The following is a 57430-nucleotide window of genomic DNA, read 5'->3' on the forward strand; positions in this document are numbered from 1 at the left end:
GGAGCGACCATCCGTTGAGGGCGGTGGCGGGTGACGGGAGAAACCGCAGGTGGGAGCGGAGCGACCATCCGTTGAGGGCGGTGGTGGGTGACGGGAGAAACCGCAGGTGGGAGCGGAGCGACCATCCGTTGAGGGCGGTGGTGGGTGACGGGAGGGCTACAGTGAAGGGCGCCATCGGCTCCAGTGAGGGAGACACTCCATCGTGATCACCGCGATCGTGCTCATCAAGACCAGCGTCGACCAGATCCCCGAGATCGCCGAGAAGATCGCCGCCCTGGAAGCGGTCAGCGAGGTGTACTCGGTGACCGGCGCCCACGACCTGATCGCGATGGTGCGGGTGGCCCGGCACGACGACCTGGCGGACGCCATCCCCGGCCAGATCAACAAGGTGCCGGGCGTCGCGTCGACCGAGACGCACGTGGCGTTCCGCACCTACTCCCAGCACGACCTGGAGGCGGCGTTCGCGATCGGCCTGGACGCCTGACGCCCTGGCCGATCGGCCCGGACGCCTGACGCCCCGGTCGACCGGCCGGGACGCCTGACGCCCCGGTCGGCCGGTCCGGACGCCTGAGGTCCTGACGGGCGGGGCGCCCGGTCTCCGCCCGCGCCCGCCGCCGGCTCGGACCGCTCAGCCGCGGTCCGGCACGCAGCGCCCGTCCTCGGCCCGGTACCGCCACTTGGCGCCGTTCCGGACCAGGTCCCGCACCGCGCCGACGAACCGTTCCACGTGCTCGTCGGGGGTGCCGGCGCCGAAGCTGACCCGGATCGCGTTCAGCGACTTCTCCCCCGGCGCGGCCTCCGGGGCGCCGCACTCACCGGGGTCCTGGGGGTCGCCGCCGAGCAGCGTGCGCACCAGCGGGTGGGCGCAGAACAGGCCGTCCCGCACCCCGATGCCGTACTCCGCGGAGAGTGCCGCCGCGAAGTGCGAGCTGTTCCAGCCGTCGACCACGAACGAGATGACCCCCACCCGGTCCGCGTCCTCGCCGAACAGCGAGAGCACCCGCACCTCGGGGACGTCCGCCAGCCCTTCGCGCACCGTGGTGATCAGCCGCTCCTCCCTGGCCACGAGGGTGTCGAACCCCGCCTCGGCGAGGGCCCGGCAGGCGGCGGCGATGGCGTAGACCCCGATGACGTTCGGCGAACCGGCCTCGTGCCGGGCCGCGCTGGTCTGCCACTCCACGTCCACCCCGCCGTCCGGCCGGCGGGCGACCGTGCGGCTGGCGCCGCCGCCGGCCAGGTACGGCTCCGCCTCGCGCAGCCAGTCGGCGCGGCCGGCGAGCACTCCGGCCCCGAACGGGGCGTAGAGCTTGTGCCCGGAGAACGCCACCCAGTCCACGTCCCACCCGGCGACGTCCACCGGGCGGTGCGGCACCAGCTGGGCAGCGTCCAGCACGATGCGGGCCCCGTGCGCGTGGGCGGCGGCGGCCAGCTCCCGTACCGGCCACAGCTCACCGGTCACGTTGGACGCGCCGGTCACGCAGACGAGGGCGGGGCCGTGCGGTTCGCGCGCCGCGAGGGCCCGCTCCAGGGTGTCCACGGCCTCCCGCGGGGAGCGGGGTGCGGAGAGGTAGGTCACCGCGACGTCGGCCCGGCGCTCCCAGGGCAGCAGCGACGCGTGGTGTTCGGTCTCGAAGACGAAGACGCGGGTTCCCGCCGGGAGGACGGTGGCGAGCAGGTTGAGCGAGTCGGTGGTGGACCGGGTGAAGACGACCTGGTCGTCGGCGCGGCAGCCGAGGAACGCGGCGACGTCGGCGCGGCTGGCCTCGAACAGGTCGGTGGACAGCTGGGAGAGGTAGCCGGCGCCGCGGTGGACGCTGCCGTAGTAGGGGGCGTAGCCGGCGACGTCGTCCCAGACCCGCTGGAGGGCGGGTGCGCTGGCGGCGTAGTCGAGGGCGGCGTAGTTCACCTCTCCGCCGGTGACGAGGGGCACCAGGACGTCTCGTCCCAGAACGGGCAGCGGGGAACAAACCGACGGGTCAGCGGCAACGGTGGAGGCAGACATGGCGAACTCCGGTGAGAAGGCAGGCGCGAAGCGCGGCGCGAAGGCAGGCGGCATCACCGCGCGGACGCCTGGCGGGCCGTCATCGGGGAGACGGCCGGGGCACGGAGGCGTGACGGCGCGGAAGAGGAGAGGGGTGGTGCGCGGAGAGGGGGGCCGGTAGGCCCTATCGCATTCGCTTGCTCACGAGGGAGGCTCCCTTGAGGACCAGGACCCCAGGGGCAGGGGTCCGCGCTTGCCACAGACCTCGCTGCCTGCGGCCTGGTCATCACCCGGGGCACCCCGCCACGGACGGAGGGTTGCCGGACAGCGGGCCGGGGCCGTAGTCGCTGTCACTCGTGACCTGACGGGAAGTATGCCAAATGATCGGCAGGACGCAAGTCGGGGTCCGGCATCCGGACCCCGACGTCGCGCCGCGGCGGCCGCTCGCGGCCGCGTGCTGCGGGCGGTACGCCCTGGATCAGGCGTTGCTCGCCAGCACCCAGCGCTCCAGGGCCTGCCGGGCCGCGCCGGAATCGATGGCCTCCGCGGCCCGCCGCATCCCGGCGGCGATCCGGTCGGCCAGCGGCCCGGTGCCCGGGTCCAGCGCGACCAGCGCGGCGGCCGAGTTGAGCAGCACCGCGTCCCGGACCGGTCCGGTCTCACCGGCCAGCAGCCGCCGCGCCACATCCGCGTTGTACGAGGCGTCGGCGCCGCGCAGCGCCTCCACGGGCACGAGGTCCAGGCCGACGTCCCGCGGGTCGAACCGCTCCGGGCGCACCTCGCCGTCCCGGACCACCCACACCTGGGAGGCGGCGGTCACCGTCAGCTCGTCCAGGCCGTCGTCGCCGCGGAACACCAGCGCCGAGGCGCCGCGTTCGGCCAGCACCCCGGCGACGATGGGTGCCATCCGGGCGTCGGCCACACCGGTCGCCTGGGCGGTGACCCGGGCCGGGTTGGTGAGCGGGCCGAGGAAGTTGAACGGCGTGGGCACGCCCAGTTCACGGCGGGCCGTCGCCACGTGCCGCAGCGCCGGGTGGAACTTCACCGCGAAGCAGAAGGTGATGCCGGCTTCCTCGGCCACCTCGACGACCCGGGCCGGGGTCAGGTCCAGGTTGACCCCGAGCTTCTCCAGCACGTCGGAGGAGCCGCTGGCGGAGGACGAGGCGCGGTTGCCGTGCTTGACCACCTTCACCCCGGTCCCGGCGACCACCAGGGCCGACATGGTGGAGATGTTGACGGTCCTGGCCTGGTCGCCACCGGTGCCGACGATGTCGACGGCGGGCCCGGGCACCTCGATCAGGTTGGCGTGCTCGTACATCGTCCGGACCATGCCGGACACCTCGGCGACGCTCTCGCCCTTGGCCCGCAGCGCGATCGCGAACCCGGCGATCTGCGCGTCGGTGGCCTCGCCCCGCATGATCTTGTCCATGGCCCACGCGGTGGCGTCGGCGGTGAGGTCCTTCCTCGCCATCAGGGTGCCCAGTACGCCCGGCCAGTCGTACGAGACGCCGCCGGAGAGTGTGCGGACGGGAGGAACCGTGTTCGTCATCCATACTCCTGGTGCATCTGCGGGACGAGGCGGGCGGGTGGCCCCGGGGTGCCGGCCGGACGGCCGCCGGCGCGCCGGGGCGCGCATGGCGCCGGCGGCCGTGATCCTGCTCCCGGGGCGGAAGCCGGGCCCGGTGTCAGCCTAGCGGGCTCCGGAATGACGACGGGCCCGCGCTCATATGCCGAGCAGCCGCCCGGCCGGGACGGTGCACGCCCGGTCCGGGCCGGCCGGGCGGCGGCCGACCGCCCGCCGCCCGGCACCGCCCGCGTCGACGCCACCACCCGCATCCCGCACCCCGGAACCGCCCGCACCCCGGCACCGGCCCGGCCCGCCGGCGCCACCCGCGTCGACGGCACCGGCCGGACGCGGCCCGCCCGGTCCGGGCCGTCCGGACCGCCGCCGCGGCCGCTACCGCCGGCGCGGTTCCGCGGCGACGGGCAGCCGGGCCGGGCCGCGCGACCAGACGCCGGGCTTGGGGACGGCGGCGGCGGTCAGCCGCAGTCCGCCGTACCGCTCCGCCAGTGCCCGCAGCGCCGCGGCGGCCATCATCCGGGACAGCTTGTCCCCCACGCAGTAGTGGATGCCGCGGCCGAACGCCAGGTGCTCGCGCCGCGGGCGGTCCAGCCGGAAGTCGTCCGGGTCGGCGAAGACCCGCTCGTCACGGTTGGCCGAGCCGAGCAGCAGCAGGACCACGTCCCCCGCCGCGAACGTCCGGCCGTGTACCTCGACCGGCTCCAGCGCGACCCGCCAGGACGCCTGGGTCGGCGACGCCAGCCGCACCAGCTCGTCCACCACGTCGTCCGTCCGCTCCGGCTCCGCCGCGACCGCCCGCAGCGGCTCCGGCCACCGGGTGCACGCCTCCACGGCGTTGCCCAGGAAGTTGGCGAAGGTGTCGAGACCGGGCACCACCAGCAGCACGCAGATCGCCGCGAGCTGGTGCGCGGTGAACTCGTCGTGCAGCGTCCGGGACCGGGCGAGCTGCGAGATCAGGTCGGTGCCGTGGCCGGTCCGGGTCTCCAGCAGCCCGACGAAGTACCCGGTGCACTCCGCCAGGGATCTTCGGCAGGCCGCCGCCTGTTCCTCGGGCGGCGCCGCCCCCGGCTCCAGGATTCGGGCTATGGCCGAGGACCACTGCTGGAACCGGGCCTGGTCGGACCGCGGGATGCCCAGCAGATCGCCGATCACCCGGGCCGCCAGCGGCGCCGCCAGGTGCTCCATGACCTCGAACGCCGCCGGCAGCGCGTCGAGCGCGGCTCCGGCGAAGGCCGCCGTGGACTCCTCCAGGGCGGCGATCACGGCCGGTGTGAAGGATCCCGCCACCAGGCCGCGCAGCCGGGTGTGCCCCGGCGGATCCAGCAGATCGAAGAGCTTGGCGTCCCACCCCTCCAGACCGACGCCGAGGAACGAGGGGTCCTCGGTGGCGGCTCCGGTGGCCTCCGCCGCCATCCGCGAACCGGCCAGGTTCTTGCCCAGCCTCCGGTCCCGCAGCAGCCGCTCGCAGTCCGCGTGGCGGCTCACCACCCACAGGCCCGGGGCCGCGTCCAGCACCGGGGCGGTGTCCCGCAGCAGCCGGTAGACCGGCGCCGGGTCGGCCCGGAACGCCGGGTCGGTGGGGTCGAACAGCAGTGGGGGGTTCGGACCGGGGGTCACGTCGTCCACATGCACAAGAGAAACCTTCCTGCTCGCGCTCGGTGCGCGCGGTGGCGCACACCGGTGTGGGGGGTGGTGATCGCCCGGATGCTACCGGCGCCGCCGGGCCGGGAACCCCCTCCGCCGGTAACGCCCGTGCCACAGCCGGCGGAACGACCGGGCGGACCGCGCCCCAGGCATGCGGAAGGGGCCCGCCGGGAAGTCCCGGCAGGCCCCTCGCAGCTGTGGCGTCAGCTGTGCGTGGTGGTGGAGATCAGTGGTGGCCGTGGCCGCTGGTGATCTCCTGGTACTCCTCCGCCGTCGCCTTGGGGATCTGCGCGTCCTCTCCGTACAGGCTCTTGGAGAGCCGGGCACGGAGCTTCTCGGAGCGCTTCACCTTGCGGCGCACGCCGTTCTCGTCGACCTCGGGGCCGATCTCGAGCGGCTTGGGCTGCTCGTGCGAGGTCAGCGTGTACAGCTGGTCCTGCGGGAGCGGCTCGTGCACCTCGATGAACTCACCGTGCGGCAGGCGCTTGATGATGCCGGTCTCCCGGCCGTGCAGCACCTTGTCGCGGTCGCGCCGCTGCAGACCCAGGCAGATCCGGCGAGTGGCGATGAAGGCGAGCACCGGGCCGACGAAGAACCCGATCCGCACGAACCAGGTGATCGAGTTGATCGACAGGTGGAAGTGCGTGGCCCACAGGTCGTTGCCACCACCGATCAGCATGACCAGGTACGCGGTCAGCCAGGCGACACCGAAGGCGGTCCGGGTCGGGGCGTTGCGCGGGCGGTCCAGCAGGTGGTGCTCACGCTTGTCCCCGGTGATCCAGGCCTCGATGAACGGGTAGACCGCGATCGCCAGCAGCACCAGCGGGAACAGCACGATCGGGATGAACACGCCCAGGACCAGCGTGTGGCCCCACAGGTTGATCTCCCAGCCCGGCATCACACGGACCAGACCCTCGGCGAAGCCCATGTACCAGTCGGGCTGGGCGCCGGTGGACACATGGTCCGGCCGGTACGGGCCGATGGCCCAGATCGGGTTGATGGTGGCGATCGCGGAGATGAACGCGATGACACCGAACACCAGGAAGAAGAAGCCGCCGGCCTTGGCCATGTACACCGGCATCAGCGGCATGCCGACGACGTTCTTCTCGGTCTTGCCGGGACCCGGGAACTGGGTGTGCTTGTGGTAGAAGACCAGGATCAGGTGCGCCACCACCAGGCCGAGCATGATGCCCGGCAGCAGCAGGATGTGCACCGAGTAGAGCCTGGGGATCACGTCCATGCCGGGGAACTCGCCACCGAACACGAACATCGAGATGTACGTGCCGACCAGCGGGATCGACAGGAACACACCCTGGATGAAGCGGATACCGGTACCCGAGAGCAGGTCGTCCGGCAGCGAGTAACCGGTGAAGCCGGTGAACATGCCGAGGACCAGCAGCAGGAAGCCGAAGAGCCAGTTGATCTCACGCGGCTTGCGGAACGCGCCGGTGAAGAAGACGCGCATCATGTGGACGAGCATGCCGCCCAGGAAGATGAGCGCGGCCCAGTGGTGGATCTGCCGGATCAGCAGACCGCCGCGGACCTCGAAGCTGATGTCCAGCGTCGAGGCGAACGCCTCGGACATCCGGACGCCCTGCATCGGGACGTACGGACCGTGGTAGACGACCTCTTCCATGCTCGGGTGGAAGAAGAACGTCAGGTACACACCCGTGAGGATGATGATCAGGAAGCTGTAGAGGCAGACCTCGCCCAGCATGAAGGACCAGTGGTCCGGGAAGACCTTGCGCAGGTTCTTCTTGGCGGCACCGTAGATACCGAGCCGGCCGTCCATGTAGTCGGCGATCCGCTCGCCGGCCGGGGCCTTGCCCTTCCGGCGCGTGGTGGTGTCCTGGTTGCTCATCCGCGCTCCCAAAAGGCAGGACCGACGGGCTCGTCGAAGTCGCCCATGGCCTCGAGGTACCCCTCGCCGTTCACGGTGATCCGCAGCTGCGGCAGCGCGTGTCCGGCCGGGCCGAAGATCACTCGGCCACCGTCGGAGAGGTCGAACGTCGACTGGTGGCACGGGCACAGCGCGTGGTGCGTCTGCTGCTCGTACAGGCTGACCGGGCAGCCGACGTGGGTGCAGATCTTGGAGAACGCGACGATGCCGTCGTGCGACCAGTCGAGCTCACGCTTGTCCTTGATGTCGTCCGGCTGGATACGGACGATCATCAGCGCGGCCTTGGCGATCTGCACCTGGAAGTCGTGGTCGTGCTCGCTCATGCCCTCGGGCATGGCGAAGGTCAGCGAACCCACGGCGATGTCCTCGGGCCGCAGCGGCTGCATGGTGTTCTGGTTCATCAGCCGCTTGCCCTTGGCCCACTTGGTGTGCCGGAGCTTGTCCTCCGGCAGCGGACCGAGGTCGCGCAGCAGCACGACGGCGGAGAGCGGGAACAGGGCCAGCGCACCGAAGAGCGTGTTGCGGGCCAGCTTGCGGCGGCCGAAGCCGGACTCCCCGGCGCCGTCCCGGAAGTCCTGGAAGACCTGCTCCCGGACCTCGGGGGTGGCCTGGATCGGGTGCCGCTCGTGCACGATCTCGTGGTCCGACATCAGGGTGCGGGCCCAGTGGACCGCGCCGGCGCCGATGAAGAACAGCGCCACCGCGAGGGTCGTGCCCAGCGCGAAGTTGAGCGCGCTGACGTGCCCGAGCGGGAAGATGTAGACGATCTTGTCGACCGGGAAGGCCACGAAGGAGGCGATGAAGCCGATCGTGGCGAGCATCGACAGCAGGAACATGAACGCGACCGCGCGCTCGGAGCGCCGGGCGGCCTTCTCGTCGATGTCCTGGATGCGCGGCTCGTGCGGCGGCAGCCCGGGGTCGGCGAACGGGTCCTGCGGGACCGCTACCTCGCCGGCGTGCTTGTCCTGCGCTGCGGGCAGGTTCTCTTCTTCTGGAATGTCTTGGCTACTCATGACTTCTTGGCCTTTGCGGTCCGGGCGGCAACCCAGATGGTGACGGCGATCAGGGCGCCGAGGCCGAAGATCCAGCCGAACAGACCCTCACTGACCGGGCCGAGCCCGCCCAGCTCCATGCCGCCGGGGGTCTCGGTATTCGAGGTGTTCACCTTGTCGAGGAAGGCGATGATCTCCCGCTTCTCCTTCTCCGGCATGATCGTGTCCGGGAAGGAGGGCATGTTCTGCGGGCCCGTCTGCATGGCCTCGTAGATGTGCTTGGGGTCGACGTTGTCGAGCTTCGGCGCGTACTTGCCGTTGGTGAGGGCACCGCCCTTACCGGTGAAGTTGTGGCACTGCGCGCAGTTGGTGCGGAACAGCTCGCCGCCCCGGGCGGCGTCCGCGCCCTCGGGGTTGTACTGCTCCTTGGTGGGCGTCACCGGGCCCGCGCCGAGCGAGGCGATGTACGCGGCCAGCTGCTCGGTCTCGGCGTCGGTGTAGATCTTCTTCTTCTTCGGGACCTGGGCGCCGGGCTGCTGCGCGGGCATGCGCCCGGTGCTGACCTGGAAGTCCACGGCGGCGGAGCCGACCCCGACCAGACTCGGGCCGTCGGTGGTGCCCTGTCCGCCAGTGCCGTGGCAGGTTGCGCACCCCACGGCGTAGAGCTTCTTGCCCTCCTCGATGGCGAGGGACTGGGCGGAATCATCGGCCTTCGCCTTGTCCGCGGGCGCGAACGCGGCGTACAGCCCCCCAGTGACCGCCAGCGCGAAGAGTAGGACGACGACCGCCGCCAGCGGATGGCGTCGTCGTGCGGAGAGCTTTTTCACGGATTACCCCGGTGTCAGGATCTTCTGCGTCGATGCTTTAAGGACGTTGTTCCGGTGCGGGACGTGACATCCCGGCCGCCGGATTACTTGATCATGTAGATCGTGGCGAAGAGGCCGATCCAGACGACATCGACGAAGTGCCAGTAGTAGGACACGACGATGGCCGCCGTCGCCTGCTCGTGGGTGAACCTCTTGGCCGCGTACGTCCTGCCCAGGACCAGCAGGAAGGCGATCAGACCGCCTGTCACGTGCAGGCCGTGGAAGCCGGTGGTCAGGTAGAACACCGAGCCGTACGGGTCGGACGAGAGCGACAGGCCCTCGTGCTTGACCAGTTCGGTGTACTCGAAGACCTGGCCGCCGATGAAGACCGCGCCCATGATGAAAGTGATCACGAACCACAGGCGCAGCTTCTTCACGTCACCGCGCTCGGCGGCGAAGACGCCGAGCTGGCAGGTGAGGGAGGAGAGCACCAGGATCGTGGTGTTGGTCGCCGAGAACGGGAAGTTCAGCGCGTCGGCCTTTTCCGACCAGAAGTCGGCACCCGTCACCGAACGCAGGGTGAAGTACATCGCGAAGAGGGCCGCGAAGAACATCAGCTCGGAACTCAGCCAGATGATGGTTCCGACGCTGGTGAGGTTCGGCCGGTTGACCGACGGGTGCGCGTGCCCGGTATCTACTGCTGTTGCTGTCGCCACGACCGACATTATGTCGGTCGCTTATCCAGCCCTCACTCCGGGGGGTGCCGTTCGGTGTGTCAGCACCCCGTGCGCTGCTCGAACGGCCCATCGACGCACCGTCCGTACCGCTGCCCGAGGGGGGTGGTACGGAGTAGCATCCGTGGCCTAACCGGTGGGGACGCCCAGGCGAACTTGCGACGGGTTCCCGACCGCTGCCGTGCCGTCTACGAGCGTGGAGGAACAATGCAGCCGACCGCCACGGTGCTGGTCTACAGCGACGACGCCACCGTCCGCGAGCAGGTCAGGCTGGCCGCCGGACGGCGTCCCGCCCCGGACGTCCCGCCGGTCGAATTCCTGGAGTGCGCCACTCTCCCGGCGGTGCTGGAGGCCCTTGACCAGGGCGGCGTCGACGCCTGCGTGCTGGACGGGGAGGCGGTGCCGGCGGGCGGCATGGGCGTCTGCCGGCAGATCAAGGACGAGATCTTCCGCTGCCCGCCGGTGCTGCTGCTCATCGCCCGTCCGCAGGACGCCTGGCTGGCCACCTGGAGCCGGGCGGACGCCGCCGTCACCCATCCGGTGGACCCGGTGGTGTTCGCCGACACCCTGGCGGGGCTGCTGCGCGCCCGCCCTGAGCTGGGGGCGGCCTGACCGCGGCGCCGGTCAGACGGTGGGGCGGAGCCTGGCCGACCGGGCCGGGCCGGTCCCGTCCGGGCCGCCCCCGGCCAGAGCACTGCCCTTGAGCCACTGCTCCCAGGAGAGGTTCCAGTCGCCGAAGCCGTTGTCGAACGGCGTCATGGTCTCGCCCGCGCTGCCCACCACCTTCACGATGTCCCCGACGCGCACCGTGTCGAAGAACCAGCGGGCGTTCGCGGTGCTCATCCCGGTGCACCCGTGGCTGACGTTGGCGGCCCCCTGGGAGCCGACCGACCAGGGCGCGGCGTGCACGTACTCGCCGCTCCAGGTGACCCGGGTGGCCCAGTGGACCGGCAGGTCGTAGGAGTCGGAGCTGCCCTCCGGGATGCCGACGCTGGTGCCGCGCATCCGTACGAAGGATTCCTTCGCCAGGACGACCTTGACCCCGTTGCGGGTGTCGAAGCCGGGCTTGCCCGTGGTGACCGGGATGGTCTTGATCTTCTTCCCGTCGCGGAGCACGGTCATGTGGTGGGTCCGCGCGTCCGTGAGGGCCTCGACGCGGTCCCCGGTGCGCAGCCGCAGGGGCTTGGTGGGCCCGCCGTGCAGCCGGCCGCCGACCCGCACGCCGTCCAGGGTGGAGCGGACGTCGATGGTGGCGTGCGCGGGCCAGTACTCCCGCGGCCGGTAGTGCAGCGTCCGGTCGTCCACCCAGTGCCAGCCGCCGGTCACGGCGGGGCGGGAGCGGACCTTGAGGGCGCGTTCGACGACCGCCCGCCCGGCGGGGTCCCGGACCGGCTCGCTGAGTTCCGCGGTGACGGGCTGGCCGACGCCGTAGGTGCCCCGGTCGGGGCCGAAGGTGACGCGGAGCCGTTTGTCCGCCGGGGCGGTGTCGAAGCCTATGGTGCGGCGGCCCGGCTTGCCGGCGCCGTTCTCGGTGCTCACCCGGAGCGTGTAGTGGGCGCCTGCGGCCAGCGGCGCGGTGCTGCGCCACCGGGTGCCGTCGGCGCTCAGCCGGCCGCGTACGTACCGTCCTGCGGCGTCGGTGGCGGTGACGTCGGTGATGCGGCTGCCGCCCCCTTCCGCCCGCACTTCCAGGGGCTTGTCCGGATCGGCCGGCCGGTCCAGGTCGACGCCGCCGAAGGAGATCTGCCCCGCGGCGTCGTACGGCTTGGCGGCGAGCGGGTCCGAGGACGGTCCGCCGCAGGCGGTGAGACCTGCCGCGAGGGGCGTCAGCAGCAGGACGCAGACCGGGACGGCGCGGGTTCGAGATCTGTGGCTCATAACCACAAATTACGGACGGGTGGCGGGAACGGCGCGCGGAGTGACTCCGAACGAGGGTCCGCCGAACGGCCCGCGCCCATCGGTGGCGGCCCACCGGCCGGGCCGCGGCCGGGCGTTGCGTGCGGCGGAGACGGGAAGGGCCCGGACACCTGGAGAGGTGTCCGGGCCCTTCGGCCGTGCCACGGCACTCGCCGCGCGGGAACCTACTGGTTCTGGTTCTCGCCGCGGTAGTACTCGAAGACCCAGCCCCAGATCCCGACGAGGATGATCGGCGCCGAGAAGTACAGCAGCCACCAGCCGAACACGACACCGAGGAAGGCGAACGCGCCACCCACGGCCAGGGCGAGCGGCTGCCAGCTGTGCGGGCTGAAGAAGCCCAGCTCACCGGCGTCGTCGGCGACGTCCGCGTCCTTGTTGTCCTGCGCTCCGGTGTCCACCCGGCGAGCCGTGAAGGCCAGGTAGTAGCCGATCATGATGGACAGACCGAACGCCAGGAACAGCGCGGTGGTGCCCGCCGGCTCCTTCGACCAGACGCCGTAGACGATCGCCATGGCGAGGATGAAGACGGCGAGCCAGATGAACATCCGGCCTTGGACCTTCACTTGCCGGCCTCCTTGCCACCCGCGAGGGCCTTGTCATCGGACTCGACGCCCGCGTTCTCCAACTGGTCCAGCGCCGCGATGTCGGGGTGGTGGAGATCGAACGCCGGGGATTCGGAGCGGATCCGCGGCAGGGTGAGGAAGTTGTGCCGCGGCGGCGGGCAGGAGGTCGCCCACTCCAGCGAGCGGCCGTACCCCCACGGGTCGTCGACCTCGACCTTCTTGCCGTACTTCGCGGTCTTCCAGATGTTGTAGAAGAACGGCAGGATCGACAGGCCGAGCAGGAACGAGCTGATCGTGGAGATGGTGTTCAGCGCGGTGAACCCGTCGGCGTGCAGGTAGTCCGCGTAACGACGCGGCATGCCCTCGGCGCCCAGCCAGTGCTGCACCAGGAACGTGCCGTGGAAGCCCACGAACAGCGTCCAGAAGGTGATCTTGCCGAGCCGCTCGTCCAGCATCTTGCCGGTGAACTTCGGCCACCAGAAGTGGAAGCCGGAGAACATCGCGAAGACCACGGTGCCGAAGATGACGTAGTGGAAGTGCGCGACGACGAAGTACGAGTCGGAGACGTGGAAGTCCAGCGGCGGCGAGGCCAGGATGACACCGGTCAGACCACCGAAGGTGAAGGTGATCAGGAAGCCGATGGCCCAGAGCATCGGGGTCTCGAAGCTCAGCGAGCCCTTCCACATCGTGCCCAGCCAGTTGAAGAACTTCACACCGGTCGGGACCGCGATCAGGAAGGTCATGAAGGAGAAGAACGGCAGTAGCACGCCGCCCGTGACGTACATGTGGTGCGCCCACACCGTCACCGACAGACCCGCGATACCGATGGTGGCGGCGATGAGGCTGCCGTAACCGAACATCGGCTTGCGCGAGAAGACCGGGATGACCTCGGAGATGATGCCGAAGAACGGCAGCGCGATGATGTACACCTCGGGGTGGCCGAAGAACCAGAACAGGTGCTGCCACAGCAGGGCGCCACCGTTGGCCGCGTCGAAGATGTGCGAGCCGAACTTGCGGTCGGCCTCCAGCGCGAACAGCGCGGCGGCCAGCACCGGGAAGGCGAGCAGCACCAGCACACCGGTGAGCAGCACGTTCCAGGTGAAGATCGGCATGCGGAACATCGTCATGCCGGGTGCGCGCATGCAGATGATCGTGGTGATGAAGTTGACCGAGCCGAGGATGGTGCCGAAGCCGGAGAAGGCCAGACCCATGATCCACATGTCGGCGCCGACACCCGGCGAGCGGACCGCGTCCGACAGCGGGGCGTAGGCGAACCAGCCGAAGTCGGCGGCACCCTGCGGGGTGAGGAAGCCGGCCACCGCGATGATCGAGCCGAACAGGTACAGCCAGTAGGCGAACATGTTCAGCCGCGGGAAGGCGACGTCCGGCGCACCGATCTGCAGCGGCATGATCCAGTTCGCGAAGCCCGCGAACAGCGGCGTCGCGAACATCAGCAGCATGATCGTGCCGTGCATCGTGAACGCCTGGTTGAACTGCTCGTTCGACATGATCTGCGTGCCGGGGCGAGCGAGCTCGGCGCGCATGACCAGCGCCATGGCTCCGCCGATGCAGAAGAACACGAACGACGTGATCAGGTACAGCGTGCCGATCGTCTTGTGGTCGGTGGTGGTGAGCCACTTGACGACCACGTTGCCGGGCTGCTTGGGGCGCACCGGCAACTCGTCCTCGTACGAGGCGGCTGCGTCGGCACCCTGAGGTTCGTTGAGGATGCTCACTTTTGCTTCGTCTCCGCGTTCTTGGCGGGGTCCGTCTGCTCGATACCCGACGGAATGTAGCCCGTCTGGCCCTTCTTCTTCAGATCCTCAAGGTGCTTCTGGTAGCGCTCGGGCGAGACGACCTTGACGTTGAAGAGCATCCGGGAGTGGTCGACGCCGCAGAGCTCGGCGCACTTGCCCAGGAAGGTGCCCTCCTTGTTCGGGGTCACCTGGAAGCGGTTGGTGTGGCCCGGGATGACGTCCTGCTTCATCAGGAACGGGACCACCCAGAAGGAGTGGATGACATCGCGCGAGGTCAGGATGAACTCGACGGTCTCGCCCTTGGGCAGCCACAGGGTCGGGCCGGGGTTGCCGGTCTGCGGGTTCCGGTCGCCCGGGATGCCCGCGTCCCAGACGCCTTCGGCGCCCGCGGGGATGGTCTCCAGCATCCGGTCCGGAATGTTGGAGATCTCCTTGATGTCGCGGTAGGGCTTGCCGGGCGTGGCGGCGTTGCCGTCCACGTTCTCCATGTAGTTGAAGCCCCAGCTCCACTGGTAGCCCACGACGTTGATGACGTGGTCGGGCTTCTTGTCGACCTTGAGGAGCTCGTTCTCGTCACGCGCGGTGAAGTAGAAGAGCACCGACACGATGATGATCGGGACCACGGTGTACAGCGCCTCGATCGGCATGTTGTACCGGGTCTGAGGCGGAACCTCCACCTTGGTCCTGCTGCGCCGGTGGAAGATCATGCTCCAGATGATCAGACCCCACACCAGAACGCCCACGGCGAGGGCGGCGGCCCAGGAGCCCTGCCACAGGGAGAGGATCCGCGGCGCCTCCTCCGTGACGGGAGTGGGCATTCCGAGGCGGGGGAAGTCCTTGGATGTGCAACCGGTGGCGGTCGCCAGGACCAAGCCCGCGGCAAGCGCCTGCAGCAGCTTCCGCCGCACCGGGCGCCGCGACGAGCGGTCGGAGCCGTTGGGACTCACGTAGCGCCTTCCCGAGAGTCTCGCCCGCGCGGCCGGCTGCGGCCGTCTCGCTGGTCGGTCGCCGGCCCGCTACGGGCAGGGGTTTGGATGTTTATGCGGACCAAACCCTACTGGACGCCTTTTAGGGCCGCGCGGGGAGGGTGCCCAACGCGCCGGGTCACTCCCCGAAGGGATGGAATCACCGGCTCCGCCAGCGGTTCCACCCCCGTTCGGCGTAACGCTGACGAGGCGTCGGCAGCGGTCTCCGGCGGGCTTCCCGCAGGCGGAACGGCTAGCGTTCGGCGGGTGCCCTACTTCGACGCCGCCTCCTCGGCCCCGCTGCACCCGGTCGCCCGCCAGGCACTGCTCGCCGCCCTCGACGAGGGGTGGGCGGACCCGGCCCGGCTCTACCGCGAGGGGCGCCGGGCCCGGCTGCTCCTGGACGCCGCCCGGCAGACCGCGGCCGAGGCGGTCGGCTGCCGCCCCGACGAACTGGTCTTCACCCCGTCCGGCACCCGTGCGCTGCACGACGGCATGGCGGGGGCGCTGGCCGGCCGCCGGCGGACCGGCCGCCATCTGATCGTCTCGGCCGTGGAGCACTCGGCGGTGCTGCACGCCGCCTCGGTGCACCGGTCCGGCGGCGGCACCGTCGCCGAGGTGGCGGTGGACCGCACCGGCCGGGTGGCGCCCGGCGCGTACGCGGCGGCCCTGGCCTCGGCCCCGGGGCCCACCGCGCTGGCCTGTCTGCAGTCCGCCAACCACGAGGTGGGCACCGAGCAGCCGGTGGCCGACGTCGCCCGGGAGTGCCGGGAGGCGGGCGTGCCGCTGCTGGTGGACGCCGCCCAGTCGCTGGGCTGGGGGCCGGTCGAGGGTGACTGGTCGCTGCTGACGGCGAGCGCCCACAAGTGGGGCGGACCGGCCGGGGTGGGGCTGCTGGCGGTCCGCAAGGGGGTCCGCTTCGCCGCCCAAACCCCCGCCGACGAGCGGGAGTCGGGGCGCGCGCCCGGGTTCGAGAACCTGCCGGCGATCGTGGCGGCCGCGGCCTCGCTGCGGGCGGTGCGGCAGGAGGCGGCGGCCGAGGCGGCCCGGCTGCGCGAACTGGTGGACCGCATCCGGACCCGGGTGCCGCAGCTGGTACCGGAGGTGGAGGTGGTCGGCGATCCGGTGCACCGGCTCCCGCACCTCGTCACCTTCTCCTGTCTCTATGTCGACGGGGAGACCCTGCTCCACGAGCTGGACCGGGTGGGGTTCTCCGTGTCCTCCGGCTCCTCGTGCACCTCGAGCACCCTGGTGCCCAGCCATGTGCTGCGGGCCATGGGGGTGCTGTCGGAGGGCAACATCCGGGTGTCGCTGCCGGGCGGCTGCCCCGCGGCGGACGTGGAGCGGTTCCTCGGGGTGCTGCCGGAGGTGGTGGGCGCGGTCCGGGAGCGGCTGGGCGCGCCGGTGTCCGGAGGTCCGTCCCCGGCCGGGACGGACCCGGGCGGCGGCGGAGCGGGTGACGCGGGGGCGGCGGAGCGGCCGGTGGCCGCGGCTCCGGCGGGGAGCGGTCCGGCGGGCGGCGGCCCGGCCGGCGGGGTACCGGCGGCCGCGGAAGCGGCGGGCGGGGCCGGCGGCGGCCCGGCGGAGCCCGGCCCGGACGACGCCGGGCTGGTGGTCGACTCGCTCGGCAAGCGCTGCCCGATCCCGGTCATCGAGCTCGCCAAGGTGATCGGTGACGTACCGGTGGGCGGGGTGGTGACGGTGCTCTCCGACGACGAGGCGGCCCGGCTGGACATCCCCGCCTGGTGCGCCATGCGGGGCCAGCAGTACCTGGGCGAGCGCCCGGCCGGACGCGGTACCGCCTACCGGGTCGTCCGCCGCGCGTAGCCCGGCACCGGGCCGGGGCGTCCGGGCGCGCCCCGCGCTCGGCCCGGCCCGGCGGGGACGCCGGTGGGCCCGGCTGGGCCCAGCGAGCCGCCGGACGGCGCCCGGGGCCGCGCGCCCGGCTGCCCGGGGGCGGCCCCGGGCACCGCGGGGCGGACGACCGTGGAGGTCAGGCCAGGTGGCTGCGGACCTCGGCGGCCGCCTCGTCGCCGTAGGCCTTCGCGAAGCGCTCCATGAAGTGGCCGCGCCGCAGTTCGTACTCCTGGGTGCCCAGCGTCTCGATCACCAGGGTCGCCAGCATGCAGCCGACCTGGGCGGCCCGCTCCAGGCCCAGTTCCCAGGAGACGCCGGCGAGGAATCCGGCCCGGAAGGCGTCGCCGACACCCGTCGGGTCGACCTTGGCCTCCTCCTCGGGGCACCCGACCTCGACGGGCTGCTCGCCGACCCGCTCGATCCGCACGCCCCGCGCGCCGAGCGTGGTGACCCGGGTGCCGACCTTGCCGAGGATCTCGTCGCCGGTCCAGCCGGTCTTGGTCTCGGTCAGGGCCTTCTCGTACTCGTTGGTGAAGAGGTACTCGGCGCCCTCGATGAGCCGGCGGATGTCGTCGCCCTCCATCCGGGCGAGCTGCTGCGAGGGGTCGGCGGCGAACGGGATCCCGCGGGTGCGGCACTCCTCGGTGTGCCGGACCATCGCCTCCGGGTCGTCCGCGCCGATGAGGACCAGCTCCAGACCGCCGACCCGGTCGGCCACCGGCTGGAGCTCGATCTGCCGGGCCTCGCTCATGGCGCCGGTGTAGAAGGACGCGATCTGGTTGTGGTCGGTGTCGGTGGTGCAGACGAACCGGGCGGTGTGCAGCACCTCCGAGATGCGGACCGAGGCGGTGTCCACGCCGTGCCGGTCCAGCCAGGCGCGGTACTCGGCGAAGTCCGAGCCGGCGGCGCCGACCAGGATCGGCCGCAGCCCGAGCACGCCCATGCCGAAGCAGATGTTCGGCGCGACCCCGCCGCGGCGGACGTCGAGGGTGTCGACCAGGAAGGAGAGGGAGACCGTGTGCAGCTGGTCGGCGACCAACTGGTCGGCGAAACGACCGGGGAAGGTCATCAGGTGGTCGGTGGCGATGGAACCGGTGACTGCGATTCGCACGGTGGGTGAGCTCCTGCGGGCGGTGGCGGACGGGACGCTTCACGCTACCGGGTCGAGGGGTACTCCTCGATCGGGCGAAACTACCCGATAGTAGGTCTTTTTTCGCTACCGACTCACTGCATACGGTGACCTCGTACGGGGCCCACACCGTGCGGCCCCCCGGACCGGGAGTCCTCATGCCGAAGCACGCCCTCGCCGCATCCATCCCGACCACCGGTGCCGCCGAGCCCGGGGACCCGCTGCCGGAGTCGGGGGTGGAATCGCTGGCCCAGCTGCGCGGTGACTGCGCGCGGATGGCGCCGCACTGGTCGGCCACCGTAGCGCCCGCGCCGTCCCCCGTCCCGCCCTCGCGGATCCGCGGGGTCTCGGTGCCCGACAGGTCCGCCCACCTGCTGGACGGCATGTCCGACTACGGCGACTGATCCGGCGCCCTCCGGCGCCCCGGGAACCGCTCGCCGTCCGGTTCCGTCCCATCGGCGTCCCCCTTCACACGGGAGACGACGTCCACGGCGGTGACGCCGGGCGGACGAGAGCCGGACGAACCGAGCGGAGCACGGAGGAGCGCAGCGGTGGGTACGAACACCGAAGACATCCCGGAGACCCCCGGCGACGACGGCGACCGCGACACCCGGTCGCGGCGCCGGCTCTCGCCCTTGGCCGCCGCCTCGGTGGCGGCCGCGGTACTGCTGGTCGGTGGGGGCGGCGCCTGGTGGGCATCGGCGGCCGGTGACGGCGGCGGCGACCGGGCGGCCGCCGGCTCGCCGGAGCCGCTGGCGCTGGACGGCTACGGCGACTCCGGCCGGCCCGGCGGGGAGGGCATCGCGGTGGGTGAGCCGAGCCCGTACGGCACCCGCTACGTGCTGCGCGGCGAGGTGCCGCGGACGCCCGAGGCGGCGGCGGCGCGGCTGGCCACCGGGGAGGTGGACAAGGACCGGGTGGCGCGGCTGGCGAAGGCCCTGGACGTCCCGGGCACACCGCGCGCCGACCACGGGGTGTGGAAGGTCGGCGGCACCGCGGACGGGGCCGGGCCGACGCTCCAGGTGAACCAGGAGGCCCCGGGCGGCTGGTCGTACTCCGGTTACGGCTCCCCCGGCGCGTCGGACGGGTCGGCCTCCTCCACGGAGGCCGGACCGGCCGGGAAGTCCGGTGCCGGATCGGGGTCGGGCGCCGGGTCGGGCAGCGACCGGGCGGTCTCCGAGCAGCGGGCGAAGCGGGCCGCCGAGCCGGTGCTGGAGTCCCTGGGGCTGGCGGACGCGAAGCTGGACGCGCGGCAGCTGCACGGCGCCATCCGGGTGGTCACCGCCTCGCCGGTGGTGGACGGGCTGCCCACCTACGGCTGGCAGACCAGCCTGGAGGTCGGCGCCGACGGGCGGCTGGTGGGCGGCAAGGGGATGCTGGCGGAGCTGACCCGGACCGCGGAGTACCCGCTGATCGGCGCGGAGGCGGCGCTCAAGCGGCTCAACGACACCGCGCGGTCCGGGCGGCCGCCCGCGAAGGCGACCGACTGCGCGACCCCGGTGCCGCACGACGACGGCGGGACGGACGGCGCCGGGACCTCGGAGCCCTGCGCGGCGCCCGGGAGCCCCGGCTCCGGTTCCGGTCCGGACGCGGCCGAGCCGACGCCGGTGCCGGTCCGTTCGGCGACGTTCGGGCTGGCGGCGCACTTCGTGGACGGGCGGCAGTCGCTGGTGCCGTCGTGGATCTACTCGGTGCGGCCGGCGAGCGGCACGGACCCGGCCGGGTCCGCGGTGACCTACCCGGCCGTGGCCCCGGAGTTCGTCAGGGCCCGGTCCGCGGACGACGCGGTTCGGGACGCGCCCGGCCAGGCGCCGCCGGAGCGGCCCGGCACGCCGCTGAAGCCGGGCAAGCGGGACGTCACCGAGAACGCGATCGGCTACGCGGCGGACGGCAGGTCGCTCACCCTGCACTTCACCGGCGGGGTGTGCTCGGCGTACACCGGCACCGCCGTGGAGACCCCGGACCAGGTGAAGGTCACCATCACCGGCAGGTGGGACCGGCCGGGCCGGGCCTGCATCGCGCTGGCGGAGGACCTGGAGACCAAGGTGACGCTGGACGAGCCGCTCGGCGGGCGGAAGGTGGTGGACGCCGCCACCGGTGCGCCGATCCCGGTGGTGAAGAAGGGCTGACGGCCCACCGCGGCGGCGGGAACGGCGGCGGCGCCGCCGTTCCCGCCCCGCGGAACGCGACACGGGTGAGGCGGTGACCCCGGGGCCGGGGTCACCGCCTCACCCGTGTCGGTGTCTCGGGCGGCTCAGCTGAAGGAGTCGCCGCAGGCGCAGGAGCCGGTGGCGTTCGGGTTGTCGATCGTGAAGCCCTGCTTCTCGATGGTGTCCACGAAGTCGATCGAGGCACCGCCCAGGTACGGGGCGCTCATGCGGTCGGTGACGACCTTGACACCGTCGAAGTCCTTCACCACGTCGCCGTCGAGCGAACGCTCGTCGAAGAAGAGCTGGTAGCGCAGGCCGGAGCAGCCGCCGGGCTGGACGGCGACGCGCAGCGCGAGGTCGTCGCGGCCCTCCTGCTCCAGCAGGCTCTTGACCTTCGACGCGGCGGCGTCGGACAGGATGATGCCCTCGCTCGCGGTGGTCTCGTCCTGAACGGTCATCTGCTTCTCTCCCGGGTCGTTGGACTGCTTGCCGTGTGCTGAAAACCAACGGCAACCCGGATTCATTCCGGGGTCCTCGGCTTTTCCGCTTGCTCTTCATGCTCGCACACCGCCCCGGGGACCGGGAATGCGTCACATCGACACGATGGCCGTCGTCAAACTGACATGAAGCGGTTATGATAATAAGCGTCATTTTGACGACAAGCCTCGGCAAGCGTCGCCCGAGGTTCCCCGCAGAAGAAAGAAGGGTGCGTGACGTGACCACCGCCCAGCCCCTCGACGTCCATTCGCCGGCTGACGGCGGGTGGGGCCCCCAGCCCAGCCCGCTCGCCCTGCTCCTCCTCGGCCGGGAGGCCGACCCGAAGAGCGAGCGCGGCGTGGAGTGCCCCGGTGACCTGCCGGCGCCCTCCGACCCGGACCTGGTGGAGCGTGCCCGCGCGGCCAAGGCGAAGCTCGGGGACAAGGTTTTCGTCCTCGGCCACCACTACCAGCGCGACGAGGTCATCGAGTTCGCCGATGTCACCGGCGACTCCTTCAAGCTCGCCCGGGACGCGGCCGCCCGGCCGGACGCCGAGTACATCGTGTTCTGCGGTGTGCACTTCATGGCCGAGTCCGCGGACATCCTGACCGGCGACGACCAGCAGGTCATCCTCCCCGACCTCGCGGCCGGCTGCTCGATGGCCGACATGGCCACCGCCGAGCAGGTCGCCGAGTGCTGGGACGTGCTCACCGAGGCCGGTGTCGCCGACGTCACGGTGCCCGTGTCGTACATGAACTCCTCCGCCGACATCAAGGCGTTCACCGGCAAGCACGGCGGCACCATCTGCACCTCCTCCAACGCCAAGCGGGCGCTGGACTGGGCGTTCGGGCAGGGCGACCCCGGGACCGGCAAGGTGCTCTTCCTCCCCGACCAGCACCTGGGGCGGAACACCGCGGTGCGCGACATGGGGATGTCCCTGGACGACTGCGTGGTCTACAACCCGCACAAGCCGAACGGCGGGCTCACCACGGAGGAGCTGCGCGCCGCCAGGATGATCCTGTGGCGCGGCCACTGCTCGGTGCACGGCCGCTTCTCGCTGGACTCGGTCGACGACGTGCGCGAGCGCATCCCCGGCGTCAACGTGCTGGTGCACCCCGAGTGCAAGCACGAGGTCGTGGCGGCGGCGGACTACGTCGGCTCCACCGAGTACATCATCAAGACCCTGGAGGCCGCGCCGGCCGGCTCCAAGTGGGCGATCGGCACCGAGCTCAACCTGGTGCGACGGCTGGCGAACCGTTTCGCCGACCAGGGCAAGGAGGTCGTCTTCCTCGACAAGACGGTCTGCTTCTGCTCCACCATGAACCGGATCGACCTGCCGCACCTGGTGTGGGCGCTGGAGTCGCTGGCGGCCGGCAAGGTCGTCAACCGGATCCAGGTCGACAAGGAGACCGAGAGCTTCGCCAAGCTCGCCCTGGAGCGCATGCTCGCGCTGCCGTAGCGCCGCCGCGGCGACGGCCCGGGACCGCCCCCGTCGGGGTGCGGTGCCGGGCCGTCGCCGTCTCGGCGGCGGTTTCCGTGGCCGCTGCCGTTGCCGTCTCCGCGGTCGCTCCCGTGGCCGCCGCCGCAACCGTGGCCGTTTCCGCGGCCGCTTCCGTGGCCGGCCCGCGGCCCGGTGCGGCGGTCAGGCCCGCGGCCGGACCAGACCCGTCTCGTAGGAGATGACGACCAGCTGGGCCCGGTCCCGGGCGCCCAGCTTGGCCATCGCCCGGTTCACATGCGTCTTGACGGTGAGCGGACTGACCGCCAGCCGGTCGGCGATCTCGTCGTTGGACAGCCCGCCGGCGACGTGCACCAGCACCTCCCGCTCCCGCACCGTCAGCGCGTCCAGGCGGGCCGCGTCGTACTCCCCGGGCGGCTCCGCCCCGCCCTGCGCCAGGAATCTCGCGATCAACCCCTTGGTGGCGGCCGGGGACAGCAGGGCCTCGCCGCCCGCGGCGATGCGGATGGCCGCCAGCAGCTCCTCCGGCTCGGCGCCCTTGCCGAGGAAACCGCTGGCCCCGGCGCGCAGCGACTCCACCACGTACTCGTCGACCTCGAAGGTGGTCAGCATGACCACCCGCACCCCGGTCAGCTCCGGGTCCTCGCTGATCATCCGGGTGGCGGCGAGGCCGTCCGTCCCGGGCATGCGGATGTCCATCAGCACCACGTCGGCGCCCTCCGCCCGGGCCAGGGCCACCGCCTGGGCCCCGTCGGACGCCTCGCCGACCACCTCCATGTCCGGCTCGGAGTCGACCAGTATGCGGAACGCGCTGCGCAGCAGAGCCTGGTCGTCGGCGAGCAGCACCTTGATCGTCATTCGGGGTCCCCTCCCGTGCGGGCCTGCAGGGGAAGTGTCACCCGGACGCCGAACCCGCCTTCCGGCCGGGGTCCCGCTTCACACCACCCGCTCAGTGCGGCGACCCGCTCCCGCATACCGACCAGACCGTGGCCGCCGCCCTCGCCGTCGCGGTCCTTCCCGCCCCCGCGGCCGGCCGGGTCCGTCCCCCCGGTGGCCCGGCCCGCCGCGGCCGGCCCCGGGCCGTCGTCGAGCACCGAGACCTCCAGCGCACCCGTCCGGCGGACGATCCCCACCCGGGCCCTGGCCTGCGCCCCGGCGTGCTTGTGCACATTGGTCAGGGCCTCCTGCACCACCCGGTAGGCGGTGAGGTCCACCGCCGCGGGCAGCGGGCCGGGGCCGCCGGCCGGGTCCATCGCCACCTCCACGCCCAGCCCGGTCCGGACGAAGCCCTGGACCAGGTGGTCCAGCACCGCCAGGCCCGGCGCGGGTTCGGTGGGGGCGGCCGGGTCGCCGTACTGCCGCAGCAGGCCGACGGTGGCGCGCAGTTCGTCCAGCGCCGACCGGCTCGCCTCCCGGACGTGGGCGAGCGCCTGCTTCGCCTGGTCCGGCCGGTTGTCCATGACGTGCGAGGCCACCCCGGCCTGCACGTTGACCAGCGCGATGTGGTGGGCGACCACGTCGTGCAGCTCGCGGGCGATCCGCAGCCGCTCCTCGGCCACCCGGCGCCGGGCCTCCTCCTCGCGGGACTGCTCGGCGCGCACCGCCCGCTCCTCGATGGCGGCCACATAGGCGCGGCGGCTGCGCACCGCGTCCCCGGCGGCCACCGCCATGCCCGTCCAGGCGAATATGCCCAGGTTCTCCGCGGTGTACCAGGGCCGGACCCCGAACAGCATGGCGGCGCCGGTGACGACCACGATGGTCGCGGCACCGATGCGCCGGGTGGTGGGGCGGTCGGTGCGGGAGGCGACGGTGTACAGCGCCACCACGACGCCCAGCACGATGGCGCTGCGCGGCGCGTCGCCGCGCCCTCCCACGCCGATCAGCTCGGTGAGCGCGATGGCCCCGGTGAAGGCGAGCACGCTGCGCGGGTAGCGGCCGCGCAGCACCAGCGCCGCCGAGGCCAGCGCGCAGACCAGGATGAACAGCGGGCCCACCGAGGTGGTCTCGGCGGCGTGCCGTGGGTTGGTCACCGAGCCGACCAGGATGGTGGCGAAGACGCCCAGCGCGAGCGCCGTGTCGAGGGCGTAGGGGTGCGCGCACATCCAGCGGTGTGACCGGGCGAGGCCCGGTGCGACGGCGAAAGAGCTCACGGCACCCAACGGTAAGCGCTCGGCCGGTGCCGTCGTGCGCGGCGCCTGCGGCGTCGGCCCCGCGGGTCGGGCCCGGGTCACCCGGGGATGAGGCCGTCGTCGGTCAGCAGGCGCCGGACGTCTTCCAGGGTCGCGTCGGCGGCGGGCAGGATCAGGTCCGAGGGGTCCAGGGAGTCGTCCGGCAGCGGCCGGCCGAGGGCGCGAACGGCGTCGAGGAGGGCCGCCAGGGTGCGCCGGAACCCGTCCTCGTCGTCGTTCTCCATCTCGGCGAGCAGCTCCTCGTCGAGGCTGTTCAGGCCGGGCAGGTCGCTGTCCGCCAGCGCCAGCTGCCCCTCCCCCATGATGCGTACGATCACGACGCCTCCTGCAAGAGATCGCGCCCGGCGAGGGGTCCGCCCTGCCCGCCGCTACTGCTTGTCGAACTTGTGCTCCGTGCGGGACTGCTCGGTCCGCTCCGGGCGGTTGCCCTCAATAGCCTGCTGGCTGCCGCTGCCGCCCGCCAGTTCGGCCTTCATCCGCTGGAGTTCGATCTCCACGTCGGCGCCGCCGGAGATCCGCTCCAGCTCGGCGGTGAGGTCGTCCTTCGCCATCCCGGTCGGGTCGTCCAGCGCGCCGGAGGCCAGCAGCTCGTCGATCGCGCCGGCCCGCGCCTGCATCTGGGCGGTCTTGTCCTCGGCCCGCTGGATCGCCATGCCGACGTCGCCCATCTCCTCGGAGATGCCGGAGAACGCCTCGCCGATCCGGGTCTGCGCCTGAGCGGCGGTGTAGGTGGCCTTGATGGTCTCCTTCCGGGTGCGGAAGGCGTCCACCTTGGCCTGCAGCCGCTGGGCGGCCAGCGTGAGCTTCTCCTCCTCGCCCTGCAGGGTCTGGTGCTGGGCCTCCAGGTCGGCGACCTGCTGCTGGAGCGCGGCCCGGCGGGACAGCGCCTCGCGCGCGAGGTCCTCGCGGCCCAGGGCGAGCGCCTTGCGGCCCTGCTCCTCCAGCTTGGCCGACTGGCCCTGCAACTGGTTGAGCTGGAGTTCCAGGCGCTTGCGGGAGGTGGCGACGTCGGCCACGCCACGGCGCACCTTCTGCAGCAGCTCCAGCTGCTTCTGGTACGAGTAGTCGAGGGTCTCGCGCGGGTCCTCGGCCCGGTCCAGGGCCTTGTTGGCCTTCGCGCGGAAGATCATCCCCATACGCTTCATGACACCGCTCATGGGCTTCGCGCGCCCCCTTCTGACGGACGAGAACACCGGCACACCTGTCAGACCCAGCCTACGGGCCCTCCTTCCATTACCGCACTGTCCGCAGGCGCTCCGACTCCTCCTGCAGAACGATCGGTACGTGGCCGTCTCCGGCACAAGGAGTACGGGCGGTCGGGGCGGGCGGCCGGTCGCGGGGTGCCGGTACGGCGGTTGCCGTTGCCGGATCGTTCCCCCTGGGGCTGGGGTCCACACCCCGGAACCCCGTACCCTTGGTTCCTGTGTTCCGAAGCCGTTCCAAGGATGAGCAGGCCGCGCCCACCAAGGTGACCGCGGACCAAGCGCAGCAGCCCCGTGACCCGCAGGCGCCCAAGGGCCGCCCCACGCCCAGGCGGAGCGAGGCCCAGTCGCAGCGCCGCAGCCTGGCGCAGACCCCCACCAACCGCAAGGAGGCGTCCCGGCGGCAGCGGGAGGCCCGGCGGGCCGACCTGGCCCGGCAGCGCGAGGCGCTCGCCAGCGGTGACGAGCGCTACCTGCCGGCCCGTGACAAGGGGCCGGTGCGGCGGTTCGCCCGCGACTACGTGGACTCCCGCTTCGTGGTGGCCGAGTTCTTCCTGCCGCTCGCGGTGATCATCCTGGTGCTCAGCATGATCCAGGCGGGCGCCATGCAGACCTATGTGCTGCTGCTGTGGATGCTCGTCATCGCACTGATCGTGGTGAACTCCGTCGTCATCGCGTTCCAGCTCAAGCGTCAGCTGCGCAAGCGGTTCCCGGACGAGAACCTGCGCGGCGCGGTGCCCTACGCGCTGATGCGCACCCTCCAGATGCGCCGGCTGCGGCTTCCCAAGCCGCAGGTCAAGCGCGGAGAGCGGCCCTGACCGGCCGGTCTTCGGGGTTCGTCGGCGGGGCGCCGGGCCGGCTCGGCGGGCTCGGTGGACTGCGCGACACCGTGCGCCAGGAGCTGGTGGCACGGCAGCTGGACGAGCAGATCGCCGCGCACTACCCGGTGGGGCGCCGGCTGCGCGTGCTCGACGTGGGCCTGGGTCAGGGGACCCAGGCCCTGCGGCTGGCCCGGGCCGGCCACGAGGTCACCGGCCTGGAGTCGGACCCGGTCATGCTGGACGCGGCGCGGACCGCGCTGTCCGGGGAGCCGGCCGGCATCCGGGAGCGGGTGCGGCTGGTCGAGGCGGACGGCCGGGACACCGGAGCCCACTTCCCGCCCGGCGCCTTCGACGTGGTGCTCTGCCACGGGGTGCTGATGTACGTGCCCGAGCCGGCTCCGATGCTGGCCGGGCTGGCCCGGGTGCTCGCGCCCGGCGGGCTGCTGTCGCTGCTGGTGCGGAACGCCGACGCGCTCGCCCTGCGCCCCGGCCTCGCCGGGGACTGGGACGCGGCGCTCGCCGCCTTCGGCTCCACCGCGTACACCGACCGCACCGGGCTGCCGGTACGCGCGGACCGGCTGGCGGACCTGTCCGCGACGCTCACCGGCATCGGCGCGCCGCTGGACACCTGGTACGGCGTGCGGCTCTTCACCGACCGGGCCGTGGACGAGCGGCAGCCGCCGGACGACCCGGCGGAGCTGGCACGGCTGCTGGCGGCCGAGGACCGGGCCGGGCGCACCGACCCCTACCGCGCCGTCGCCGCCCTGCTCCACCTGTGCGGGGTCCGGCGCGGCTGACCCGGGCCGGTGACGGGCCCGCCGGGCCCGGGCCGCCCGCGGCGCACCGTCCGGCGGCCTCTCCGTGACTGCCTCAAGGCCGCTCCGCGGCCCTCGTCACCGCCCCCGTCGGCGCCCTCGGCCGCGCCGGGCGGGCCCGCGGCCGCACCCGGGCACGGTCCGCGGGGTGACCCGTACAGCCGACAGCCATGGCCGGGGGTCGGGGGCGCGGGGACACTTTCGCTCATGGACGGATCTCGCGCCCGCAGGCACCGGCTGCCCGCCGTCGCCGCGCTGTGCTGGGCGGTACTGTTCGCCGGTGCGGGGGTAGCGGGGTGCGGCTTCGGGGACGGGGACGGCGACGGCCCGGCGTCCTCCTCCGCGGCCACCCCCTCGGTGTCGGTGTCCGGGCGGCGGCACGCCCCGGCCCAGGGCGGCGACGAGCTGCCGGACGGCTACGAGAAGACGGTGGCGGCGGTGCTGCCGTCGGTCGTGCAGATCACCACCGGGGACAACCTCGGCTCCGGTGTGGTCTACGACGACAAGGGCCATGTCGTCACCAACGCGCACGTGGTCGGCGACGCCGACGAGTTCCAGGTCACCCTGGCCACCGGCAAGGGCACCCGGTCGGCGTCCCTAGTCTCCAGCTACCCGGAGCAGGACCTCGCCGTGATCCGGCTGGACCAGGTGCCCGAGGGGCTGCGGCCCGCCGTGTTCGCCGACTCCTCGAAGGTGGAGGTCGGCCAGATCGTGCTCGCCATGGGCAGCCCGCTCGGACTGTCCAGCAGCGTCACCCAGGGCATCGTCTCCGCGGTGGGCCGCACGGTCAGCGAGAGCGAGGCGAGCGGCGGCACCGGCGCCACCATGAGCGACCTGGTGCAGACCTCCGCGCCGATCAACCCCGGGAACAGCGGCGGCGCGCTGGTGAACCTGGCGAACCAGGTCATCGGGGTGCCCACGCTCGCCGCGACCGACCCGGACCTGGGGGACGCGGCCGCCGGCATCGGCTTCGCCATCCCCGCCTCCACCGTCACCGCCATCGCCGACCAGATCATCGAGCAGGGCGAGGTCACCGCCTCCGGCAAGGCCGCGCTGGGCATCACCGCCCGCACCCTGCTCGGCGAGGACTACCAGCCGGCCGGGGTCGCGGTCGTCTCGGTCGCCGACGGCGGCCCGGCCGCGGACGCGGGCCTGAAGGCGGGCGACACCATCGTCGCGGTGGACGGCGACGAGGTGCTGTCGATGACGGCGCTGTCCGAGGCGCTGGCCGCACACGAACCCGGGGACCGGGCCGCGGTGGGCTACGAGCGGGACGGGGAGCGCGACACGGTGGAGGTCACGCTCGGCGAGCTGTGAACGACGCCGCCTCGGGGACCCGGCCGCCCGGGCGGGCGCGGCCCGGCCGGGCGGCCGGATCGGCGCCCGCCGGGCCGGATCACCGGGTCAGGCCCCGCCCTCCGCGTGCAGGCTCATCGGACCGTAGACCTCGGTGCCGTCCTCGAAGAGCCGTACCTGGTCCGCGCCGCCGTCCTGGAGCTCCTTCCAGACCTGACCGATCCAGGACTCGGCGTCCCCCTGCGTCGGGAACTCCTCGGGCTGCACCGCGGGCTCCGTCTCCGTACCGTCCGACCGCTCGAACCGCCACGTCCACGCCATGTCCGCCTCCTCGCATCCGCCGATCACCATGGTGCTGACGGCAGCCTAGGCGACCGGTCGGCGCTCCGGGCCCCTCCATACGGGGCGGCCCCGCGCGCCCGTCCCGCGCCGACGCGAGACGATCAGGGCGTGGAACTGACTCTCCTGGGCACCGGGGCACCGGCCGGACTGCCCCGTCACGGCTGTCCCTGCGCGGCCTGCGCGACCGCCACCGGCGACGAGGCGCGGGCGGCGACCGCGGTACTCGTCGACGGCGCGCTGCTGCTCGACCTCACCCCCGGCCCGGCCTTCGCGGCCGCCCGCGCGGGGCATTCACTGACCGGGGTGCGGCAGGTGCTGCTGTCCCACCCCCACGACGGACCGGCGGTCGAGTACCCGGCGGGGCTGCCCGCCCCGGGCCGGGTGCCCGACGGCCGGGAACTGTCGCTGATCAGCGGGCACCGGGTGCTGGCGGTCGCGCTGGACGCCCCGGGCACCGGGTACGAGGTGACCGGCCCGGACGGCGACCGGCTGCTGTACCTGCCGCCGGCCGGCGCCCCGGCCGGGCTCGCCGACCCCGCCGCCGGCGCCCAGCCCTACGACCTGGTGCTGCTGGACGTGCTGGGCCGTCCCGACGCGCTGGCCCGGCTGCGGGCGGCCGGGGCGGTGACGGCGACCACCGACGTGGTCGCCGTGCACCTGGACCACGCCCACCCGCCCGGCCCGGAGCTGCACCGCCGGCTGGCCGCCCTGGGGGCCCGGGCGGTCCCGGACGCGACGACGCTGTCGGTCGGCGAGTACCACTTCGTCCCGGACCTGCCCCGGCGCACCCTGGTGCTCGGCGGCGCCCGGTCGGGCAAGTCGGTGGAGGCGGAGCGGCGGCTGGAGGCGTTCCCCGAGGTGCTGTACGCGGCCACCGGCGGCACCCGCGACGACGACCCGGAGTGGGCCGCCCGGATCGCGCTCCACCGGGACCGGCGGCCCGGCTCCTGGCGGACGGTGGAGACCTGCGACCTGGTGCCGCTGCTGGCGGAGGACGGGCCGCCGCTGCTCGTCGACTGTCTGTCGCTGTGGCTCACCGACGCCATGGACACGGTCCGGGCCTGGGACGACGCGATCTGGGCGGAGAGCGGCCGGCGGGCGCTGCGGGAGAAGACGGCCGAGCTGGTGGCCGCCGTGCGGGACACCCGGCGCACGGTCGTCGCGGTGAGCAACGAGGTGGGCTCCGGGGTGGTCCCGGCGACCGCCTCCGGGCGGCGCTACCGCGACGAACTGGGCCGGCTGAACGCCGCGTTCGCCGCCGAGTGCGAGCACGTGCTGCTCGTCGTCGCGGGCCAGGCGCTGCCGCTGCGCGGCTGAGCCCCCGCCGCCGGACCGGCCGCCCGGCCACCGCCGGGCCGGCCGGCCGCGGAGCCGCCCTCCGGCAGCCTCCGCGGGGCCCGGCTACGGGTAGGGTTCCGCGGATGAGCGGTCTGAATCTGGATGACTTCGTCGACCTGATCGAGCGGCCTGACGGCAGTGTCCGGCGCGACGCCGAGGAGCGGCGGGAGCGGCTGGCGGTGGCCCCCGGCTCCCTGGGCCGGCTGGACGAGCTCGGCGAATGGCTGAGCGCCGCCCAGGGGCAGGTGCCGGTGAAGCCGGTCGAGCGGCCGCGGGTGGTGCTCTTCGCGGGCGACCACGGCATCGCCGAACTCGGCGTCTCCGGCCGCCCCGCGGGCTCCGCGGTGACCCTGGTCCGGGCCGCGCTGGAGGGGGAGAGCCCGGTCGGCGTGCTGGCCCGGCGGTTCGGGGTGCCGCTGCGGGTGGTGGACATGTCGCTCGACTGCGACCCCGGGTCGCTGCCCGCGGACGTCACCCGGTACCGGGTGCGGCGCGGCTCCGGGCGGCTGGACGTGGCGGACACGCTCACCGCCGAGGAGGCGGAGCAGGCGTTCCGGGCCGGCATGGCGGTGGCCGACGAGGAGGCCGACGCCGGCACCGACCTCGTGGTGCTGGGAGACCTGAGCGTGGGCGGCACCACCGCCGCCGGCACCCTGATCGCCGCGCTGTGCGGCACCGATGCCTCGGTGGTCACCGGCCGCGGCGGCGCGGGCATCGACGACCTGGCCTGGATGCGCAAGTGCGCGGCGATCCGGGACGGGCTGCGGCGGGCCCGGCCGGTCCTCGGCGACCAGCTCCAGCTGCTGGCCCGGGTGGGCGGCGCGGACCTCACCGCGATCACCGGGTTCCTGCTGCAGAGCGCGGTGCGCCGGACGCCGGTGATCCTGGACGGCGTGGTGTCCGCGGCCTGTGCCCTGGTGGCGCAGCGGATCGCCTTCCGGGCCCCGGACTGGTGGCTGGCCGGGCAGGCCAGCGGGGAGCCGGCGCAGGCGAAGGCACTGGACCGGGTGGCGCTGGACCCGCTGCTGGACCACGGTGTCACCGTGGGCGGCGGCACCGGGGCGCTGCTGGCCCTGCCGCTGGTGCAGGCCGCCGCGGCGCTCCTCGCGGAGCTGCCGGAACGCGACTGACCGGTCCGGGGCGCGCCGGGCGGCCGCACGGGCCGGGCCCCCGGCCGGGGCGCCGCGGGGCCGAGGCCGATCCCGCCCTGGGCGGTACCCCGGACCGTGCCGGGCCGGGGCGGGTCACCGCGGGTCATGGCGGGTCATGGCGGGTGGGGCGGGCCTCAGCCGCCGGACCCGGCCGGTGGGCGCCGCGGGCCGTGGTGGGCCGGGCTCCGGGCCTCAGCCGCCGGACCCGGCCGGTGGTTCACGGAACCCGCCGACCCAGTCCTGGAGCCGCCGTCGCACCGCGTTCCACCGCTCGTCGTGGCGCCGGGCCCGCTCCTGTGCCCGGTGCAGCGCCCGGGGGCGCCGGCGGTAGGCGCGGCGCGCCCAGAAGGACTCCGGCCGGGCCAGCCGCACCGCGCCGATGATCGCCACCGGCGGCAGCAGCACCCCGATCACGGCCATCCGGAACTTGCCCTTCACCAGCGCGAGCAGCGCGATCGCGAAGTTGAGGAGCATGTTCAGCGCCAGGGCCAGCCGATCACTCTGCTCGTCCTCCGACAGGTCGTTCACCCCGAACGGCAGGAAGCCGCTCAGCAGCAGCACCACCAGCGACCCGGTGAGCACCACCGCCTCGACGCTCTGCCGCCCCTGCTCGGTCCAGTAGACGTCCTGCAGGTGGAGGATGAGCGCGAACTCGTCCAGTACCAGCCCGGCGCCGACGCCGAACAGCACCGCCGACAGATACGCGCCGAAGCCGTGGGTACTGCTGGCCACCGCGCCGAAGCCGCCCACCACGGTCAGCACCACCCCCGGGACCACGTGGTGGATGTGCAGCCCGCCGGGAGACACGTCCCGGAACGGGCCCCGGCCCGCCTTGATCAGGCGGGTGATGGTCCGGGTGATCAGGAACGTCAGGATGAACGACGACAGCGCGAGGAACAGGGGCAGCTTCCCCGGCTCCACGATGTTGTCCGTCCACCAGTTCGCCATTCGCCCTTCCGTCCTTCCAGGACGCCCGCCGACCGTGCGAGCCGCCGCACGGGGCCCGTCCAGGACGCCCGCCCGCCGGCCGCGAAAGCCGCTGGACGGCGCCCGGCCGGCCGCCGCCGGCCGGACCACCGCGGCCCCTGGCCCTTCAGCTTGCGCGATAGCCTGCCGCGCGATGGACACCACGCCGCAGCAGTCCCCCGCACGCCCCCCGCGTCCGCCCCGGGCGCCCCTCGCCGACGGGCTGCGTTTCGCCTTCGGCACGCTCACCGCCCTGCCGGTGCGGGTACGGCGCTGGGACCGCGCCGCGGCCCACACCGGGATGCTCTGCGCGCCGCTGCCCGGACTGCTCGTCGGCGCCTGCGCCGCCGCGCTCGGCGGGCTGCTGCTCCTCCTGGACGGCGGCCCGCCGCTGGCCGCCGTCGCCACCGTCGCGGTGCCCGCCGCGCTGACCCGGGGCCTCCATCTGGACGGCTTGGCGGACACCGCGGACGGGCTCGGCAGCGGCAAGCCGGCCGAGGACGCGCTGCGCATCATGAAGCAGTCCGACATCGGGCCGTTCGGTGTCATCACCCTGCTCTTCGCGCTGCTCGCCCAGATCGCGGCGGTCGCCGGGCTGTACGCCGAGGACTGGGCGCACGGAGCGGTGGCGGCGGCCGTGGCGGGTGCGGTCGCCCGCTGCGCCCTGACCCTGGCCGCGCGGGCCACGGTGCCCGCGGCCCGGCCGGAGGGGCTGGGCGCGGCGGTCGCCGGGGCGGTGCCGGTGCGCTCGGCGGTGCTGGCCGCGGTGGCGGTGACCGCCGGCTGCGCGGCCCTCGGCTCGGTGTTCGGGCCTTCCGGCGCGATACGGCACGCACTCGCCGCGGTGGCCGCGCTGGGCGCCGCGGAGCTCCTGCTGCGGCACTGCCGCCGCCGCTTCGGCGGGGTGACCGGCGACGTGTTCGGCGGGCTGGCCGAGACCGCCGCGGGCACCGCGCTGGTGGTGCTGGCACTGGGCTGAGCCCGCCCGGCCGCTGCCGGCCGGCGCCTCCCCCGTCCGCCCGGTGCGCCGGCCGGCCGGGCCCGCGGCCGGCGCACCGGGCGGGGGCGGGCCCGCGGCCACCCACCCGGGGCCGGTGGCGGTCCCGGCGGCCGGGACGCGAGGGAGGACCCTGTACCGGTGACCGGGGCACCCTCGTGTCACCCCGGTACCGACCCCCGGGCAACTCCCGTATCCAGGCCGGACGGAGGCGGTACGGCGCCGGGGACGGGGGGCACGGGAACGGGCCGCGAGAGTTAGGCTCGCGATGACCACGGGCCCGCTTGGCGGCCGTCGGCCACCGCCCGGGCCCGGCCGCCCGACGACCGGCGCATACGATGCCGACCGGGCGCGGCCGGCCCACCCATCGGCCGAGGAACTACCGGAAGAGGGACCCCAACACCGTGACTGCACTGACTCTCAGCACTTCCTCCGCGGCGACGCTGCGCGCGGACGCCGTCGTCGTGGGTGTGGCGAAGGGCCCGAAGGGCCCCGTCGTCGCCCTGGGCGCGGAGGCCGTGGACGCCGCCTTCGACGGAAAGCTGGCGACCGTTCTGGAGACCCTCGGTGCCACCGGCGCCGAGGGTGAGGTGACCAAGCTGCCGTCGCCGGCCGGCTGGAAGGCCCCGGTCGTGCTCGCGGTCGGTCTCGGCGAGGCCCCTGACGAGGACGGCGGATACGGTACCGAGGCGCTGCGCCGGGCCGCCGGTGCCGCCGCCCGTGCGCTGGCCGGTTCCAAGAAGGGCGCCTTCGCGCTGCCCGTCCAGGATGCGGACGACGCCGCCGCGGTCGCCGAGGGCGCGCTGCTGGGCGCGTACGCGTTCACCGCCCACCGCGGCGGCGACGACAAGAAGAAGGCGGGCGGCGCCCCGCTGGCCGAGGTCGCGCTGCTCGGCGCGAAGCCGCGGGACAAGGCGTTCAAGGCCGCGGCCGAGCGCGCCACCGTGGTGGCCGAGGAGGTCAACCGGGCCCGCGACCTGATCAACACCGCGCCGAACGTGCTCGACCCGAAGGCGTTCGCCGCCGAGGCCCAGGCCGCCGCCAAGGAGTACGGCCTGAAGGTCGAGGTGCTGGACGAGAAGGCGCTCAAGAAGGGCGGCTACGGCGGCATCCTCGGCGTCGGCCAGGGCTCGGAGGCCCCGCCGCGGCTGGTGCGGATCGCCTACACGCACGCCAAGGCGGAGAAGACCCTGGCGCTGGTCGGCAAGGGCATCACCTACGACTCGGGCGGCATCTCGCTCAAGCCGGCCGGCCACAACGAGACGATGAAGTGCGACATGAGCGGGGCCGCCGCCGTGTTCGCCACCGTGGTGGCCGCCGCCCGGCTCGGCCTGCGGGTGAACGTCACCGGCTGGCTGGCGCTGGCCGAGAACATGCCGTCGGGCTCCGCCACCCGTCCGGGCGACGTGCTGACCATGTACAGCGGCAAGACGGTCGAGGTGCTGAACACCGACGCCGAGGGCCGGCTGGTGCTCGCCGACGCGCTGACCCGCGCCTCGGAGGAGGAGCCGGACGCCATCATCGACGTGGCCACCCTGACCGGTGCCATGGTGCTGGCGCTCGGCAACCGCACCTTCGGGATCATGGCGAACGACGACGCGTTCCGCGCCGCGATCCACCACCTCGCCGAGGAGGCGGGCGAGCCGTCGTGGCCGATGCCGCTCCCCGCCGACCTGCGCAAGGGCATGGACTCCCCGGTCGCCGACATCGCCAACATGGGTGAGCGGATGGGCGGCGGCCTGGTCGCCGGTCTGTTCCTGAAGGAGTTCATCGGCGAGGGCATCACCTGGGCCCACCTGGACATCGCGGGCCCGGCCTTCAACGAGTCCGGCCCGTTCGGGTACACCCCCAAGGGCGGCACCGGCTCCGCCGTCCGCACCCTGGTCCGGCTGGCCGAGCACACCGCCGCCGGCGACCTGGGCTGACGCCCGGAAGCCGGGAACCGGCCGCGCGGACGGCGGCCGGGGCCCGGCCCGGCCCAGGGGTCGCGCGTCCGGCGCCGGTCGCGGGGGCGATTTCGCCCACGACGGAATCCGCAGCTCGCTACGGGCGGGTAACCCCTTTCCGGGGCCTGACGGGTGTCTCACACAACGGGCCCCGCGTCCCGCCGCCCGCCGACAAGTGCGAAGATGTTGTCTCGGCAGGACAGGGCCCCGACAACAGGGCCGAAGCAATCAGCGGCCGAACAACAGCCGCCGCCCGGTCACCGACGACCGGCCCCGGCGCACCATGCATGGAGGACGTGACGTGGCGAACGACGCCAGCACCGTTTTCGACCTAGTGATCCTCGGCGGCGGAAGTGGTGGTTACGCCGCCGCGCTGCGAGGCGCCGAGCTGGGCCTGGACGTCGCCCTGATCGAGAAGGACAAGGTAGGCGGCACCTGCCTGCACCGCGGCTGCATCCCCACGAAGGCTCTGCTGCACGCCGGTGAGATCGCCGACCAGGCGCGCGAAGGCGCCGAGTTCGGTGTGAAGACCACCTTCGAGGGCATCGACATCGCGGGGGTCCACAAGTACAAGGACGGCGTCGTCGCCGGCCTCTACAAGGGCCTGCAGGGGCTGATCGCCGCCCGCAAGGTCACCTATGTGACGGGCGAGGGCCGGCTGTCCTCCCCGACCAGTGTCGACGTGAACGGGCAGCGCTACACCGGCCGCCACGTCCTGCTGGCCACCGGTTCGGTGCCGAAGTCGCTGCCGGGCCTGGAGATCGACGGCAACCGGGTCATCTCCTCGGACCACGCGCTGGTCCTGGACCGCGTGCCGAAGTCCGCGGTGGTCCTCGGCGGCGGCGTCATCGGCGTCGAGTTCGCCTCCGCCTGGAAGTCCTTCGGCACCGACGTGACCATCGTCGAGGCCCTGCCGCACCTGGTCCCGGTCGAGGACGAGAACAGCTCCAAGCTGCTGGAGCGCGCCTTCCGCAAGCGCGGCATCAACTTCTCCCTCGGTTCCCGCTTCTCGGGCGTGGAGTACACCGCCGACGGGGTGAAGGTCTCGCTGGAGAACGGCAAGACCTTCGAGGCCGAGATCCTGCTGGTGGCCGTCGGCCGCGGGCCGGTCTCGCAGGGCCTGGGCTACGAGGAGGCCGGGGTCGCCATGGACCGCGGCTACGTGCTGGTCGACGAGTACATGCAGACCAACGTGGAGACCATCTCGGCCGTCGGTGACCTCGTCCCGACCCTGCAGCTGGCGCACGTCGGCTTCGCCGAGGGCATCCTGGTGGCGGAGCGGCTGGCCGGTCTCAAGACCGTGCCGATCGACTACGACGGTGTCCCGCGGGTGACCTACTGCCACCCGGAGGTCGCCTCCGTCGGTATCACCGAGGCCAAGGCCAAGGAGCTGTACGGCGCCGACAAGGTCGTCGCCCTGAAGTACAACCTCGCGGGCAACGGCAAGAGCAAGATCCTGAAGACGGCGGGCGAGATCAAGCTCGTCCAGGTCCGTGACGGAGCCGTGGTCGGCGTCCACATGGTCGGTGACCGTATGGGCGAGCAGGTCGGAGAGGCGCAGCTGATCTACAACTGGGAGGCGCTGCCGGCCGAGGTGGCGCAGCTCATCCACGCGCACCCGACGCAGAACGAGGCCCTCGGCGAGGCGCACCTGGCGCTGGCCGGCAAGCCGCTGCACTCCCACGACTAGTCATCCCGGGCGCGACACATCCGCACTTCCCCACGCCCCGGACCGGTTCCGGGGCTGGGGAGACCCATCCGTTAGGAGCAACCGAAACCATGGCGGTTTCCGTAACCCTGCCGGCGCTCGGCGAGAGCGTCACCGAGGGCACCGTCACCCGCTGGCTCAAGGCCGAGGGTGAGCGTGTCGAGGCCGACGAGCCGCTGCTCGAGGTCTCGACCGACAAGGTCGACACCGAGATCCCGGCGCCCGCGTCCGGTGTCCTCACCTCCATCAAGGTCGCCGAGGACGAGACGGTGGAGGTCGGCGCCGAGCTGGCCGTCATCGACGACGGTTCCGGCGCCCCGGCCGAGACTCCGGCCCCGGCCGCCGCCGAGGCCCCCGCCCCGGCCCCCCAGCCGGAGCCCGCTCCGGCCGCCGAGGCCCCCGCCCCGGCCCCGGCCCCCGCCGAGGCTCCGGCCGCGGCCCCGGCCGGTTCCGCCGAAGGCACCGACGTGGTCCTCCCGGCGCTCGGCGAGAGCGTCACCGAGGGCACCGTCACCCGCTGGCTGAAGTCGGTCGGCGAGTCGGTCGAGGCCGACGAGCCGCTGCTCGAGGTCTCCACCGACAAGGTCGACACCGAGATCCCGGCCCCGACCTCCGGCACCCTGCTGGAGATCCTGGTCGCCGAGGACGAGACCGCCGAGGTCGGCGCCAAGCTCGCCGTGATCGGTGCCGCCGGCGCCGCTCCGGCCGCCGCGCCCGCCCCGGCTCCGGCCCCCGCCGCCGCCCCGGCCCCGGCTCCCGCTCCGGCGCCCGCCCCGGCGCCTGCTCCCGCCCCGGCTCCGGCGCCTGCTCCGGCCCCCGCCCCGGCGGCACCGGCTCCGGCTCCCGCCCCGGCTCCGGCTCCCGCCCCGGCCCCGGCTCCCGCTCCGGCGGCACCGGCCGCCACCGGCGGAGAGGGCGCGTACGTCACCCCGCTGGTGCGCAAGCTCGCCGCCGAGTCCAATGTGGACCTGGCGTCGGTGCAGGGCACCGGTGTCGGTGGCCGCATCCGCAAGCAGGACGTCATCGCCGCCGCCGAGGCGGCCAAGGCAGCCAAGGCCGGGCCCGCCGCTCCGGCTCCGGCCGCCGCGGCCCCGAAGGCCGCCGCCGTCGAGGTCTCGCCGCTGCGTGGCCAGACGGTCAAGATGACCCGGATGCGCAAGGTCATCGGCGACAACATGATGAAGGCGCTGCACGGCCAGGCCCAGCTGACCAGCGTGGTCGAGGTGGACGTCACCAAGATCATGCGGCTGCGCGCCCAGGCCAAGGACGCGTTCGCCGCCCGTGAGGGCGTCAAGCTGTCCCCGATGCCGTTCTTCGTCAAGGCGGCCGCCCAGGCGCTGAAGGCCCACCCGGTCGTCAACGCCCGGATCAACGAGGACGAGGGCACCATCACCTACTTCGACACCGAGAACATCGGTATCGCGGTGGACTCCGAGAAGGGTCTGATGACTCCGGTCATCAAGGGTGCGGGCGATCTCAACCTGGCCGGTATCTCCAAGAAGACCGCGGAGCTCGCCGCCGCGGTCCGCGCCAGCAAGATCACGCCGGACGACCTGGCGGGCGCGACCTTCACCATCAGCAACACCGGTTCGCGCGGCGCGCTGTTCGACACGATCATCGTGCCCCCGAACCAGGTCGCCATCCTGGGCATCGGTGCGACCGTCAAGCGCCCGGTGGTCATCAACCACCCGGAGCTCGGCGAGACCATCGCCATCCGCGACATGACCTACGTCGCGCTCTCCTACGACCACCGTCTGGTGGACGGGGCCGACGCGGCCCGTTACCTGACCGCGGTCAAGGCGATCCTGGAGTCCGGCGAGTTCGAGGTCGACCTCGGCCTGTGACCGGCGCCCGGTGGCCGGGCCCTGGCCCGGCCACCGGAGCGGTACCGGACGGTCCTCACCCGGTACCGTGTGTAACCAGCCTCACCAGCGGCGCCCCCGCCCGGAACCCCTTCCGGGCGGGGGCGCCGCCGTATTGTCTACGCATCGCCCGCCGCCGATGAGGAGCCCTTCATGACCCCGCCCGTCGTCCAGTCGCTGCGCGAACAGATCCGCGAGCACATCGTGGAGGGGATCGTCAGCGGGCGCTGGAAGCCGGGCGAGCGGATCGTGGAGCGGCGGATCGCGGTGGAGCTGGAGGTCAGCCAGACCCCGGTCCGGGAGGCGCTGCGGGAGCTGGAGGCGCTCCGGCTGATCGAGTCGGCGCCCAACAAGGGCGTACGGGTGCGGAACCTGACCGCGGTGGACCTGGAGGAGATCTACCCGGTGCGGGCGGGTCTGGAGCAGATCGCCGCGGAGCTGGCCGCCGGGCGGCTGGCGGCGGACGTCTCCGCGCTGGAGCCCGAGGTGGCGGCGCTGTACCGGGCGGACCGCGAGGCGGACGCGGAGGCGCAGGTGCGGCACACCGTGGCGTTCCACCGGGAGCTGGTGCGGGCCGCCGGGAACAGCGTGCTGCTGCACACCTGGGAGTCGCTGGGCATCGAGGTGTTCACCGCGCTGTCCATCCGCTGGCTGGGTACCCGCCAGCAGAGCTACGCCGAGGAGCACCAGGCGCTGGTGGAGGCGTTCCGGCGGCGTGACCCCCGGATCGGTGAACTGGTCAAGGAGCATGTGCTGGGCTGCGCGCCGCGCGCCTGATTTCTCCGCTTTCCCTCCGGCACTCCGTGCCCGATTTCGCGGCACGGAATGCCAATTTCGTCCCGTGGAGGACTTTTTCGTTCGAAAGCTTTGATCGATCATCGATCAGGGACTTACAGTCGTCGGCGGACCCTCACCGGTCCACCGCCCTGTCCTGCCACTTCAGGGCTTTCAGCCAGACCCTTCGAGTCCGGAAGGCGGCGATCATGACCGACTCCGCACGCACCCTGCCGAGCGAGCTCGACCAGCTCCCGGACCGGGACCCCGAAGAGACCGCCGAATGGGCGGCCTCCCTCGACGCCGTCGCCAAGGCGGCCGGCCCGCACCGCGCCGCGTACCTGCTGCGCCGCACCCTGGAGCACGGCCGGAACACGGGCCTGACGCTGCCGACGCTGCCGGAGACGGAGTACCTCAACACCATCCCCACCGCCGCGGAGTCCGCCTTCGGCCCGTTCCCCGGCGACGAGGACCTGGAGCGGCGGATCACCGCCTGGAACCGCTGGAACGCCGCCGCCATGGTGACCCGCGGCTCGCGCTTCGGCGTCGGCGGCCACATCGCCACCTTCGCCTCCGCCGCCTGGCTCTACGAGACCGGCTTCAACCACTTCTTCCGCGGCAAGGAGGCCGAGGGCGGCTCCGGCGACCAGCTCTACATCCAGGGCCACGCCTCCCCCGGCATCTACGCCCGCGCCTTCCTCGACGGACGGCTGACCGAGGCGCACCTGGACAACTTCCGCCAGGAGGCGGGCGGCGAAGGCCTGCCCTCGTACCCGCACCCGCGGCGGCTGCCCTGGCTGTGGGAGTTCCCCACCGTCTCCATGGGCCTCGGCCCGCTCTCCGCCATCTACCAGGCCCGGTTCAACCGCTACCTCCACAACCGCGGCATCAAGGACACCTCGCGGTCGCATGTGTGGGCGTTCCTCGGTGACGGCGAGATGGACGAGCCGGAGTCGACCGCCGCGCTGGCGCTCGCCGCCCGCGAGCGGCTGGACAACCTCACCTTCGTCATCAACTGCAACCTGCAGCGCCTGGACGGGCCGGTCCGCGCCAACTTCAAGATCGTGCAGGAGCTGGAGGCCCAGTTCCGCGCCGCGGGCTGGAACGTCATCAAGACGCTGTGGGGCTCCGCCTGGGACGAGCTGTTCCGGATGGACACCACCGGCGCGCTGGTCCGCCGGCTGCGCGAGATCCCGGACGCCCAGTTCCAGACGTACGCCACCCGCGACGCCGCCTACATCCGCGACCACTTCTTCGGCGCCGACCCGGCGCTGGTGGAGATGGCCAGGGTGCTCACCGACGCGAAGATCAGCGAGTGTTTCCACACCTCGCGCGGTGGCCACGAGCCCCGCAAGGTGTACGCGGCGTACAAGGCGGCCGTGGAGTCCGAGGGCGCGCCGACGGTGATCCTGGCGCAGACCGTGAAGGGCTACACGCTCGGCCCCGGCTTCGAGTCCAAGAACGCCAACCACCAGATGAAGAAGCTGTCGGGCCAGGAGTTCCGCGCCATGCGCGACCTGCTCGAGCTGCCCATCCCGGACAGCAAGCTGGGCGACGACCTGGTGCCCTACGGCCACCCCGGCGAGAACTCCCCCGAGATCCGCTACCTCCAGGAGCGCCGCGCCGCCCTCGGCGGCCCCGCCCCGGCCCGCCGGAGCCACCCGGTGCCCCCGCTGCCGGCACCGGAGGAGCGTGCCTTCGCCGCGCTGTACAAGGGCTCCGGCAAGCAGGAGATGGCCACCACCATGGCCTTCGTCCGGCTGGTCAAGGACCTGATGCGGGACAAGGAGACCGGCCGCCGCTGGGTGCCGGTCGTCCCCGACGAGGCCCGTACCTTCGGCATGGAGTCGCTGTTCCCGTCGGCCGGCATCTACTCGCCGCTGGGCCAGACGTACGAGCCGGTCGACCGCGACCAGCTGATGTACTACAAGGAGGCCACCGACGGCCAGATCCTCAACGAGGGGATCACCGAGGCCGGCGCCATGGCCGACTTCATCGCCGCCGCCACGTCGTACGCGACGCACGGCGAGACGATGATCCCGTTCTACATCTTCTACTCGATGTTCGGCTGGCAGCGCACCGGCGACCAGATGTGGCAGCTCGCCGACCAGCTCGGCAAGGGCTTCATCGTGGGCGCCACCGCCGGCCGCACCACCCTGACCGGTGAGGGCCTGCAGCACGCCGACGGCCACTCGCAGCTGATCGCGTCCACCAACCCGGCCTCGCTCAACTACGACCCGGCCTTCGCCTACGAGATCGCGGTGATCGTCAAGGACGGTCTGCGCCGGATGTACGGCGAGACCGCCCCCGGCGAGGACTCCGACGTCTTCTACTACCTGACGGTCTACAACGAGCCCAAGCGCCAGCCCGCGATGCCGGAGGGCGTCGAGGAAGGCATCCTGCGCGGGCTGTACCGCTTCGCCGCCACGGACCGGCCGCAGCTCCAGATCCTGGCCAGCGGCACGGCGATCCACTGGGCGCTCGACGCCCAGCGGCTGCTCGCCGAGGACTGGGGCGTATCGGCCGACATCTGGTCGGCCACCTCCTGGAGCGAGCTGCGTCGCGACGCCCTGACCTGTGACGCGGCGCGGCTCAACGGAGAGGACCGGGTCCCGTACGTCACCCGTGCCCTGGCAGGCGCACCGGGCCCGGTCCTCGCCGTCAGCGACTGGATGCGGGCGGTCCCGGACCAGATCGCGCCCTGGGTGGAGCAGGACTGGTCCTCGCTGGGTACCGACGGATTCGGACTCTCCGACACCCGCGCGGCGGCCCGCCGCCACTTCCGGGTGGACCCCGAGTCGGTGGTGGTCGCCGCCCTGGCGGCGCTGGTCAAGCGCGGTGAGCTGGAGCCGGAGACGCTGGTCAAGGCCCGGGAGCGGTACGGCCTGTGAGCGCACCGGCCGCGGGGCGGGCGTCGCGCCCCCCTGCGGCCGGGCCCCCTGCGGCCGGGCCCTCCTGCGGCCGGGCCCCCTGCGGCCGCGCCTCCCGGGCCGGTCCGGCCCCCTACCGGTGCCGGTCCGCGGCCGGTCCGGGGCCGGCCTATGCCGGTCCGGTGGTGCGGCCGGAGCCCCGGGGGGCGGCCGTACCACCGGCCGTGCCCCGGACCGGCCGCGGAATCCGGCGGCACCGGTGCCGCCGGATTCCCGGGCCCTGTCCGTGGCGCCGGGCAGGATGGGGCCATGCGCGCCGCACGGTTGATCAAGTTGGTTCTGCTGCTCCAGTCCCGGCCGTCCATGACGGCCGCCGCGCTGGCCCGGGAGCTGGAGGTCTCCGAGCGCACCGTGGCCCGGGACGTGCTGGCGCTCTCCGAGGCCGGGGTACCGGTGTACGCCGACCGCGGCCGGGCCGGCGGGTACCGGCTGATCGGCGGCTACCGCACCCGGCTCACCGGTCTGGGCCGCACCGAGGCGGAGGCGCTGTTCCTCTCCGGCGTGCCGGCCGCGCTGCGCGAGATGGGGCTGGACGACGCCGCGTCGGCGGCCCGGCTCAAGGTGTCCGCGGCGCTCCTGCCCGAGCTGCGGGACGCCGCCGACGGGGCGGCGCAGCGCTTCCACCTGGACGCGCCCGGCTGGTACCAGGAGCCGGCGACACCACCGCTGCTGCCCGCGGTCGCCGAGGCGGTCTGGGACGACCGGCGGATCGGGGTCCGCTACCGCCGCAAGGACGCCGAGGTGGCACGGGAGCTGGAGCCGTACGGCCTGGTGCTGAAGGCGGGCGTCTGGTACCTGGCGGCGCGCGTCTCCACGGCCCCGGACCCCGGCCCGCCGGGCGCCCACCGAACCGGGCCCGCGGGCGCGGACCGGGTCTACCGGTTGGACCGGTTCAGCGCGGTGGAGCCGCGCGACGAGCGGTTCGAGCGGTCCCCCGACTTCGACCTGCCGGACTTCTGGGCGGAGCGGGCCGCCGACTTCGCCCGCTCGCTGCTGCGCGAGCGGGTGGTGCTGCGGCTGACCCCGGCCGGGGCGCGGCGGCTGCCGTACGTCACCGACCGGGCGGCCGGCCGGGAGGCGGTGGCGGCGGCCGGTGCGCCGGACGACGAGGGGAGGGTGACGGTCACCCTGCGCGTGGAGTCGCTCGACGTCGCCCAGGGCCAGTTGCCGGCGCTGGGCCCGGAGGCCGAGGTGCTCGCGCCGCCGGAGCTGCGCGAGCGGTTCGCCCGGGCCGCGGAGCGGACCGCCGCGCTGTACCGCCGGGCGGCCGCCGACCGGGACGGGTACCCGGCGGCCGCCGACCGGGACGAGTGCCCGGCCACCGGCGACCGGGACGGACACCCGGCGGCCGGCCGCCCGGAGCCGGTCACCGGCGAGGGGTCAGCCGGTAGTCCTCCTCCCTGGGCTCCTCCCCCGCCTCGGCCGCCATGACGAATCCCCAGCCGTCCGGCTGGGTGCCGTCCACGTCGGTGAAGCCGTACTCCCGGGCCAGCTGCCCGCTGGACAGCGACTGCCCGTTCCAGCGGGCGACCTCCGGGTCGGTGGCGAGCGCGGTGACGGACCGGCCGACGAAGGCGGGCGACTCGGAGATGCAGAAGCCGGGCTCCTGCTCGACCGCGTCGCGCCAGTTCTCCTCCGTCACCTTGAGATAGGTGTCGAGCATCGCCTCCGAGCGCAGCCACCCCGGGGAGAGGCAGACGGCCGTGCAGCCGAGGTCCGCCAGCTCCCGGCCGAGGCCGAAGGCCATCCGGATCGGCGCGTACTTGGCGAGGTCGAAGTACATCTGGCCGCGGTACTTCCGCATGTACTCGGCCGTGCCGTCGGTCACCTCGACCACCAGCCCGCCGGGGTGCCGGGTGAGCAGCGGCAGCGCGTAGCGGTGGGTGATCAGGTGGGTGACCACGCCGAGCCGGAGCATCCGCAGCCCCGCGTCGAGGTCCGCCTCCCACAGCTTCCGGTCCAGACCGCCGTCGCCGACCCAGAGGTAGTCGCCGCCCCACACCCCGTTGACCAGGATGTCCAGCCGCCCGTGCGCCTGGTCGATCCGCTCGATCAGCGCCTCGACCTGCTCGCGTTCCAGGTGGTCGGTGGGCACCGCGATGCCCTTGCCGCCGGCCGCCGTCACCAGTTCCGCCGTCTCCTCGATCGTCTCGGTCGCCCGGCCCACCTCGCTGACGTGCTCCCGGGTGGTGCGCCCGGTGACGTAGACGGTGGCCCCGGCCGCCCCGAGTTCCACCGCGATCGCCCGGCTCGCGCCCCGGGTGGCCCCCGCGACCAGTGCGATCCTGCCTGTCAGCGCGCCCTGTGCAGTCACTGCTGTGCTTCCTTCCGTCCGCCGTGCGGTTCGACGGGTCCGACGTTCGCAGCGAAAGGCGACATCTCCTGTCCGGTTTTCCGGCGCGGTCCGCCGGATTCGCACCGGGCCGGCCCGGCCTTCTCCGGCGTGCCGGTACTCCGCCCGGGTTCAGCATCGGTCGGCGGCCGGACCGCCGCATCCGGGCCGGCCCCGCGCGCGGGCCCGTCCCGCGTGCGGGGTGGCCCGGCAGGCCCGATCCTGGTCCCGTGATGGACGAAACGGAGTTCTGGGAGCTGATCGACAGCGCCCGGGCGGCCGCGGAGGGCGATCCGGAGGATCAGTCCGACGTGCTGGTCGAGCGGCTGGCGCGGCTCGACCCGGATGCCGTGCTGGACTTCGCCCGTCATTTCGAGGCGCGCTTCAACCGCGCGTACCGCTGGGATCTGTGGGGGGCCGCCTGGGTCCTGCTGGACGGGGCCGGCGACGACGCGTTCGACGCCTTCCGGTGCTGGCTGATCGGCCAGGGCCGGGAGGTCTTCGAGGGCGCCCTGCACGAGCCGGACGACCTGGCGGACCTGCTCGCGGAGTTCGACGAGGAGGAGGACGGGGACTGCGAGGACCTCGGCTTCGTGGCCGACGAGGCGTACGAGCAGCTGACCGGCGTCGCACTGCCGGAGCTGGGGCTGCCGTCGCGTGCCGACGAGCCGGAGGGGACACCGGTCGACTTCGAGGACGACACGGCGCTCGCGGACCGCTATCCCAAGCTGTGGTCCCGCTTCCGGATCTGACCCGTTCGGGGCGGGCGGCCCGCCCCGAACGAGCCGGTTCCGGCCGGCACGGCGGGCTGCGGCGCGGGTGGGCGCGCAGCCCGGGCGTGGCGCGGGTGCGGGAGCGCCCCCGGCGCAGGGCCGGGGAGGCCGGAGTGCGGAGCCCCGGGAGCCCGCCGCGCAACCCGGCAAGCCGGGGGCGCGACGGGCTTCCCCGCGGCTCGGTGGCGCCGACAGCCCGGCGGCGCGAGCGGTCCCGCGGCACGGCGGGCTCCCCGGCGGCTCGGGCCCGCCCCGGCCCGGCCCGGCACGGGCCCAGGGCCGGGCCGGGCCGGGGTCCAGGGCCGGGCCGGGCCGGGGTCCAGGGCCGGGACGCCGGGGCCCAGGGCCGGGCCCGGCCTGCCGGGTCAGTCGTCCAGCGCGCGCCCCATCAGCACGTCGTCCACGGGTGCGCCGTCCAGCCGGAACTCGCCGCGCAGCACCCCTTCCACCGCGAAGCCCTCCGATGCGTACAGCCGGCGGGCGACGGTGTTGTGGCCGAGCACCCGCAGGGTGAGCCGGGTCGCTCCCTGGCGCCGGGCCTCCTCGGCCGCGCCGCGCACCAGGGCCCGCGCCACTCCCCGGCCGCGCGCCCAGTCGTCCACCGCCAGGCCCCCGATCTGGCGCACATGCGCGTTGCTCGCCAGCGGGGTGGCGAACACCACCCGGACGTATCCGGCCACCCGTCCGCCCAGCTCGGCGACGAGCACGTGCTCGGGCCGGTTGGTGACGGTGAAGAACGGCTCCCGCTCCGGTCCGGGCGCAGGCTGCACGGAGTGCACGGTGGACCAGGTACGGCGGTCCAGGTCGGCGAGCGGCGCGTCGTCGGCGAGGGCGGACGGACGCACGGTCAGATCATCGGACATCCCGTCACTGTGCCAGCGCGGCGCCGGCCGGAGCCACCGGAATTCGCGCCGTCCCCGCCGGCGCCTCAGCCGCCCGGGTGATCTCCGGGGCGGGTCCCGCCGTGTCCGGCCGCGGGCCGCCCCGTACCCCCCGCGCCGTCGCTTCTCATGGGTACCGGCCGCCCCGCCGGGGCCGGTTGCCCGCCACCCGTGAATCGGCACCCGAGGAGGGTCGGACAGGTATGACGGACCCCGCGCGCATCGACGTCCACCAGCACCTGATCCCGCCGGAGCTGCGCCGCGCCATCTCCGGCCGCGCCACCGCCTTCGGCTGGCCCGCGCCCGTGTGGGACGAGCGGAGCGCCGTCGCGATGATGGACCGCCGGTCGATCGCCACCGGTGTGCTCTCGTTCGCCGCCCCGGTCGGGCCACCGGACGACCCCGCGAAGGCCCGGGCCACCGCCCGGGGAGTCAACGAGTACACGGCGGAACTGGTCAAGGACCGGCCCGACCGGTTCGGGCACTTCGCCGTCCTCCCGCTGCCCGACGTGGACGGCGCGCTGGCCGAGGCCGCGTACGCCCTGGACGAGCTGGGCGCGGACGGCGTCATGGTGCTCTCCAACGCGCACGGCCGGTACCCCGGCGACCCGGAGTTCGAGCCGCTGTGGGCCGAACTGGACGCCCGCGCGGCCGTCGTGCTGATGCACCCCACCGCGCCGCCGGGCACCCCGCTGCCCGAGCTGCCCGCCCCGCTGGCGGACTTCCCCTACGACACCACCCGCGCCGCGCTGCACCTGGTCGTCAACGGGGTGGTGCGCCGGTACCCCCGGACGAGGATCATCCTGCCGCACGCCGGGGGCTTCCTGCCGTACGCCGCCCACCGGTTCGCCGCCGCCGGGCGGCTGCGGCCCGGCACCGGCCCCGAGGAGGTCCTGGCCGACCTGCGGAGCTTCTACTTCGACACGGCGTTCGCGGCCGGCCCGGCCACCCTGCCCTCGCTGCTCGCCTTCGCGGCCCCCGGCCATGTGCTGTACGGCAGCGACTTCCCGATGGTCCCCGAGGAGTGGGGCGCCGACTTCGACGCGGCGCTGGACGGCCACCCGCACTGGTCGGCGGGCGAGTTGCGGGCCGTCAACCGCGGCAACGCCGAGGCCCTCCTCCCCCGGCTCGCCCGGACCTGACCCCGGGCCGGGCGCCGGTCCGGGGCGGCCGCGACGACAGGGCCGGTCCGCCACGTCGGTCGGGCGGGCGCGGGCCCCGGTGCGAGAGGATGGCCGCCATGCGGATCGCGGTCACCGGCTCCTCCGGACTCATCGGCACGGCGCTCGTGCGCTCTCTCGAGAACGACGGCCACCAGGTGCTGCGCCTCGTCCGCCGCCCGCCACGGGCGGCGGACGAGGCCCGCTGGGATCCGGACCGGCAGTGGGTGGACACCTCGGCGCTCGCGGGCTGCGACGCGGTGGTCCACCTCGCCGGCGCCGGCATCGCCGACCACCGCTGGACCGACGCGCACAAGAAGCGGATCCGGGACAGCCGGGTGCTGGGGACCGCCGCCGTGGCCGAGGCGGTGGCCGCGCTGGACACCCCACCCCGGGTGCTGGTGTCCGGCAGTGCGGTGGGCTTCTACGGCTACCCCGGGGAGCGTCCGGTGGACGAGGACGACCCGCCCGGCGACGGCTTCCTGGCGCGGGTGTGCCAGGAGTGGGAGGAGGCGGCCGGCGCGGCGGTCGAGGCCGGGATCCGCACCGTGTACGCCCGTACCGGCCTGGTCGTGGCGCGCGAAGGGGGCGCCTGGGCCCGGCTCTTCCCGCTGTTCCGGCTGGGTCTGGGCGGGCGGCTGGGCAGCGGCCGCCAGTACTGGAGCTTCATCGCGCTCGACGACCACGTCGCCGCGCTGCGCCATCTCATCGACACCGAGGGGCTGTCCGGTCCGGTGAACCTCACCGCGCCGCGGCCGGCCACCAACCGCGAGGTGACCGCCGCGATGGGCCGGGTGCTGCGCCGCCCGACGCTGCTGCCGGTCCCGGGGCCGGCACTGCGACTGGCGCTGGGCGAGGTCGCCGGCGACACCCTGGGGAGCCAGCGGGTGCTGCCCCGACGGCTGCTGGATTCCGGCTTCACCTTCGCCTCCCCCACCGTGGAGGAGGCGGTCCGCGCGGCCTGGACGTCCACGCGCTGACCGGTCCGCGGCGCGGCGGCGCCCCGGCGCACCACCGCCGCGTGCCGGTGACGGCTCCCGGGCGGCTGCCCGGGCCGGTGCGGTGCCGGGGCGTCCAGCCGATGTGCGCCTCCGCCGCTCCGCACGGGCCCGCCGCCGGTTCCGCGTCGCCGCCCGGCGGGGTGCGGGCCGGCCCGCGCGCCGTGCGCCGCCGCCGGCAACCGCGGCGCGGACCGGCCCGCGCCGGCCGTTCGCCCCTCCCGCGGTACGCCAGATCAGGGCCCGCGACCACCCCCGGGGGCCAGGCAGCCGCAGCATCCCGGGGGGCGTGCCGAAGCCCGGCGTGCGACCGGTGTGCTCCCGTGCTCCGGTCGACGCGCCGATCGGCGGCGCCCCGTTGTGCTCCTACCGTCGTGGTCAACGGACGTATTCGGGCGACCTGTTGGGGGCATCAGGCACCCGAGCGAACGCACCGACCTCCGGGAGGGCCCGTGCAGCAGCCTGCGCACCGCACCGACGTCGTCATCGTGGGGGCCGGGCCGGCCGGCCTCGCCGCGGCGCACCAACTGACCGGCGCCGGGCTGACGGTCACGGTGCTGGAGGCCGCGCCGCGGGTGGGCGGCCGGATGACCACCGACCGGGTGGACGGCTTCCGGCTGGACCGCACCGGGCAGTTGCTCATCACCTCCTTCCCGGAGCTGCGGCGGACCCCGGGGCTGGACGGGCTGGTGCTGCGGCCGTTCGCCCCGGGGGTGCTGGTCCACGGCGACGGCCGTACCCAGCGCGTCGGGGCGCCGCGCACCGCCAAGGGCGCCCTCACCAGGGCGCGGGCCCTCGCCAGCGTGGCCCGTGCGCCGCTGGCCGGGGGGCTGGACCAGGCCCGGCTGGGCGCCGCGCTGACCCGGCTCGCCGCTCAGCCGTCGGACCGGCTGCTGGCCCGCCCGGACCGCCCGGTCGGCGCGACGCTGGCCGCCCGCGGGCTTCCGTCCCGCACCATCGAAACCTTTCTGCGGCCGCTGCTGACCTCGCTGCTCGGTGACCCCGGGCTGACCACGTCCAGCCGCTGTGCCGACCTGATGCTGCGCGGCTACGCCCGCGGGCGGCTCTGTCTGCCGGCCGGGGGCGCGGCCGCCCTGCCCGACCTGCTCGCCGCGACGCTGCCGCCCGGCACGGTCCGGACCGGGGTGCGTGCGGTGTCCGCCTCCACCACCGCGGTGGCCACCGCCGGCCACGGCACCATCGGCTGCCGCTCGGTGCTGGTGGCCACCGGCGCCCGCGCCGCGGCGGCGCTCCTGCCCGGCCTGCGGCTGCCCGGCTTCCACCCGGTCACCGTGCTGCACCACGCCGCCGACGAGCCGCCGCTGCCCGAGCCGGCCCTGATCCTCGCCGCCGACGGGCTCGGCCCGGTCGCCCACACCACCGTCGCCAGCGAGGTCGATCCCTCCCGGGCCGCGCCCGGGAAGGCGCTGATCACCTCGACCGTGCTGGGCGCCGCCGCGGGGCTGCCGACCGCCGAACTCGACCGGGCCGCCCGGGACCAGCTCGCCCGGATCTACGGGACGTCCACCACCGGCTGGCAGCTGCTGGGCGCGCACCATGAACCGGACGCGGTGCCCGCCATGCCGGCCCCGCACGACCGGCGCCGGCCGGTGCGGCTGCTGAGCGGCCTGTACGTCTGCGGCGACCACCGGGACACCAGCACCGTCCAGGGCGCGCTGCACTCCGGCCGCCGGGCCGCCCGCGCGGTGCTCCGCGACTTCGGCCTCGCCCCCGCCGCCGGTACCCCGGCGATCCCCTCGGCGGCCTGACCGGGCCGGCCCTGGTGCCCTCGGCGGCCCGACGGGGCCGGTCCCCGGCCTGACCCGGCCGGCCTGGTCAGCCGAGCGCGGCGACCCGCTCCCGGTACCCGCGTACCGGCGCCGCGTCCCGGTACGGCTCCAGCCGGCGCTCGAAGTCACGGACGTACTCCGCCGCCCTGGCGGACCGCATCTCCGACGCCGCCTGGGCCGCCTCCGCGCCCAGCGCGCACGCCTGCTCCAGCTCCCCGAGGCCCAGCCGGGCCGTCGCCAGCACCACCCGGCAGAACAGCCGGCTGCGCGCCTGCCCGGCCCCGCGCAGCTGCAACGAGCGTTCGGCGTGCTGGGCCGCCGCCCGGAACTGCTGCAGGTCCCGGTAGCAGTGGCTGAACTCGTCCGCGAGCTGCGCCTCGTCGAAGAACCGGGCCCAGTACGGCACGTCGTCCCGGGGCCGGGCGGTCTCCAGCGCCCGCTCCGACCGGGTCAGCGACGCGGTGCAGGCCCGCAGGTCCCCGAGGACGGCGTGCCCGCGCGCCTCGGACGCGTGCAGCAGCGACTGGATCACCGGCGGCGCACCGCTGCCCACGCCCTGCTGGGCGACCCGGGCCAGTTGCACCGCCTCCCGGCCGTGCCCCAGGTACACCGCCTGCCGGCTCATGGTCACCAGCACGTACGCGCCGTACGCCCGGTCACCGGCGGCCTGGGCCAGGCGCAGCGCCTGGACGAAGTACCGCTGCGCCAGGCCGTGCGCCGCGATGTCGTACGAGGTCCAGCCGACCAGCCGGGTCAGGTCGGCGACGGCCGCGAAGAGCCGCCGGCCGATCGCCTCGCCGTAGCTGCCGCGCAGCATCGGCTCGCCCTCGTGCTCCAGGTAGCGCACCAGCGCCTGGCGTGCGTGCCCGCCGCCGTAGGCGTCGTCCAGGGTGCGGAACAGCTCCCCGACCGAGCGGAGGGCCGCGATGTCCCCGGCGGTCACCCGGTGGCCGGGCCCGCACTCGGTGACCATCTGCCGCTGGCGGGGGACGCTCGCCGGCCGGCCCTGGTGCGGCACCCGTCCGAGCGCGGGCGCCTGCTCGCCCACCGCGACCCGGCCGGCCGTCGGGCCCGGCTCCCCGGCGGGCGCCCCGCGGGCCACCCGGTCGTCCGGCCGGCCGATCAGCCAGTCCCGGCTGGGCACCACCAGGCCCGCCGGGGTGAAGGCGATCTTCCGCAGCTCGGCGTGGTTGCCGGAGTCCTTCCGCCACAGCGCGCCGACGATGTCCACCGCCTCCTCCGGGGTGGCGGCGAACTCCAGGCCCGCGTAGACCGGGGCGCACGCGTCCAGGCCCAGGTCCTGAGCGGACAGCCGCCGCCCCAGCCTGCGGGTGAACACCTCGGCGATCAGCGCCGGGGTGGTGCCCCGGGGCTGCTGACCGCGCAGCCAGCGGGTCACGGATGTCTTGTCGTAGCGCAGATCCAGCCCGTGCTCCAGCCCGAGCTGGTCCACCCGCCGGGCCAGCCCCGCGTTGGAGAAGCCTGCCTCGGCGATGAGCGCGGCGAGCTGACGGTTGGCGGTGCGCTGCGGGGGTCGTTCCGTCATCAGCTTGCCGGTCTCCCTGATCGTTCTGTGGAACGGCGCGAATGTAGCGGTCCGCACGGGCCTGATCGCCCCCTGCGACCCGCATTCATCCGATCGTGTGAGCACAGGGGTGCGGAGAGGACGCGGGCGGCGCGGCCGGCCGGCCCGTCCGGCCGCGCCGCCATCCCGCTCCCCGCCGCCGCACCGCGGCGCCGGGGAGCGGCTCCGGCACCCCCGCCGGGTCGCGGCTCCCGGGCGGCTGCCGACGCCTCGCACGGCGGTCGTACAGTGGCTGTGGCGCGATCGATCGTTCTGGAGCCCCACCGGGCGCCAGGGACAACGGCCTCGCGGATGACGCGGGACGTACGAGGTTCTCAGAGGAGCTGACATGGGGCATCCCCAGCGGGCCGAGGGGCAGAGCGGGCTGCGATTCGTCCACCTGGGATTCGGCGCGGACGCCGTCGAGTACCAGGAGGCGTGGCAGGAGCAGCGCCGGGTGCACGCCGCCCGGTTCGCGGACGAGATCCCGGACACCTGCCTGCTCCTGGAGCACTCGCCGGTGTACACGGCCGGGCGGCGCACGGCGGACAACGAGCGCCCCCTTGACGGCACCCCGGTGGTGGACGTCGACCGCGGCGGGAAGATCACCTGGCACGGCCCCGGCCAGCTCGTCGGCTACCCGATCCTCAAGCTGCCCCGCCCGGTGGACGTGATCGCGCACGTGCGGCGGCTGGAGGAGGCGCTGCTGCGCAGCTGCGCCGAGTTCGGCGTGGCCGCGACCCGGGTGGAGGGCCGCAGCGGGGTGTGGATCCTGGGCGACCCGGTGGAGCAGCGCCCGGCCATCCCCGGCCTGGAGCTGGACTTCGACCCCCGGCTCCAGGACGACGAGTTCGACCCCCGGCTGAACGGCCCGGAGTACGCCCCGTCCAACGCCGGGCAGCGCCGCGAGGACCGCAAGCTGGCGGCCATCGGGGTGCGCATCGCCAAGGGCGTGTCCATGCACGGCTTCTCGTTCAACTGCAACTCGGACAACACCTGGTTCGACCGCATCGTGCCGTGCGGGATCCGGGACGCGGGCGTCACCTCGCTCTCCGCCGAGCTGGGTCGGGAGGTGACCGTGGCGGAGGTCAGGCCGGTGGTCGAGAAGCACCTCGGGGAGATCCTGGACGCGGCCGTACCGCTGCCGCGCGCCGTCTGACCCGTCCTCCCGGCCCCCGCGCGGGCAGCCGCTCCGCCGGAGGCCGGAGCCACCGCCGGAGACCGGCGACCGGCCCCCGCCGCCCCGCCGGCGGGGGAATGCCCCCCGGGGGCCCGGGGTTGGGCAGAGCGTAAAAGCGTACGAATCATGGGCGTACCCTGGTGTGCGCCGAGGAATCGAAGTCATAGGAGCCGGACGTGGCCGCTGTCGCACCCGACGGACGCAAGATGCTGCGCCTGGAGGTCCGGAACAGCCAGACCCCCATCGAGCGCAAGCCTGAGTGGATCAAGACGCGGGCGAAGATGGGCCCCGAGTACACCGAGCTGCACGGCCTGGTGAAGCGCGAGGGCCTGCACACGGTGTGCCAGGAGGCGGGCTGTCCGAACATCTACGAATGCTGGGAGGACCGCGAGGCGACCTTCCTCATCGGCGGCGACCAGTGCACCCGGCGCTGTGACTTCTGCCAGATCGACACCGGCAAGCCGCAGGCCCTGGACCGCGACGAGCCGCGCCGGGTCGCGGAGTCGGTCCAGCAGATGGAGCTGAAGTACGCCACCATCACCGGTGTCGCCCGGGACGACCTGGAGGACGGCGGCGCCTGGCTGTACGCGGAGACCGTGCGGCAGATCCACTCGCTGATGCCCGGCACCGGCGTCGAGCTGCTGATCCCGGACTTCAACGCGGTGCCCGAGCAGCTGGCCGAGGTGTTCTCCTCGCGGCCGGAGGTGCTGGCGCACAACGTCGAGACGGTCCCGCGGATCTTCAAGCGCATCCGTCCCGGCTTCCGCTACGAGCGGTCGCTGGAGGTCATCACCCGCGCCCGCGAGGCCGGCCTGGTCACCAAGTCCAACCTGATCCTGGGCATGGGCGAGGAGCGCGCGGAGATCAGCCAGGCGCTGCAGGACCTGTACGACGCGGGCTGCGAGCTGATCACCATCACCCAGTACCTGCGGCCCTCCGTCCGGCACCACCCGATCGAGCGCTGGGTCAAGCCGCAGGAGTTCGTGGAGCTGAAGGAGGAGGCCGAGGAGATCGGCTACGCGGGCGTGATGTCCGGTCCGCTGGTCCGCTCCTCCTACCGGGCCGGCCGCCTGTACCAGCAGGCCATCGAGCAGCGGAAGGCCAGCGCCACCGCGGTGGGCAGCGCACAGTGACGATCGTCACTCGCCGGGCGGTGTGAACACCAGCACAGCCCGGCACCCCGGCCCGTGTACTTCCGCAGGTAGCGGGCGGTACACGGGCCGAATTAACGCTTCATCAGCGTTTGACCGGTCAGTCACGCACTGGTAACACCATTGGGTAACGATTAAGGCACACCACGGGCCCGGCACCCCGCGCTCGTGCTCCCTTTCCGTCGCTCCTCGAGGGGGAACCCCGTCATGCAGGCCGCGCCCGTTCGACCACCGTCCGTGACCGACGCGTTGCTGTTGCTCGAAGGTCTGCTGTTCGGCGGCGGGCAGCGCACCGCCCGGCGGAACGCGTGGAGCGCCGTACTGGAGGACCGCCGCCGCGCCAAGGACCGCCGGGAGGCCGAGCACGTGCTGGAGGCCGTGTCCGCCCGGGCACCGCAGGCCACGTAAACTTCTGTACATGGCGAGGCAGGAAAACTCTTCCGAGAACCCCGGGCGGCTCAAGCAGATCGCCCTGACCTACAAGATGACCAAGCGGGTCGACTCCAAGGTCGGTCTGGTCGTCGCGGCTGTGGGCATCGTCGTCTTCGGCGCCTTCCTCGCCTTCGGGTTCTGGATCGACCACCCCATCTACCTGGGCATCCTCGGTTTCGTCCTCGCCTTCCTGGCGATGGCCATCGTCTTCGGCCGGCGCGCCGAACGAGCCGCTTTCGGCCAGCTCGAAGGCCAGCCGGGCGCCGCGGCCGCGGTGCTGGAGAACGTGGGCCGCGGCTGGACGGTGACCCCCGCGGTCGCCATGAACCGCAGCCAGGACGTCGTCCACCGCGCGGTCGGCAAGGCCGGCATCGTGCTGGTCGGCGAGGGCAACCCCAACCGCCTCAAGGGGCTGCTGGCGGCCGAGAAGAAGCGGATGGCCCGCATCGTCACCGACGTCCCGGTACACGACGTGGTGGTCGGCACCGAGGAGGGCCAGGTCCCGATCAAGAAGCTGCGCACCACGCTGCTGAAGCTGCCGCGGGTGCTGCCGGGCGGCCAGGTGACCGTGGTCAACGACCGGCTGCGGGCGCTGGGCGACCTGATGAAGAACATGCCGATCCCGAAGGGGCCGCTGCCGAAGGGCATGCGCATGCCCAAGGGGCGCTGAGCCGGAACGCGTCGGAGGGCGGCCGGAACGGATTCCGTTCCGGCCGCCCTCTCGCATGAGCACACCCCGCTGCCCTCTCGCGCGCCACCGGCCCTCTCGCACGTCGCCGCCTCCTCGTACGCCCGGCACCCCCGCCGCCGGGCGGGTCGCGGCACGGCGGCCACTCCCCCGGCACGGCCGCCCGGCACGCCGCCGCAGGGCGCTCGGCGACCGCCCCTCACCGGCGGGTCCGCACGCGTGACGGTCGCGGGAGCCCTGGACGGCGGACGGGTGAACCGCGGGTGCCGGACGGGGACGGGTGGGCCACGGGTCTCCGGGCGGGCGGCGACGAGGACCGCCGGGAGCCTGCCCGCGGACGACGGCCGCGGGAGCCGGGCGGAACACGGCATCGCGGGAGCCGGACGGGAGACGACCACCATCGCCGGCGCCCGCGCACCGGGACGCCCCGGACCTGCGCCCCGCACCCGCGGCCCGGAAGCCCGCGCGCCCCGGCCGGGGTCAGAGGCGGACCTGCACCGCCCCGGACAGCCGGTCGTGCAGACCCCGGCCGTCGCGGTCCCAGATCACGGCCGGGATGACGACCACCAGGAGCACGGAGCGCAGCAGCACCCGCGGCAGCGACAGCCGGGTGCCCTGGGCGCCGATGACCCGCAGCCGCAGCAGCAGCTTGCCGGGCGTGGAGCCCAGCGTGCCGACGGTCAGGACGCTGAGGACGAAGAAGACGCCCACCGCCCAGTTGCCCGCGACCTGGATGTTGCCGCCGGAGAAGAGCCCGTAGGCGATGAGCATGCACAGCGCCCAGTCGATGAGCAGGGCCCCGATCCGCCGCCCGGGCGGCGCGATCGCCCCCGGGCCCTCCTCGGGCAGCCCCAGCCGCTCGCCCCGGTACCCGAAGTCGACGCCCATCTCCTCGGCCGCCGCGCGCGGCCCGGAGAGCCACGATCCGATTGCTTGCCTGTTGTCCACCCGACCACGGTACTGCGACCGCATACGTTTCCCGCCGGGCGGGTGCGCCCGGCGGGACGGGCCGGGGCGGCCGGACCGTCCCGGCCACCGGAGCCGGCCGCGCGGAGCCCCCCGCGGACCCGCTCTTCTCCCCCTCGGGCCGGTTAACCTGGGTGAAACAAATGGGTCATGCTCGGGAAATCCCGACTACCTAAGGTCGGGCCCAGCGCGCCACCGCACATGGACTGCGCCACCGAAGCAACCCCCGTCCCCCCGCGGCCGGGCTAGGAGGAGTTGGATGTTCCAGAACGCCGACGACGCTCGGAAGTTCATCTCGGACGAGGACGTCAAGTTTGTCGACGTCCGGTTCTGCGACCTTCCCGGCGTCATGCAGCACTTCACGGTCCCGGCGGAGGCGTTCGACCCGAACGAGGAGCTCGCGTTCGACGGCTCGTCCATCCGCGGGTTCCAGGCCATCCACGAGTCGGACATGGCGCTCCGCGCGGACCTGTCGACGGCGCGCGTCGACCCGTTCCGCCGCGACAAGACCCTCAACATCAACTTCTTCATCCACGACCCGATCACGGGCGAGCAGTACAGCCGTGACCCGCGGAACATCGCCAAGAAGGCCGAGGCCTACCTCGCCTCCACCGGCATCGCGGACACCGCGTACTTCGGTCCCGAGGCCGAGTTCTACGTCTTCGACAGCGTACGGTTCGAGACCAGCGCGAACCAGTCCTTCTACCACATCGACTCCGAGGCGGGCGCCTGGAACACCGGTGCGCTGGAGGACAACCGCGGCTACAAGGTCCGCTACAAGGGCGGCTACTTCCCGGCCCCGCCGGTCGACCACTTCGCCGACCTGCGCGCCGAGATCTCCCTCGAGCTGGACAAGGCCGGCCTGAAGGTCGAGCGCCAGCACCACGAGGTCGGCACCGCCGGCCAGGCGGAGATCAACTACAAGTTCAACACGCTGCTCGCCGCGGCCGACGACCTGATGCTCTTCAAGTACATCGTGAAGAACGTCGCCTGGCGCAACGGCAAGACCGCGACCTTCATGCCGAAGCCGATCTTCGGTGACAACGGCTCCGGCATGCACGTCCACCAGTCCCTGTGGTCCGGCGGCGAGCCGCTGTTCTACGACGAGCAGGGCTACGCGGGCCTGTCGGACACCGCCCGCTACTACATCGGCGGCATCCTCAAGCACGCCCCGTCGCTGCTGGCCTTCACCAACCCGACGGTGAACTCCTACCACCGTCTGGTCCCGGGCTTCGAGGCCCCGGTCAACCTGGTGTACTCGCAGC

Annotated in this window: 50 protein-coding genes, 1 pseudogene and 1 riboswitch (1 of these 52 running past the window's edge); of the genes and pseudogenes, 27 read left to right on the forward strand and 24 right to left on the reverse strand. The window is 73.6% G+C overall.

Annotated elements, in window-relative coordinates:
• Positions 1-196 (reverse strand): hypothetical protein (locus ACH4B3_RS10690; RefSeq protein ID WP_398462427.1); only part of this gene is annotated, 196 nt, incomplete at its 3' end.
• A gap of 6 nt (positions 197-202) precedes the next feature.
• Between ACH4B3_RS10690 and ACH4B3_RS10695 the strand changes: the two genes are divergently transcribed.
• Positions 203-484 carry an Lrp/AsnC family transcriptional regulator gene (locus ACH4B3_RS10695; RefSeq protein ID WP_398462428.1) on the forward strand — a complete coding sequence of 94 codons (282 nt, stop codon included), beginning with the start codon at positions 203-205 and terminating at the stop codon, positions 482-484.
• Positions 485-628: 144 nt separating this feature from the next.
• Here the strand turns inward: ACH4B3_RS10695 and ACH4B3_RS10700 are convergent, their stop codons facing one another.
• The 7 genes from ACH4B3_RS10700 to ACH4B3_RS10730 form a co-directional block, all read right to left on the reverse strand.
• Complete coding sequence (locus ACH4B3_RS10700; protein WP_398462429.1) at positions 629-2002, reverse strand: aminotransferase class V-fold PLP-dependent enzyme; 1374 nt, start codon at positions 2000-2002, stop codon at positions 629-631.
• Between the two features lie 223 nt (positions 2003-2225).
• A riboswitch (SAM riboswitch) is annotated at positions 2226-2343 on the reverse strand.
• Between the two features lie 116 nt (positions 2344-2459).
• On the reverse strand, positions 2460-3530 hold the full coding sequence (gene trpD, locus ACH4B3_RS10705) for an anthranilate phosphoribosyltransferase (protein WP_398462430.1): 1071 nt from the start codon (positions 3528-3530) through the stop codon (positions 2460-2462).
• A gap of 408 nt (positions 3531-3938) precedes the next feature.
• A complete protein-coding gene (locus ACH4B3_RS10710; protein WP_398462431.1) occupies positions 3939-5189 on the reverse strand; it encodes a cytochrome P450 in 1251 nt (416 codons plus the stop codon).
• A gap of 244 nt (positions 5190-5433) precedes the next feature.
• A complete protein-coding gene (locus ACH4B3_RS10715; RefSeq protein ID WP_398462432.1) occupies positions 5434-7068 on the reverse strand; it encodes a cytochrome bc complex cytochrome b subunit in 1635 nt (544 codons plus the stop codon).
• Positions 7065-8120, reverse strand: a complete 1056-nt coding sequence (locus ACH4B3_RS10720) for a Rieske 2Fe-2S domain-containing protein (RefSeq protein ID WP_398462433.1) — start codon at positions 8118-8120, stop codon at positions 7065-7067. The genes ACH4B3_RS10715 and ACH4B3_RS10720 overlap by 4 nt, the downstream gene beginning before the upstream one ends.
• Positions 8117-8926, reverse strand: coding sequence for a c-type cytochrome (locus tag ACH4B3_RS10725; RefSeq protein WP_398462434.1), 810 nt, complete (start codon positions 8924-8926; stop codon positions 8117-8119). Before ACH4B3_RS10725 ends, ACH4B3_RS10720 begins: the two co-directional genes overlap by 4 nt.
• An 83-nt stretch (positions 8927-9009) precedes the next feature.
• The gene (locus tag ACH4B3_RS10730) at positions 9010-9630 is read right to left on the reverse strand and encodes a heme-copper oxidase subunit III (RefSeq protein ID WP_392021493.1); all 621 of its coding nucleotides are present in this window, start codon (positions 9628-9630) and stop codon (positions 9010-9012) included.
• 216 nt (positions 9631-9846) lie between these two features.
• Here ACH4B3_RS10730 and ACH4B3_RS10735 point away from each other — a divergent pair, with 216 nt between their 5' ends.
• Positions 9847-10251, forward strand: coding sequence for a hypothetical protein (locus ACH4B3_RS10735; RefSeq protein ID WP_398462435.1), 405 nt, complete (start codon positions 9847-9849; stop codon positions 10249-10251).
• 12 nt (positions 10252-10263) lie between these two features.
• Here ACH4B3_RS10735 and ACH4B3_RS10740 read toward each other — a convergent pair whose 3' ends face one another.
• The 4 genes from ACH4B3_RS10740 to coxB all read right to left on the reverse strand — a co-directional run bounded on the left by ACH4B3_RS10740 (position 10264) and on the right by coxB (position 14823).
• Positions 10264-11517, reverse strand: coding sequence for an Ig-like domain-containing protein (locus tag ACH4B3_RS10740; RefSeq protein WP_398462436.1), 1254 nt, complete (start codon positions 11515-11517; stop codon positions 10264-10266).
• Between the two features lie 203 nt (positions 11518-11720).
• On the reverse strand, positions 11721-12119 hold the full coding sequence (locus ACH4B3_RS10745) for a cytochrome c oxidase subunit 4 (protein WP_398462437.1): 399 nt from the start codon (positions 12117-12119) through the stop codon (positions 11721-11723).
• Positions 12116-13855, reverse strand: coding sequence for a cytochrome c oxidase subunit I (gene ctaD / locus ACH4B3_RS10750; protein ID WP_398462438.1), 1740 nt, complete (start codon positions 13853-13855; stop codon positions 12116-12118). Before ctaD ends, ACH4B3_RS10745 begins: the two co-directional genes overlap by 4 nt.
• On the reverse strand, positions 13852-14823 hold the full coding sequence (coxB, locus tag ACH4B3_RS10755; protein ID WP_398462439.1) for a cytochrome c oxidase subunit II: 972 nt from the start codon (positions 14821-14823) through the stop codon (positions 13852-13854). The genes ctaD and coxB overlap by 4 nt, the downstream gene beginning before the upstream one ends.
• A gap of 285 nt (positions 14824-15108) precedes the next feature.
• Between coxB and ACH4B3_RS10760 the strand changes: the two genes are divergently transcribed.
• Positions 15109-16668, forward strand: a complete 1560-nt coding sequence (locus ACH4B3_RS10760) for a cysteine desulfurase/sulfurtransferase TusA family protein (protein WP_398462440.1) — start codon at positions 15109-15111, stop codon at positions 16666-16668.
• Positions 16669-16834: 166 nt separating this feature from the next.
• Here ACH4B3_RS10760 and ACH4B3_RS10765 read toward each other — a convergent pair whose 3' ends face one another.
• The gene (locus ACH4B3_RS10765; RefSeq protein ID WP_398462441.1) at positions 16835-17809 is read right to left on the reverse strand and encodes a carbohydrate kinase family protein; all 975 of its coding nucleotides are present in this window, start codon (positions 17807-17809) and stop codon (positions 16835-16837) included.
• Between the two features lie 176 nt (positions 17810-17985).
• Between ACH4B3_RS10765 and ACH4B3_RS10770 the strand changes: the two genes are divergently transcribed.
• Together ACH4B3_RS10770 and ACH4B3_RS10775 are read left to right on the forward strand one after the other, a co-directional pair.
• Positions 17986-18231, forward strand: a complete 246-nt coding sequence (locus ACH4B3_RS10770) for a hypothetical protein (protein ID WP_398462442.1) — start codon at positions 17986-17988, stop codon at positions 18229-18231.
• A 147-nt stretch (positions 18232-18378) separates the two neighbouring features.
• Entirely contained in the window at positions 18379-19956 is a 1578-nt protein-coding gene (locus ACH4B3_RS10775; RefSeq protein ID WP_398462443.1) for a hypothetical protein, read from the forward strand.
• 125 nt (positions 19957-20081) lie between these two features.
• Here the strand turns inward: ACH4B3_RS10775 and erpA are convergent, their stop codons facing one another.
• Positions 20082-20435: an iron-sulfur cluster insertion protein ErpA gene (gene erpA, locus ACH4B3_RS10780; RefSeq protein ID WP_135340779.1), complete on the reverse strand. Its 354-nt coding sequence runs from the start codon at positions 20433-20435 to the stop codon at positions 20082-20084.
• Between the two features lie 257 nt (positions 20436-20692).
• Here erpA and nadA point away from each other — a divergent pair, with 257 nt between their 5' ends.
• The gene (gene nadA / locus ACH4B3_RS10785; RefSeq protein WP_398462444.1) at positions 20693-21913 is read left to right on the forward strand and encodes a quinolinate synthase NadA; all 1221 of its coding nucleotides are present in this window, start codon (positions 20693-20695) and stop codon (positions 21911-21913) included.
• A 183-nt stretch (positions 21914-22096) separates the two neighbouring features.
• Here the strand turns inward: nadA and ACH4B3_RS10790 are convergent, their stop codons facing one another.
• From ACH4B3_RS10790 to ACH4B3_RS10805, 4 genes are all read right to left on the reverse strand, one after another.
• Positions 22097-22771, reverse strand: coding sequence for a response regulator (locus ACH4B3_RS10790; RefSeq protein WP_398462445.1), 675 nt, complete (start codon positions 22769-22771; stop codon positions 22097-22099).
• Positions 22768-24015: a sensor histidine kinase gene (locus tag ACH4B3_RS10795; RefSeq protein WP_398462750.1), complete on the reverse strand. Its 1248-nt coding sequence runs from the start codon at positions 24013-24015 to the stop codon at positions 22768-22770. Before ACH4B3_RS10795 ends, ACH4B3_RS10790 begins: the two co-directional genes overlap by 4 nt.
• A gap of 125 nt (positions 24016-24140) precedes the next feature.
• Complete coding sequence (locus tag ACH4B3_RS10800; protein ID WP_398462446.1) at positions 24141-24419, reverse strand: hypothetical protein; 279 nt, start codon at positions 24417-24419, stop codon at positions 24141-24143.
• A 51-nt stretch (positions 24420-24470) separates the two neighbouring features.
• Entirely contained in the window at positions 24471-25259 is a 789-nt protein-coding gene (locus ACH4B3_RS10805) for a PspA/IM30 family protein (RefSeq protein ID WP_398462447.1), read from the reverse strand.
• Between the two features lie 266 nt (positions 25260-25525).
• On the opposite strand from ACH4B3_RS10805, the gene ACH4B3_RS10810 reads away from it, so the two are divergent.
• The 3 genes from ACH4B3_RS10810 (at position 25526) to ACH4B3_RS10820 (ending at position 28257) form a co-directional block, all read left to right on the forward strand.
• The gene (locus ACH4B3_RS10810) at positions 25526-26122 is read left to right on the forward strand and encodes a DUF3043 domain-containing protein (RefSeq protein WP_398462448.1); all 597 of its coding nucleotides are present in this window, start codon (positions 25526-25528) and stop codon (positions 26120-26122) included.
• 86 nt (positions 26123-26208) lie between these two features.
• Positions 26209-26922 (forward strand): class I SAM-dependent methyltransferase, encoded by a 714-nt coding sequence (locus ACH4B3_RS10815; RefSeq protein ID WP_398462449.1) that lies wholly within the window; start codon positions 26209-26211, stop codon positions 26920-26922.
• A 225-nt stretch (positions 26923-27147) separates the two neighbouring features.
• Positions 27148-28257, forward strand: a complete 1110-nt coding sequence (locus ACH4B3_RS10820; RefSeq protein WP_398462450.1) for a S1C family serine protease — start codon at positions 27148-27150, stop codon at positions 28255-28257.
• Between the two features lie 87 nt (positions 28258-28344).
• On the opposite strand, the gene ACH4B3_RS10825 is transcribed toward ACH4B3_RS10820, so the two are convergent.
• Entirely contained in the window at positions 28345-28557 is a 213-nt protein-coding gene (locus ACH4B3_RS10825; protein WP_398462451.1) for a hypothetical protein, read from the reverse strand.
• Between the two features lie 129 nt (positions 28558-28686).
• Here ACH4B3_RS10825 and ACH4B3_RS10830 point away from each other — a divergent pair, with 129 nt between their 5' ends.
• Together ACH4B3_RS10830 and cobT are read left to right on the forward strand one after the other, a co-directional pair.
• On the forward strand, positions 28687-29895 hold the full coding sequence (locus ACH4B3_RS10830) for a bifunctional adenosylcobinamide kinase/adenosylcobinamide-phosphate guanylyltransferase (RefSeq protein ID WP_398462452.1): 1209 nt from the start codon (positions 28687-28689) through the stop codon (positions 29893-29895).
• A 104-nt stretch (positions 29896-29999) separates the two neighbouring features.
• The gene (gene cobT / locus ACH4B3_RS10835; RefSeq protein ID WP_398462453.1) at positions 30000-31046 is read left to right on the forward strand and encodes a nicotinate-nucleotide--dimethylbenzimidazole phosphoribosyltransferase; all 1047 of its coding nucleotides are present in this window, start codon (positions 30000-30002) and stop codon (positions 31044-31046) included.
• A gap of 213 nt (positions 31047-31259) precedes the next feature.
• Here the strand turns inward: cobT and ACH4B3_RS10840 are convergent, their stop codons facing one another.
• Positions 31260-32015, reverse strand: coding sequence for a hypothetical protein (locus ACH4B3_RS10840; RefSeq protein WP_398462454.1), 756 nt, complete (start codon positions 32013-32015; stop codon positions 31260-31262).
• 172 nt (positions 32016-32187) lie between these two features.
• On the opposite strand from ACH4B3_RS10840, the gene ACH4B3_RS10845 reads away from it, so the two are divergent.
• The 7 genes and pseudogenes from ACH4B3_RS10845 to ACH4B3_RS10875 form a co-directional block, all read left to right on the forward strand.
• Positions 32188-33012, forward strand: a complete 825-nt coding sequence (locus tag ACH4B3_RS10845) for an adenosylcobinamide-GDP ribazoletransferase (RefSeq protein ID WP_398462455.1) — start codon at positions 32188-32190, stop codon at positions 33010-33012.
• A 422-nt stretch (positions 33013-33434) separates the two neighbouring features.
• Positions 33435-34955, forward strand: a complete 1521-nt coding sequence (locus tag ACH4B3_RS10850; protein ID WP_398462456.1) for a leucyl aminopeptidase — start codon at positions 33435-33437, stop codon at positions 34953-34955.
• A gap of 322 nt (positions 34956-35277) precedes the next feature.
• Positions 35278-36666, forward strand: coding sequence for a dihydrolipoyl dehydrogenase (lpdA, locus tag ACH4B3_RS10855; protein ID WP_398462457.1), 1389 nt, complete (start codon positions 35278-35280; stop codon positions 36664-36666).
• Between the two features lie 89 nt (positions 36667-36755).
• Positions 36756-38528, forward strand: a complete 1773-nt coding sequence (sucB, locus tag ACH4B3_RS10860; protein ID WP_398462458.1) for a 2-oxoglutarate dehydrogenase, E2 component, dihydrolipoamide succinyltransferase — start codon at positions 36756-36758, stop codon at positions 38526-38528.
• A gap of 171 nt (positions 38529-38699) precedes the next feature.
• On the forward strand, positions 38700-39323 hold the full coding sequence (locus ACH4B3_RS10865; protein WP_398462459.1) for a GntR family transcriptional regulator: 624 nt from the start codon (positions 38700-38702) through the stop codon (positions 39321-39323).
• Positions 39324-39529: 206 nt separating this feature from the next.
• Positions 39530-42211, forward strand: a complete 2682-nt coding sequence (gene aceE, locus ACH4B3_RS10870; RefSeq protein WP_398462460.1) for a pyruvate dehydrogenase (acetyl-transferring), homodimeric type — start codon at positions 39530-39532, stop codon at positions 42209-42211.
• Positions 42212-42499: 288 nt separating this feature from the next.
• A pseudogene (locus ACH4B3_RS10875) lies at positions 42500-43510 on the forward strand (helix-turn-helix transcriptional regulator); the annotation flags it as partial.
• Positions 43511-43616: 106 nt separating this feature from the next.
• Here ACH4B3_RS10875 and ACH4B3_RS10880 read toward each other — a convergent pair.
• Positions 43617-44564, reverse strand: coding sequence for an SDR family oxidoreductase (locus tag ACH4B3_RS10880; protein ID WP_398462461.1), 948 nt, complete (start codon positions 44562-44564; stop codon positions 43617-43619).
• A 251-nt stretch (positions 44565-44815) separates the two neighbouring features.
• Here ACH4B3_RS10880 and ACH4B3_RS10885 point away from each other — a divergent pair, with 251 nt between their 5' ends.
• Positions 44816-45334 carry a DUF4240 domain-containing protein gene (locus ACH4B3_RS10885; RefSeq protein ID WP_398462751.1) on the forward strand — a complete coding sequence of 173 codons (519 nt, stop codon included), beginning with the start codon at positions 44816-44818 and terminating at the stop codon, positions 45332-45334.
• Between the two features lie 386 nt (positions 45335-45720).
• Here the strand turns inward: ACH4B3_RS10885 and ACH4B3_RS10890 are convergent, their stop codons facing one another.
• Entirely contained in the window at positions 45721-46218 is a 498-nt protein-coding gene (locus tag ACH4B3_RS10890; protein ID WP_398462462.1) for a GNAT family N-acetyltransferase, read from the reverse strand.
• A gap of 221 nt (positions 46219-46439) precedes the next feature.
• On the opposite strand from ACH4B3_RS10890, the gene ACH4B3_RS10895 reads away from it, so the two are divergent.
• From ACH4B3_RS10895 to ACH4B3_RS10905, 3 genes are all read left to right on the forward strand, one after another.
• The gene (locus ACH4B3_RS10895; protein ID WP_398462463.1) at positions 46440-47378 is read left to right on the forward strand and encodes an amidohydrolase family protein; all 939 of its coding nucleotides are present in this window, start codon (positions 46440-46442) and stop codon (positions 47376-47378) included.
• Positions 47379-47467: 89 nt separating this feature from the next.
• Positions 47468-48376: a TIGR01777 family oxidoreductase gene (locus tag ACH4B3_RS10900; RefSeq protein ID WP_398462464.1), complete on the forward strand. Its 909-nt coding sequence runs from the start codon at positions 47468-47470 to the stop codon at positions 48374-48376.
• 470 nt (positions 48377-48846) lie between these two features.
• Complete coding sequence (locus ACH4B3_RS10905; protein WP_398462465.1) at positions 48847-50163, forward strand: NAD(P)/FAD-dependent oxidoreductase; 1317 nt, start codon at positions 48847-48849, stop codon at positions 50161-50163.
• 67 nt (positions 50164-50230) lie between these two features.
• Here ACH4B3_RS10905 and ACH4B3_RS10910 read toward each other — a convergent pair whose 3' ends face one another.
• The gene (locus ACH4B3_RS10910; protein WP_398462466.1) at positions 50231-51730 is read right to left on the reverse strand and encodes a regulator; all 1500 of its coding nucleotides are present in this window, start codon (positions 51728-51730) and stop codon (positions 50231-50233) included.
• 367 nt (positions 51731-52097) lie between these two features.
• Between ACH4B3_RS10910 and lipB the strand changes: the two genes are divergently transcribed.
• From lipB to ACH4B3_RS10930, 4 genes are all read left to right on the forward strand, one after another.
• Complete coding sequence (gene lipB, locus ACH4B3_RS10915) at positions 52098-52907, forward strand: lipoyl(octanoyl) transferase LipB (RefSeq protein ID WP_398462467.1); 810 nt, start codon at positions 52098-52100, stop codon at positions 52905-52907.
• A 197-nt stretch (positions 52908-53104) separates the two neighbouring features.
• On the forward strand, positions 53105-54061 hold the full coding sequence (gene lipA / locus ACH4B3_RS10920) for a lipoyl synthase (protein ID WP_398462468.1): 957 nt from the start codon (positions 53105-53107) through the stop codon (positions 54059-54061).
• Between the two features lie 225 nt (positions 54062-54286).
• Positions 54287-54487, forward strand: a complete 201-nt coding sequence (locus ACH4B3_RS10925; RefSeq protein WP_398462469.1) for a hypothetical protein — start codon at positions 54287-54289, stop codon at positions 54485-54487.
• A gap of 10 nt (positions 54488-54497) precedes the next feature.
• Complete coding sequence (locus tag ACH4B3_RS10930; RefSeq protein WP_398462470.1) at positions 54498-55181, forward strand: DUF4191 domain-containing protein; 684 nt, start codon at positions 54498-54500, stop codon at positions 55179-55181.
• A gap of 498 nt (positions 55182-55679) precedes the next feature.
• Here the strand turns inward: ACH4B3_RS10930 and ACH4B3_RS10935 are convergent, their stop codons facing one another.
• Positions 55680-56147 (reverse strand): RDD family protein, encoded by a 468-nt coding sequence (locus tag ACH4B3_RS10935; protein ID WP_398462471.1) that lies wholly within the window; start codon positions 56145-56147, stop codon positions 55680-55682.
• A gap of 277 nt (positions 56148-56424) precedes the next feature.
• Here ACH4B3_RS10935 and glnA point away from each other — a divergent pair, with 277 nt between their 5' ends.
• A protein-coding gene (glnA, locus tag ACH4B3_RS10940; RefSeq protein ID WP_398462472.1) for a type I glutamate--ammonia ligase crosses the window boundary here: on the forward strand, positions 56425-57430 show its 5' portion. The gene runs 404 nt beyond the window's last position; only the first 1006 of its 1410 coding nucleotides appear in the window; the start codon lies at positions 56425-56427; its stop codon lies off the right edge, out of view.

It is taken from the genome of Streptomyces sp. NPDC018031 (genome assembly GCF_044327625.1).
Lineage (GTDB): Bacteria > Actinomycetota > Actinomycetes > Streptomycetales > Streptomycetaceae > Streptomyces.

Bases quoted from the DNA above. Each gene is read 5' to 3' on its own strand.
- ACH4B3_RS10700 (WP_398462429.1), bottom strand. From the start codon at position 2,002: ATGTCTGCCTCCACCGTTGCCGCTGACCCGTCGGTTTGTTCCCCGCTG.
- trpD (WP_398462430.1), bottom strand. From the start codon at position 3,530: ATGACGAACACGGTTCCTCCCGTCCGCACACTCTCCGGCGGCGTCTCG.
- ACH4B3_RS10715 (WP_398462432.1), bottom strand. From the start codon at position 7,068: ATGAGCAACCAGGACACCACCACGCGCCGGAAGGGCAAGGCCCCGGCC.
- ACH4B3_RS10720 (WP_398462433.1), bottom strand. From the start codon at position 8,120: ATGAGTAGCCAAGACATTCCAGAAGAAGAGAACCTGCCCGCAGCGCAG.
- ACH4B3_RS10730 (WP_392021493.1), bottom strand. From the start codon at position 9,630: ATGTCGGTCGTGGCGACAGCAACAGCAGTAGATACCGGGCACGCGCAC.
- ACH4B3_RS10735 (WP_398462435.1), top strand. From the start codon at position 9,847: ATGCAGCCGACCGCCACGGTGCTGGTCTACAGCGACGACGCCACCGTC.
- ACH4B3_RS10740 (WP_398462436.1), bottom strand. From the start codon at position 11,517: ATGAGCCACAGATCTCGAACCCGCGCCGTCCCGGTCTGCGTCCTGCTG.
- ACH4B3_RS10770 (WP_398462442.1), top strand. From the start codon at position 17,986: ATGCCGAAGCACGCCCTCGCCGCATCCATCCCGACCACCGGTGCCGCC.
- erpA (WP_135340779.1), bottom strand. From the start codon at position 20,435: ATGACCGTTCAGGACGAGACCACCGCGAGCGAGGGCATCATCCTGTCC.
- ACH4B3_RS10790 (WP_398462445.1), bottom strand. From the start codon at position 22,771: ATGACGATCAAGGTGCTGCTCGCCGACGACCAGGCTCTGCTGCGCAGC.
- ACH4B3_RS10795 (WP_398462750.1), bottom strand. From the start codon at position 24,015: ATGTGCGCGCACCCCTACGCCCTCGACACGGCGCTCGCGCTGGGCGTC.
- ACH4B3_RS10805 (WP_398462447.1), bottom strand. From the start codon at position 25,259: ATGAGCGGTGTCATGAAGCGTATGGGGATGATCTTCCGCGCGAAGGCC.
- ACH4B3_RS10820 (WP_398462450.1), top strand. From the start codon at position 27,148: ATGGACGGATCTCGCGCCCGCAGGCACCGGCTGCCCGCCGTCGCCGCG.
- ACH4B3_RS10825 (WP_398462451.1), bottom strand. From the start codon at position 28,557: ATGGCGTGGACGTGGCGGTTCGAGCGGTCGGACGGTACGGAGACGGAG.
- cobT (WP_398462453.1), top strand. From the start codon at position 30,000: ATGAGCGGTCTGAATCTGGATGACTTCGTCGACCTGATCGAGCGGCCT.
- ACH4B3_RS10840 (WP_398462454.1), bottom strand. From the start codon at position 32,015: ATGGCGAACTGGTGGACGGACAACATCGTGGAGCCGGGGAAGCTGCCC.
- ACH4B3_RS10845 (WP_398462455.1), top strand. From the start codon at position 32,188: ATGGACACCACGCCGCAGCAGTCCCCCGCACGCCCCCCGCGTCCGCCC.
- sucB (WP_398462458.1), top strand. From the start codon at position 36,756: ATGGCGGTTTCCGTAACCCTGCCGGCGCTCGGCGAGAGCGTCACCGAG.
- ACH4B3_RS10865 (WP_398462459.1), top strand. From the start codon at position 38,700: ATGACCCCGCCCGTCGTCCAGTCGCTGCGCGAACAGATCCGCGAGCAC.
- aceE (WP_398462460.1), top strand. From the start codon at position 39,530: ATGACCGACTCCGCACGCACCCTGCCGAGCGAGCTCGACCAGCTCCCG.
- ACH4B3_RS10885 (WP_398462751.1), top strand. From the start codon at position 44,816: ATGGACGAAACGGAGTTCTGGGAGCTGATCGACAGCGCCCGGGCGGCC.
- ACH4B3_RS10890 (WP_398462462.1), bottom strand. From the start codon at position 46,218: ATGTCCGATGATCTGACCGTGCGTCCGTCCGCCCTCGCCGACGACGCG.
- ACH4B3_RS10895 (WP_398462463.1), top strand. From the start codon at position 46,440: ATGACGGACCCCGCGCGCATCGACGTCCACCAGCACCTGATCCCGCCG.
- ACH4B3_RS10900 (WP_398462464.1), top strand. From the start codon at position 47,468: ATGGCCGCCATGCGGATCGCGGTCACCGGCTCCTCCGGACTCATCGGC.
- ACH4B3_RS10910 (WP_398462466.1), bottom strand. From the start codon at position 51,730: ATGACGGAACGACCCCCGCAGCGCACCGCCAACCGTCAGCTCGCCGCG.
- lipB (WP_398462467.1), top strand. From the start codon at position 52,098: ATGGGGCATCCCCAGCGGGCCGAGGGGCAGAGCGGGCTGCGATTCGTC.
- ACH4B3_RS10925 (WP_398462469.1), top strand. From the start codon at position 54,287: ATGCAGGCCGCGCCCGTTCGACCACCGTCCGTGACCGACGCGTTGCTG.
- ACH4B3_RS10930 (WP_398462470.1), top strand. From the start codon at position 54,498: ATGGCGAGGCAGGAAAACTCTTCCGAGAACCCCGGGCGGCTCAAGCAG.